Raw genomic sequence first — 53,996 nt, forward strand, 5'->3', positions numbered from 1 at the left:
GAACTGGCAGCCCTGATCGGAATGAACCATGACCGGCGCATGCGGCTGTCGGCGCCACAGTGCCATCAGCAGTGCATCGAGGACCAGGCTCGTGTCAATGCGGCTGCCCATGGACCAGCCCACTACTTGGCGCGAGAACAGATCGACCACAACCGCCAGGTACAGCCAGCCTTCGTGAGTTCGGATGGACCTGCATCACATTGCACATGCGCCGCACGCTGTATTCCTGCGCATGGCGCTGGATGAACGCGTACCTCACCCGGACTGTCTGGCAAAGTACGCGGCGGCTTCCTAAGAAACACCCGCCTCGGTCGGTTGCAATGAGAAACCAAAGTGAGCGGCACGTCGCTGTAACTGCTTGACGACGCGTTCGCGATATCGCTGCTCGTATTGATCGACGCCAGGATCTTCGTATCGCATACCGAAGCGCATCGTTCGGTAAAAGAGAATGGCGAGCTTGCGAGCTGTAGCCGTCACGGCCTTGGCTTTGCCGATACGCGCCGCCAGCCGTCGATAGAACGCTCCGAGTGCAGTTTCGGTGCGCCCGACATTGGACGCGGCGAGGCGCAACTGTGATGCCAAGCGGTTGGAGCTTTTACGGGTCCGCGCAGAAAGCACTTTTCCGCCGCTGATCTTGCATCCCGGCGACAGGCACAACCATGATGCGAAGTGCTTTTCAGTGGGCCACTTGCTCATGTCAGTGCCGCACTCTGCCACCAGCGACAACGCGATACTTGGCCCGATGCCGTGGATCAAGGTCAGGTCAGTGCCGGTTAATTGGTACAGCATCGACCGCACATCGAACTTGGGTGTATTGGCCTGTTTTGTCTTCGTCCACGCAGCAGGGAGCGGGGTCTCCAATTGCGGTCTGTCCGCGTTCAGCACTTGCAACGAGTTCTCGATCTGCTTATCGCAGTCCGCGATACGAGCCTGGTACGCATCGAACAGCGCCAGTGCCTGTGACCTTGCCCCTGAACAGTGGAGTTCTTGGCCTTGTTGAAAATACCGACAAGGAGTCAAGAGATGACGGCAAAGCAGGTGCGTGCGCAGTACACGCAAGAATTCAAGTTGGAGGCTGTGCGGCAGGTACGCGCGGGTCAGGCTATTGCGTTGGTGGCCAAGGTGCTGGGCATCCCCAAGGCCAGTCTAGGCAACTGGGTGAGGCTGGCGGCCAAGAGGCCATTGAGCGGCGTCGGTGACGCTGACAAGGCGATGAAGGTCTCGCCCGAGCAGATGGAGATAGCGCGCTTGCGCGCTGAGGTGGCTCGGCTTCGCATGGAGCGTGACATCGCAAAAAAAGCCGCGGCGTACTTCGCGCAGGACACGCTGCGAGGTACGCCTGGATTCACCAAATGAGGAGCCAGTACCCGGTGAGCATCTCGTGTGGCGTGCTGGAGGTCAGCGCCAGCGGCTACTTTAACTGGCTGCGCCGCCCCAAGGGCATGGCTGGCAGGCCTGGCGCTCGCCACAGCGACGAGGCCGTGCTGGCCCACATCCGTGCCATCCACGCACAGGTCAAGGGCGAATACGGCTGGCCGCGCATGCACAAGGAACTGCTGGCCCGTGGCATCCGGGTGGGCAAAGACAGGGTGCGCAAGCTCATGCAGCAGCACGGCATCCGGGCCAGGACTAAGTGCAAGTTCGTGGTCACCACCGACAGCAAGCACAGCTTGCCGGTGGCACCAGACCTGGTGCAGCGGCGCTTCAATCCCGAGGTACTTAGTATTTATCCGTAAATAACATTGACTGGTAGCTCAATCTTGCGCAGAGCGATGATGGCCGCAGCAAGGTGGTTGAGCGCCAGGAAGGTGTGTTCGAGCTTTTCGTAGCGCACCAATAGTTTCCTGAATCGGTTGAACCAGCCATGACAGGCCTCGACCACCCAGCGGCGGGCCTTCTTCTTTGGCTCTCGCTTTTTCTGCGCCGCTTCGCTCTTGCGACTGACCACATGCGGGATATAGCCATGGGCAAGGATCACGGCCATGGCGCCTTTGCCCCGATAGCCCGCATCGGCGCACAGATGTTTGGATCGACGCTGCTTGGGAGTCGGACGTTGGACCACGATGGCATCGAGCACGGCCTCAATTTGCGTCACGTCGTGCGCGTTGGCTCCCGTCACGACGAGGGACAACGGGACGCCACGCCCGTCCACCAGCAGATGGCGCTTGCTGCCGTTTTTTCTCCCGATCCGTCGGATTGGGGCCCACTGCCTCTTGCGCCAGCGGTGCCTTGAACATCGCTCCGTCGATGCTCTGCCAGCGCCAGGCAATGCCTTCGAGGTCGTCGTATTCAGCAAGGCCTGCCTTCCACAGTGCCTCGAAGAACCCGGCCCTGGACCATTGCATGAATCGCTGGTGCACCGCGCTGGCACTGCCAAAGCGTTCGGCTGGCAATGCCTTCCATTGGCAGCCCGTCCTCAGGACGTACACGATGGCCTCGAAGACCAATCGCGGCGCCTTGGGTGGGCGCCCCGCTCCCGCACTGCGCAGGTATTGCTTGTTCGGGTCGCGCACTGGCTGCGGCACCAGGGGCTCTACCCGGGCCCAGAATTCATCCGTCACTTCCCACGAATGGGCATGGGCCTTGGCCATCTGTCTGTCCTGCGCCGAGTGAAGGTCGGCTCAGGTTTGGAGTTTACTTAATTTACGGATAAATCCTTAACCAGCTGTGGAGTGGCGACATCACCTACATCGCCACCGACGAGGGCTGGCTGTACCTGGCTGTGGTCATCGACCTGTTCAGTCGCCAGGTGGTGGGCTGGAGCCTGCAGCCGCACATGCAGGCCAGCCTGGTCAAGGATGCACTGGCCATGGCGTGGTGGCGCCGTCGCCCAGAGCCAGGCCTGATATTCCACAGCGACCGTGGCAGCCAGTATTGCAGCCATGAGATGCAGGATGCCTTGAAGGGCTGGGGCATGCGCTCATCGATGAGCCGCAAGGGCAACTGCTGGGACAACGCGCCGACCGAGAGCTTCTGGGGTCGACTGAAAAACGCCAGTGTGCATGGCCACAAATTCGCCACCAGAGAGCAGGCCAAACAGGCTGTGATGGACTGGATGGCTTTCTACAATCACGGCAGGCTGCATTCGTCTCTGGGCGATCTCCGTCCGAAGCAGTTCGAGCAACGCTGGTACGAGGTACAGCGTAAAAAAGCCGCGTAAACGTGGGCTAAGAGCTACACGGAACGAGGGCAAGGTCAGTTCACCAAGGTTTCTGGGGTTTGACGCCGCTCACTTCGCGTAGCGAAGTTATGCGGCGGCACAAGCCGCGCAGCCTGGCCAAGAGCGTCACGGTGGAGTAGTCAGTTCCAGAAAGTGGTCCAGCATGTGGAAGTGGTCCTCAAAGAACTCTTCTTCCAGCGCGGCCAGCTTTTCGATATCGACCCACTCCACCTGCATGGCATCGTCGTCGGCCCGCACGGCCGGAAACGGCGCATCGCCCAGGTCGAAATAGTGCGCATGGGTGATGGTGCGGCCGCGCTGGCTGCGGTCGGGGTGGTCGAACACCGCCACCGACTGCAGCGCCGCGCGCATGCGGGCTTCGGGGAGTTCGCAATGGGTTTCCTCGGCCAGCTCGCGCAGACAGGATTGCCACACGGTCTCGCGCTGCTCGATGAATCCACCCGGCACCGCCCGCAGGCCCTTGCCGGGGGCGTGGGCGCGGCGGATCAGCAGCACATGGTTCTGGCAGCGCAGCACGGCATCCACCGTGACGAACACCGGCGGGTAGGGGGCTGCAGCCCAGGCCTCGCGGTAGCCACGCAGCATGCGCCACTCTTGCTGCAGCGCGGGGTAGTCGGTGGTCTGTGCAAAGCGCTCCAGAAAATCCAGCGTGCTCGCGGGCATCTGGGCGGCCAGGTTGTTCAAGGCGGCCCGCACGGTGCCGGGCGTGGCGCCGAAGTAGGCATCGCGGATGGCCGTGGCATCGATGCGGCCCTGGCGCTCGACGTGGATCAACTCCCAGCCTGGAAAGGCGCTCAGGTAGCTGCTGGTCGCATCCTTGAAGTGGCCGACCACGCCGATGCGGGCATCCGCGGCGGCGATCGGGGCCACGCCCTTGCGCACCGCCTGCACCCACAGGGCCTCGTTGTAGTAGTCGCGCATCGGCAGCGCCTGCACGCGGGACCGGTTGGCTGCGGGCAGGGCAGCCAGCATCATGCCGGCGCGTTCGTCGCAGGTGAAAGGGTTCTTGGGCGAACGCGCCTGCCAGGCCGAACCCATCACCACGATCACGTTGCCGGCGCTGTCGAGCGCACGCTGCAGCAAGGCCATGTGGCCGTTGTGAACGGGTTCAAAGCGCCCGATGTAGATGGTGGTGTCGAACATGGGTCTCCGGTCTGTTCTGGCGCAAGGCGGACTGGGCTGCATCAAAAGCAATAGCGCCCTGCGCTAGATTTTCCACCATGGAGTGTCCGAGGTGCTTCATCTGCAAGCACCTGGCGCTCTTCATGTGATAGCAATTGCCGGGTGAGGCAAGGGTGAGCGGCAAACGCGGTTGGCGGTCTTGGGTCTGTGCTCACATCGCCGCGCGATGTGAGCCTGTGCCGAAAGCCGGCCAAGCGCGCTGTGCGCGAGGGCCTTACAGGCCCGCAGCTGCGCGCAGTGCAGCCGCCTTGTCCGTACGTTCCCAGCTGAACTCGGGTTCTTCGCGGCCGAAGTGGCCGTAGGCGGCGGTCTTTTCGTAGATGGGGCGCAGCAGGTCCAGCATCTGGATGATGCCCTTGGGGCGCAGGTCGAAGTGTTCCTTGACCAGCGCGGCAATGCGCTCGTCCGGGATCACGCCCGTGCCTTCGGTGTAGACCGTGATGTTCATGGGCTCGGCCACGCCGATGGCGTAGGCCACCTGGATCTGGCACTGCTTGGCCAGTCCGGCCGCCACGATGTTCTTGGCCACGTAGCGCGCGGCATAGGCGGCCGAGCGGTCCACCTTTGTCGGGTCCTTGCCGCTGAAGGCGCCGCCGCCATGCGGGCAGGCGCCGCCGTAGGTGTCCACGATGATCTTGCGGCCCGTGAGACCGCAGTCGCCTTGCGGGCCGCCGATGACAAAGCGGCCCGTGGGGTTGATCAGGTAGCGCGTGTTCTGCAGCCAGTCCGCAGGCAGCACGGGCTTGATGATTTCCTCGATCACGGCGTCGATGAAGCTCTGCTTCATCTTGGTGGCGGTTTCCGACTGGTCGGGGTGGTGCTGGGTGGAGAGCACCACGGTGTCGATGCTGTGGGGCTTGCCGTCCACGTAGCGCATCGTGACCTGGCTCTTGGCGTCAGGGCGCAAAAAAGGCAGGCGGCCGTCCTTGCGCAGCTGGGCCTGGCGCTCCACCAGGCGGTGCGCGTAGTAGATCGGCGCGGGCATCAGCTCGGGCGTCTCGTCGCAGGCGTAGCCGAACATCAGGCCCTGGTCGCCGGCACCGGTGTTCAGGTGGTCGTCGCTGGCATGGTCCACGCCCTGGGCGATGTCGTTGGATTGCTTGTCGTAGGCCACGAGCACGGCGCAGCCCTTGTAATCGATGCCGTAGTCGGTGTTGTCGTAGCCGATGCGCTTGATGGTGTCGCGCGCCACCTGGATGTAGTCCACATGGGCGTTGGTGGTGATCTCGCCCGCCAGCACGACGAGGCCGGTGTTGGTCAGCGTTTCAGCGGCGACGCGGCTGCGGGGGTCTTGTTGGAAGATCGCATCGAGGATCGCGTCCGAGATCTGGTCGGCCACCTTGTCGGGGTGGCCTTCGGAGACGGATTCCGAGGTAAAAAGAAAGTCGTTCGCCATTTGAATAAACTCCAGTGCTTCGGCATTTAGGGCGCCGCCCTGACCCCGAAGGAGCTTTGGCGAACGCTTTAGCAGATTTTTTTAACGTCGCCCTGCAAGTTGCTCATTTAACTCAGCGACCTGTCTATTTTAATGCCTGTCGTCTTCCGATTCTTTTCCGTATTTCCACTGTGGTTGCTGCATGTCATGGGTGCAGCCATGGGCTGGGTGGCTTTTTGCGCGTCTCCCTCCTACCGGCGCCGCTTTCTTGCGAACTCGGCGCTGGCCGGGTATTCATTCGGCGCGGTGCGCGCCGCCGTGGCCCATGCGGGCCGCATGGTGGCAGAGTTGCCGCGGCTGTGGCTGGGTGCTCCCCTTCCTTGTCGGCTGGTGGGCGAGGCCTGTGTGGAGCAGGCCTATGCAGCCGGACGCGGCATTGTGTTCCTGACGCCCCACCAGGGCTGTTTTGAGCTGTCCGCCCAGGCCGCGGCACGCCACTGGAGCGCTGTGCGCGGCCCCATCACGGTGCTCTACCGGCCGGCGCGCCAGCCCTGGCTGGCCACGGTGATGGAGACTGCGCGCAATCGCCCCGGCATGCTGGCGGTGCCCACCACGCTGGCGGGCGTGCGCCAGATGATCAAGGCGCTGCGCCGTGGCGAGGCCGTGGGCCTGCTGCCGGACCAGGTGCCACCCGATGGCCAGGGCGTCTGGTCGCCCGTTTTTGGCCGCGACGCCTACACCATGACGCTGGCCGTGCGCCTGGCCCAGCAGACCGGTGCGGCCGTGGTGCTGGCGCGTTGCGAGCGCCTGCCCTGGGGCCGTGGTTTCGTCACCCGCTTCGAGCCTTTGTCAGCGCCGCTGGACGAGCGGCTGGAGGATGCCGTCTTGCAAATCAACCAGGCCATGGAACATCTCATCCGCCAGTGTCCCGAGCAATACCTGTGGGGCTATGCCCGCTACAAGCAGCCGCGCGCTGAAGCTGCCGGGGGCGTCGCATGAGCGGGCGCCTGGGTGTGTGGTTCATGCGGGTGCTGGCGCATGTGCCCTTGCCTGCGCTGCGCGCTATGGGCTGGTGCCTTGGCCAGTTGCTGTACCTGCTGGCCGTGCCGCGCCGCAAGGTGGCGCTGCGCAATCTGGCGCTGTGTTTTCCGGATGCGCCGGCGGCGCAGCGGCGCCGCTGGGCGCGCGAGGTCTTTGTCGTGTTCAGCCAGACCTGGCTGGACCGCAGCTGGCTGTGGGCCGCGCCGCGCGAGGTGGTGCTGGAGCGCGTGAAGCTGCAGGGCGCGCTGCACGAGCTCGACGGCGACACGCCCACCATCATCTTTGCGCCGCATTTCTTGGGCATGGACGCCGGTGGACTGGCATTGCCCTTGCGCACCCAGCGCGCGTTCACGTCGATCTTTTCGACCCACCCCGACCCGGCCGTGGACGCCTGGTTCATGGCGGGGCGCCAGCGTTTTGGTGATGTGCGCATGCTCAACCGGGCCGACGGGGTCAAACCGATCATTTCCAACCTGCGCAAGGGCGGGCTGCTGTACCTGCTGCCCGACATGGACTTCGGCCCCAACGAGTCGATCTTTGTGCCGTTCTATGGCGTGCGGGCCGCCACCGTGCCTTCGCTGCCGAGGTTTGCACGCCTGGGGCGGGCCAAGGTGGTGGGCATGTACACGCGGCTCACGCCCACCGGCTACGTGGCCGAGATCACCCCCGCCTGGGAGGGCTATCCGTCCGACGATGTGGAAGCCGACACGGCGCAGATGAATCTGCGCCTGCAAAGCTACATCGACACCATGCCTGGCCAGTATTACTGGGTGCACAAGCGCTTCAAGACGCGGCCGCCGGGCGAGCCATCGGTGTACTGACGCGTATGGCCCGCGGCTCCAGCCGCCGGTTGGGGGCGCCCCGTCAACGTCATTGGGCGGGTCTGCGCCCTGATCGAGAATATGAACAAAAAGGCTTGCAGCGCTTATGTGAAAAGCGCTGGCGGCTATTGTTTGGATTGCAAGAAGCGCTGCAGCTCCATGGCGACGCGCTCGGGGTGCTCATGCACGATCCAGTGCGTTGCCCCTTCCACCCGCCGCAGCTGCAGCTGCGGCACCCAGCCGGGCAGGCCGTCGAGCAGGCCTGGCAGCAGGGCGGGGTCGTCCATGCCCCACAGGACCAGCGTGGGCACGGTCACCGCCAGCATGGCATCGGGCAGGGTGATGGCCTGGGCGCCCGGGTCGCACCCATCTTCCGTCTGTCGCGGCGGGCGCAGCGGGCTGGCGCGGTAGTAGTTGCAGGCGCCGGTCAGGCCCTGTTGCCACAGGGCGCGGTACTGGGCGCGCACGGTGTCGGTCAGCCAGGCGGGGGCGCGGCCATCGGACGTGTTGAAAAAGGCGAACAGGCGGCGGAAGCCGTTTTCGGCCAGCAGCGCCTCGGCATCGGGCCTGCACAGGAAGTGCATGTACTGGCTGGCCGCCTGCTGCGCCGGGTTGTGCTGCAGCTCGCGCAGAAAGGCACCCGGGTGCGGGGAGTTGAGGATGGCCAGCCGCTTCATGTGCTGCGGCTGCTGGTTGGCGAGGTTCCAGGCCACCGCGCCGCCCCAGTCGTGGGCCACCAGGCATTCCAGCACGGCGCCAGGGCATTCGGCGGCGATCAGCGCCACCAGGTCCTGCACCAGGTGCTTGGCGCAGTAGGCGGCCACTTCCGTTGGACGGCTCGATGCGCCGAAGCCGCGCAGACAGGGGGCCACGCAGCGGTAGCCGCCATTTTCGGGGCGGGAAAAGTGCAGCAGCAGTTCGTCCCAGATGAAGGCTCCCTCGGGGAAGCCGTGCAGAAACAGCAGCACCGGGCGGCCCGCCACGCCGCTCACGCGGCATTGCAGGGTGGTGCCATGCGGCAGGGAGATGTCCCGGGTAGAAATCATGATGCTATGCATTCAGTAGCTTCTGCCGCTTGATGCATAAGCGCCAGTGCCTAGTTTGGGTGAGAATCCTCGGGGGTTTCGGGGGCGGGCTCGGGGGCATCATCTGCGGCCACGGGCGCTGGCAACACCGGGTGTGCCCATTGCCACAGCAGTTGTGCCACCTCGTCCACACCTTGCTTCTTGAGGGCCGAGAACATCTTGACCTCTCCGCCGCCCGCATTCAGTCGCGTAATCGACAGCACCTTGGCCTGCTCGGCGCGGGTAAGCTTGTCGGCCTTGGTCAGCACGATGAGGAACTTCAGGCCTTCTTCCACACGCGGGCGCACCACTTCGAGCAATGCTTCGTCCAGCTCGGTCAGGCCCAGGCGCGGATCGCACAGCAGCACGATGCCGGTGAGCCCGGGGCGGCTGACCAGGTAATTGACCATCACCTGCTGCCAGCGCACCTTGTCCGAGCGCGACACGGCGGCATAGCCGTAGCCGGGCAGGTCGGCCAGCACGGCATCGGTCACGCCCTGCTTGCCCAGCGAGAACAGGTTGATGTGCTGGGTGCGCCCGGGTTTCTTGGAGGCAAAGGCCAGCTGCTTTTGCTGGGTGAGCGTGTTGATGCAGGTGGATTTGCCCGCGTTGGAGCGGCCCACGAAGGCGATCTCGGGCACGTCGATGGGGGGCAGATGGTGCAGCTGCGCAGCCGTGGTCAGGAACCTGGCGGTGTGCATCCAGCCCATGGCGATTTTGGCGTCGGGTGCGGGCGGAAGTGAGCCAGCTATTGGCGCGGTGGAGGGTGTCGTCATGGAAAGTTGGGATGCGTTGGAGCCTCATTGTAGAATCGCGAGGTTTTGCGGACTTAAATACAGACCCTCGATATGAAGTTTCTCGCCTCTATGCTGATGGCTGCCGCACTGGCAGCACCCGCTCTCCCGGCTTTTTCTGCGGGCGCGGCCCCTGCGGCGCCGACCAAGGCGGCCAAGCCCGACCTGGTCAAAGGCGAGGCCAGCTTCACCGCGGTGTGCGTGGCATGCCACGCTGCGGATGGTAATTCCACCATTGCGGCCAATCCGAAGCTGGCACAGCAGCACCCGGAATATCTGGTCAAGCAGTTGCAGGAATTCAAGTCTGGCAAGCGCAACAACGCCATCATGGCGGGCTTTGCGTCGATGCTGACCGACGAAGACATGAAGAACATTGCCTACTGGGCGGCCTCCAAGCCAGCCAAGGCGGGTTTTTCTTCTGACAAGGATCTCGTGGCCCTGGGTGAGCGTATTTACCGCGGTGGCATTGCAGACCGCCAGATCGCCGCCTGCGCCGGCTGCCACAGCCCCAACGGCGCCGGCATTCCGGCCCAGTACCCCCGCCTGTCGGGTCAGCATGCCGACTACACGGCATCGCAGCTGAAGATGTTCCGCGACGGCTCGCGTGCCAACAGCCACCAGATGACCCAGGTGGCTGCCAAGCTCAACGACCGGGAAATCAAGGCAGTGTCCGACTACATTGCCGGCCTGCGCTGAGGTTTTGTGATTTTTCCAGCCCCGCCAGGCGGGAAGCCTGGAACCAACCGCCAATAACAAACCCCAAGACGGGCGGGCCCATCGTTCAGATGGCCCCGCCCTTTTTGTTTTAGTGCCTCGCGTTCAACCACCCATGTCTGACATCACCCACGGCGTTCAAGTCCGGTCTGGCTCCCAGGCCCTGCGCGCAGGCATCGAGCTGCTGTCTTCCATGCGCTTTGCCATTTCACTGCTGACGGTGATCTGCATTGCGTCGGTCATCGGCACGGTGCTCAAGCAGCATGAGCCCGCGGTGAACTACGTGAACCAGTTCGGCCCGTTCTGGGCCGAGCTTTTCGCGGCCCTCCAGCTCAATGCGGTGTACAGCGCATGGTGGTTCCTGCTGATTCTGGCTTTCCTGGTGGTCAGCACCTCTTTGTGCATTGCCCGCAACACCCCCAAGATCCTGGTGGATCTGAAGGTCTACAAGGAAAACATCCGCGAGCAAAGCCTCAAGGCCTTTCACCACAAGGCCGAAGCGCCACTGCTGGAGTCGGCCGAGGTGGCGGCGCGGCGCATTGGCAGCACCCTGGCCAGTGGCGGCTGGAAGGTGAAACTGCAGCAGCGGGATGGTGCCAAGGGCGCTGGTGCAGGCTGGATGGTGGCGGCCAAGGCGGGGGCGGCCAACAAGCTCGGATACATCGCTGCGCACAGTTCCATCGTGCTCATCTGCCTGGGCGGGCTGTTTGACGGCGACCTGATCGTGCGGGCCCAGATGCTGCTGGGTGGAAAGACACCTTATGCCGGCAGTGGCCTCATTTCCGAGGTGAAGCCCGAGCACCGCCTGTCCGAGCGCAATCCCACCTTCCGTGGCAACCTGGTGGTGGCCGAGGGCACGCAGTCGGGCACCGCCATCCTGAGCCAGTCCGACGGCGTGCTGCTGCAGGAGCTGCCCTTTGCCGTGGAGCTCAAGAAGTTCATCGTGGAGCACTACTCCACCGGCATGCCCAAGCTGTTTGCCAGCGAGATCATCATCCACGACAAGGCCACGGGCGAGAAAACGCCCGCCCGCATCGAGGTGAACCACCCCGCCAGCTACAAGGGCATCGAGATTTACCAGTCGAGCTTTGACGATGGCGGCTCGCACCTCAAGCTGCGCGCCGTTCCCATGACCGCAGGCGCCAAGGCGTTTGACATCGAGGGCACCGTAGGCGGGTCCACCGAACTGGTGGGCAAGGGCGGGGCCACGGGCGGCGAGAAACTCACGCTTGAATTCACCGCCCTGCGCACCATCAATGTCGAGAATTTTGCCGATGGTGCCGGTGCACCCGGGTCGGGTGCCGATGTGCGCAAGGTGGACCTGCGCGAGTCGGTGGAGTCGCGTCTCGGTGCCGCCAACAAGACGGTGACCAAGAAGGAGCTGCGCAACGTGGGCCCCAGCGTGAGCTACAAGCTGCGCGATGCAGCCGGCCAGGCGCGTGAATTCCACAACTACATGCTGCCGGTGGACACGGGTGATGGTGTGCCGGTGTTCCTGCTGGGGGTGCGTGAGAACCCTTCCGACCCTTTCCGCTACCTGCGTGTTCCGGCCGATGACCAGAGTTCCATGGACGGGTTCATGCGCCTTCATGCTGCGCTGGGCGACCCTGCTGCGCGCGAGCAGGCCGTGCAGCGTTATGTGTCGCAGGCGGTGGAGGCTTCGCGCCCCCAGCTGGCCGAGCAGCTGACGCAGTCTGCGTTGCGTGCGCTGGCGCTGTTCGCCGGGAGCAGCGGACCCGATGGCAAGAAGACCGGTGGCTTGCCGGCCATTTCCGACTTCATGGAGGCCAACGTGCCCGAGGCGGAGCGTTCCAGGGCGGGCGAGGTGCTGGTGCGCATTCTGAACGGAGCCCTGTTCGAACTGAACCAGCTTGCGCGCGAGCGTGCCGGTCTGAAACCACTGGTCCAGAGTGACCAGACGCAATCGTTCATGACGCAGGCGGTGCTGTCGCTGAGTGACGCCCAGATTTACCCGGCACCGCTGGCGCTGGAGCTCAAGGACTTCACCCAGGTGCAGGCCAGCGTTTTTCAGGTGGCTCGAGCCCCTGGCAAGAACATTGTCTATCTGGGATGCGCCTTGCTGATTCTGGGCGTTTTTGCCATGCTCTACGTGCGCGAGCGCCGCGTGTGGGTGTGGGTCGCTCCACAGGGGGACCAGTCGCACGCACTGATGGCACTGTCCACCAATCGCAAGACCATGGACGGCGACCGGGAGTTCGTCCAGCTCGCTGAAAAACTGATCGGGGCCCATCCCCACCGAGGCAACGCATGAATACCGCCACTACCACTATCCTGCTCAACGAGGGGTTCTTCGCCCGTCGCAACTGGTTCGACTGGCTGTTCGCTGCCATCGTGGCAGCGGGAGGGCTGTATGCCTTGCAGCGCTATGGCAGCTACATGGATGTGTACGAAAAAGGCATCCTGCTGGGCGCCATTCCCTGCACCGTGTGGCTGGGCTGGTTCTGGCGCCCGCTGCGGGCGTTGATGCTCGTGGTGGTGGCGGTGGCGCTCATGGCGATCGGCCTCTACCAGCAAGACGGCGCTGGCAGTCTGGCGCGGGCGGACACGGTCTTTGGCCTCAAGTATTTCCTGTCGAGCCAGTCTGCAATTTTGTGGATGAGCATGCTCTTTTTCATGAGCACCGCGTTTTACTGGATGGGCATGTTCGCGCGCGGTGAAGGCCGCACCATGAGCATGCTGGGCTCGCGCATTGCCTGGGTGGCCGTGGCCATGGCGCTCATCGGCACGCTGGTGCGCTGGTACGAGAGCTACCTCATCGGCCCGGACATCGGCCATATCCCGGTCAGCAATCTCTACGAAGTGTTCGTGATGTTCTGCTGGATGACGGCTGCGTTCTATCTGTACTACGAGCAGCAGTACGACACGCGCGCGCTGGGTGGCTTCGTGATGCTGGTGGTGAGTGCCGCCGTGGGTTTTCTGCTCTGGTACACCGTGATCCGCGAGGCGCACGAGATCCAGCCGCTGGTACCCGCTCTCAAGAGCTGGTGGATGAAGCTGCATGTGCCCGCCAACTTCATCGGCTATGGCACGTTCGCACTGTCGGCCATGGTGGCCTTTGCCTACCTGATCAAGCAGCAGGCCGGTGAGACGCGTTGGTACAAGCTGGCGCCGCTGTGGCTGCTGGGCGTGGTGCTGTGTTTCGAGCCCATCGTGTTCCGCCAAGGTGCTGCCGAGACCGGCGGCAGCTACTGGATGGTGTATTTCGGCATCTCCGCCCTCGTCGTGGCGGGCATTCTGCTGGGGCGCAAGCGCATTGCGGCGCGCCTGCCGTCGTTCGAAATCCTGGACGATGTGATGTACAAGTCCATTGCGGTGGGGTTCGCCTTTTTCACCATTGCCACCGTGCTGGGTGCCCTGTGGGCCGCCGAGGCCTGGGGTGGCTACTGGAGCTGGGACCCCAAGGAAACCTGGGCGCTGATCGTCTGGCTCAACTACGCCGCCTGGCTGCACATGCGCCTGATGAAAGGGCTGCGCGGCACCGTGTCGGCCTGGTGGGCGCTGGTCGGGCTGGTAGTGACCACCTTTGCGTTTCTGGGGGTGAACATGTTCCTGAGCGGCCTGCACAGCTACGGCACGCTCTGATGGTGTGATGGGGGCATCGGGCTTGCGGGGTAGGCCTGCAACCATTGCGTCTTGGGTGTAACCTGGGCGATCCAGGGAACGAACTGGCGGTTGTTGTGCTCTATCGCTCAACTGTCCCACCCAAGAACGACCGGAGCTTTCCATGCTGATCCCATCGCGCGATTCGGGTTTCAACCACCCGCATTCCTCCGAAATCACCCCACGGTCGGTGTACGAAGACCGGCGCCACATGCTCAAGCGCATGGCGGGCGGTGCTGCCGGGGCAGTCTTGGCCTCCTGGGCTGGCCGCGAGGCCTTGGCACAGCCGCAGGCGGCGCGCCCTGGCAAGCTGGCCGCGCTGGCGGGCGCCAGGTCGGCCGTGGCGGGGGCTGTCACGATGGAAAAGCTCACCGACTACAAGGACGCGAGCAGCTACAACAACTTCTACGAATTCGGCACCGACAAGGCCGACCCTGCCCGCAATGCGCACACGCTGAAGACGTCTCCGTGGACGGTCGAGGTGGAAGGCCTGGTCAAGAAGCCCGGCAAGTACGGTATCGAAGACCTGCTCAAGCTCAGTGCGCAGGAAGAACGCATCTATCGCCTGCGTTGCGTGGAGGGCTGGTCCATGGTCATCCCCTGGGTGGGGTACTCGCTGGCCGAGCTGATCCGACGCGTGGAGCCGCAGGGCAGCGCCAAGTATGTGGAGTTCGTGACGCTGGCCGACAAGGCCACCATGCCTTATGTGGGCTCGCGCGTGCTGGACTGGCCCTATGTGGAGGGTCTGCGCATGGACGAGGCCATGCACCCGCTCACCCTGCTGGCCTTTGGCATGTATGGGGAAGTCTTGCCCAACCAGAACGGTGCGCCGGTGCGCCTGGTGGTGCCGTGGAAATACGGGTTCAAGAGTGCCAAGAGCATCGTGAAGATCCGCTTTGTCGAGAAAGAGCCGGGAACGGCCTGGAACAAGGCGGCCCGGCAGGAATATGGCTTTTATTCCAACGTGAACCCCAGCGTGGACCACCCGCGCTGGAGCCAGGCCACCGAGCGCCGCATTGGCGAAGACGGCCTGTTCGCCAAGAAACGCAAGACACTGATGTTCAACGGCTACGAGGCCCAGGTGGGGCAGCTCTACGCCGGCATGGATCTCCAGAAGTTTTACTGATCCAGCGCCGTTGCGGCCCCTCTGGCGAAGCATTCGGCCCGTCGTGCCATGAAAAAATTCCTGCTCCATCCAGCGGCCAAGCCGGTGCTGTTTGTGCTGTGCCTGCTGCCCCTGTCGTGGCTGGTTTACGCCGCCGCCACGGACCAGTTGGGTGCCAACCCCGCCGAGGCCCTGGTCCGCGCCACCGGCGACTGGACCTTGCGGGCTCTGTGCCTTGTGCTGGCCGTCACGCCGATGCGCGTGGTGACCGCCAGCCCGCAACTGGCCCGCTTTCGGCGCATGCTGGGGCTGTTCGTGTATTTCTATGCACTGCTGCACCTGCTGAGCTACAGCTGGTTCGACATGGGTTTTGACCTGGCTGAAATCACCCGCGACATTGCCAAACGCCCCTTCATCCTGGTGGGTTTCCTGGCGTTTTGCCTGCTGACCTTGCTGGCGGCCACCTCGTTCAACCGGGCCATTCGGGCACTGGGAGGGCGCAGCTGGCAGGCCCTGCACCGGGCGGTGTATGGGATCGCCGGATTGGCGATCCTGCATTTTTTCTGGATGCGCGCCGGCAAGAACGATTTTGCGGAAGTCGCCCTCTACGGCGCCCTCATCGCGGCGCTGCTGGGCTGGCGCCTATGGCGGCACCTGGCCGCCGGAAAAGCGCGGCCCGGTGGGCAGGGCAAGGTTGCTTCGGTGCCGTGAATGCGATGTTCTGGGTGGCGGCAAGCGATTATTCTGTAAGCACTGGAGCCTGTTTTGCCAGGATTTCGCCGTTACGCGTTGACCGCCCGCAGCGCTGGCCGCAGTTGTCTGGTCATGGGGTCGATGTGGGCGGTCGGGAGCTGGTAGGCGCGATCATCAAAGAGGTCGATGCCGCACATGAGGTTTTCGATCCAGTCCAGAAAATCGTTGATCGCCTTCTTGCCCATGATGGGTGCGCCATGCTGGGGAACCAGCATGGCGATGTCCAGCTGGCGCGCCATGCGCACCCACAGCCGCAGGATCTTGTTGGACACCATGTAGCGGCGGTGAAAACCTTCCATGCGCGGGATGTGCGCTCCCAGATCTGTCACAGGAATGCGCGCCTCGGCTCCGGACATCATCGACACCCCGAGGTCGCCGGTGAACAGGATGCGGCTGACCGGATCGTAGAAATGGAAGTTGCCCTCGGAGTGCATGAAGTGCGCTGGCAGCAGCACCAGTTCATGGCGGCCCAAAGGCAGGTGGCCACCACCGTCCGGCACGCCAATCACGCGGTTTTCGGTCTTGCCCACCTTGGTGAAGTGCGGGGCAAACCGTTCCCATACGCGTGAAATCACCAGGGATGCCTGGGTGCTGCTCATCCAGCGGTCCAGCGAGGCAATGATGTCCGGATCGGCATGTGAAGCAATGATGTACGACAGCTTGCTGGGAGGGAAATGCTTGGACATCCCCATGAACAGCTCATTGAAAGCCAGGTTGCCACCCGGGTCGATGATGGCGCCCGTGTCATCGTCAACGATCAGGAACTGGTTGGCTTGGACCGCTTGCCCATCTTCTTCGATGAGGTCGGTGAACATGAGGCAGGCGTGGTTCTTGTCGCGATAGAGTTCCTGGGCCATGTCGATACAGCGGTGCGATAAAACGCCGACTGTACGATTACCCATGTTTTTAGTGCTTGATAAAGATCAAGTCTTGATTTCTTGATCTTTGTCACCTGATCGCCGGCCACGTCCGGCGGTGCAGTTACCGGGGCGCGGACGCGGGTGCTGCGGGTGCTGTCTCTAAAGGGGAGAGCGTTTCCGGCAACGTGGCCCTTTGTGTGGCCTCGGGTGCGGCGGGGAGATACAAGGGGCCGCGCTGCCCGCAGCCCACCAATGCCGCCGCACTGGCAGCAAGGGCAAAGGTCCTGACTAGAATTTGGAAAACTTTCACCATGCGTAATTGTAATGACCGACCTTGAATTCCTGGACCAGGCCGAGAAACTGCTGCTTGCCGTGGAGCGCAGCTGCGATCGCATCAATGACGAGGGCGATGCGGATGTGGACAGCCAGCGCACTGGCGGCATGGTGACCCTGACATTTCCCAACCGCAGCCAGATCATCATCAACCTGCAAAAGCCATTGCATGAAGTGTGGATGGCGGCAAAGTCGGGCGGATACCACTACCGGTTTGATGGGGTCGCCTGGCAAGACACCAAAGGTGCCGGTGAATTCTTTCAACAGCTGAGCCAGGACGCCGAGCGCCAGTCTGGTACATCTTTGCGATTCCAGGCCTGACCCGCGTCGCATTGGGGGGGTGGGCGCAGGCAGCCATGCGTTGGCAAAAACCAGTGCCTGCATTGCGCCTGCGGCGCCCGCTTTGCAGGCACTGCAGGGCCGCCCCTGCAGCGGATCAGTTGCGAAACAGATCGAGGATACGACCGCGTTCTTCGGGCGGGGGCGGTGCCTGGGGTGCCACCGTCGATGAGGCGGAAGGCTGACTTGCCAGTCCCACGTTCGCAACGCCTGCGTTGCGCGCGAATTCTTCATAGAACCACTCGCCGCCCACATTCACCACGCCGGGTGGCACAGTGGCTTCCATCACTGGCACCCCCTTGAGGGCCTGTTCCATGAAGTTGATCCACACCGGCAAGCTCAGCCCGCCCCCGGTTTCGCGGCTGCCCAGGTTACGGGGTTTGTCGTAGCCAATCCAGGTCACTGCGGTCAGAGTGGGCTGGTAGCCCGCGAACCAGGCGTCCACAGAGTCATTGGTGGTGCCGGTCTTGCCATGCAAGTCGGGCCGTTTCAGGGTGGCCTGCGCTCTGGCGGCCGTTCCTGAGCGCGCGACTTCCTGCAGCAGGTTGTCCATGATGAAGGCATTTCTTGCCTCAATGGCGCGTGGCAGTTCGCTGGCAGCGGGAGCCGGGTTTTCGGAAATCACGCGGCCTTTTTGGTCGGTCACGCGCGTGATCAGCCAAGGGTTGACGCGGTAGCCACCATTGGCAAATACCGAATAGGCAGACGCCATCTGCAATGGAGTGACCGAGCCCGCACCCAATGCCATGGTCAGGTAGGCAGGGTGCTTCTCTGCCTCGAATCCGAACCGGGTCACCCAATCCTGTGCCGTCTTAGGGCCCACCGCCTGCAAGATGCGGATGGAAACCATGTTCTTGGATTTTGCGAGGCCCGTGCGCATGGTCATGGGTCCATCGTATTTGCCGTCGTAGTTCTTGGGCTCCCAGGGCTGACCACCAGTGACGCCTGCATCAAAAAAGAGCGGGGCGTCATTGATGACGGTGGCCGGAGTAAAGCCCTTCTCCAGTGCCGCGGAGTAGATGAATGGCTTGAAGCTGGACCCTGGCTGGCGCCAGGCCTGGGCTGCGTGGTTGAACTTGTTCTTGTCAAAGTCAAACCCGCCCACCAGCGCCTTGATGGCGCCACTGCGCGGATCCAGCGCAACCAGGGCGCCTTCCACCTCGGGCAATTGGGTGATTTCCCAGGCGTTCTTGGGCGTCTTGACAACGCGGATGACAGCGCCACGCCGAATCTTGATGTTGGGTGGCGCTTTGTCGCTCAGACCGGACTGTGCAGGCTTGAGCCCGTCGCCCGTGATCTCCAGCGTGTCTCCATTGGCGCGCGCTGCCACAATCTTGCGTGCAGTGGACTCCAGCACCACGGCGGACATGACATCGCCATTGTCCGGATGACTGGCCAGTGCCTCGTCAATCGCGTCCTCCACATCCTCCGGGGCTCTGGGGAGATCGACGAACTGTTCTGGGCCGCGGTACTGCTGGCGTCGCTCATAATCCATGATGCCACGCCGCAGGGCCGCGTAGGCGGCATCCTGGTTGGCTGCGTTCAGCGTGGTGTACACGTTCAACCCGCGGGTGTACGCCTCATTGCCGTACTGGCTGAAGATCAGTTGCCGCACCATCTCGGCGACATATTCGGCATGGACACGGGTGTTGTCCTGCCCTGATCGGATCTTGACTTCTTCCTTCTTTGCGGCCATCGCTTCCTGGGCCGTGATGAAGCCGTTCTCTTCCATCCGTTCAATGATGTAGAGCTGGCGCACCCGGGCGCGCTTGGGGTTGCTGATGGGGTTGTACGCAGAAGGCGCCTTGGGCAGGCCTGCCAGCATCGCCGCTTCCGCAATGGACACCGACTTGAGCGGTTTGCCGAAATAGGCCTCGGATGCAGCCGCAAATCCATAGGCACGATTGCCCAGGTAAATCTGATTCATATAAATCTCGAGAATCTGGTCTTTTGTGAGCAAATGTTCGAGTTTGAATGTCAGTAATATTTCGTAAATTTTCCGCGTAAATGTTTTTTCAGGTGAGAGATAAACATTGCGCGCCACTTGCATTGTGATGGTCGATGCGCCCTGGCTTTTGACGCGTCCCAGATTGGCAAGGACTGCACGCAGCATGCCTTTGTAATCAACGCCACCGTGCTGAAAGAACCGGGTGTCTTCGATGGCCAGCACAGCATCTTTCATAACGGTGGGAATTTCCCCGATGGGCGTCAGGTTGCGGCGCTCGTCACCGAACTCCCCCAGCAATGCGCCCTCCGACGAGTAGACCCGCAGCGGCAGCTTGGGTCTGTAGTCGGCAAGGTCGGACACGTCGGGAAGATTCGGGTAGGCCATGGCGAGTGCCACACCAATGGCCAGAAGCAAGGCCAGCGCGCCCGCCAAGCCGAGTCCGCCGGCCCAGAGAACGGCGCGAAAAATCCAGCGCAGCCAGCCAGAGCTTTGGGTGTCCGTCGAGGCGGCGCGTTTGCGGGGTTGTTTTTGGGTGGGCGGCGGCGTCATATCGCTCCGGAAGAAAGCGACATTATAAAAACGGCGGCTTCCGATGGGGTCATTCAGGAAGCCACATGATCTTACGGCTACCCACGGTTGCGCGCGAACGCACCCAAGACACTACTGGGTGGTCAACAAGCGTCTGCTTTTGACAACGTTCAAAACAATGCACGCGGCCAAAACGCTTTGCTGGTGAAGTACCTTACTGATAGCATTCATGTGAAATGTTAAGTTTTGTTGCTTTATGTTGGCAAGTTACAGGAGACCAATCTTGATCTCTACGGGGTCTTTTTTTAGTCGCCAGTCCGCTCCGTTGCTAGGTATCGACATCAGCTCTTCCAGCGTCAAGCTGGTGGAGCTAGGGCATGACAAGGCCGGTAACCTGGTGCTTGAGCGTTGCGCGATTGAGCCGCTGGAACGTGGGTGGATTACAGACGGTAACATCGAAAAATTCGATGAGGTTGCGGATGCGTTGCGCCGGCTCATCAAAAAGAGCGGCACACGCACCAAGAACGTTGCCTTGGCATTGCCTCCATCTGCCGTGATCACCAAGAAGATCACGCTGCCTGGCGGGATGACCGAGCAGGAGCTCGAGGTCCAGGTCGAGTCCGAGGCGAACCAGTACATACCCTTCTCGCTGGATGAGGTCAGTCTGGACTTTTGCGTGATCGGCCCCAGCAAAAATGCACCCGGCGACGTGGATGTATTGATTGCTGCCTCGCGGCGTGAGAAGGTGCAGGACCGGCAAGGACTTGCCGAAGCGGTGGGGTTGAAGCCCGTGGTCGTAGACATCGAATCGCATGCCTCCAGGCTTGCTGCTGGCCGTTTGATCGAAGCACTGCCCAATAAGGGTGTCGATGCGCTGGTGGCATTGTTTGAAGTGGGTGCGCTCACGACGAGCATGCAGGTCATCCGTAACGAAGAAGTCTTGTACGACCGCGATCAGGCTTTCGGTGGGGCGCAACTGACCCAACTCATCGTGCGCCAATACGGTTTTTCCGTCGAAGAGGCCGAGAGCAAAAAACGCAATGGCGACCTTCCCGAAGACTATCAAGTGGCCGTACTTCGGCCCTTCGTGGAGAGCATGGCCCAGGAAATTGGCCGAGCGTTGCAATTCTTTTTTACCAGCACACCGCACAACCGGGTTGATCACATCATGTTGGCGGGTGGCTCGGCGCCGCTGCCTGGCTTGACGGAAGCGGTCACCCAGCAAACCGGTTTTGCTTGCAGTGCCGTCAATCCGTTTGATGGCATGGAGATTGGAAGTTCCGTCCGGCTGAAAAAAATGGTGCGTGAAGCTCCGTCGTATCTCACTTCATGTGGTTTGGCTATGCGGAGGTTTCTGCAGTGATATTGATCAATTTGCTCCCGCATCGGGAGGCTGCACGTAAACGCAGGCGCGAGGCTTTTCAGGCAACGATGTTTGCATCGTTTCTTCTGGGCCTTGCTATCGCTGGGGCTATCTATTGGTGGTTCCAGGTGATGATTACGGAGCAGCAAGAGAAAAATAGTTTTCTTCAAGGTGAAATCAAGGTCCTTGAAGGACAAATCAAGGAAATTGCATCCATTGAAGAGGAAATTGCTGCTCTGCGTGCAAGGCAAAAGGCCGTGGAAGATCTGCAGTCTGACCGCAATCTGCCCGTGCATTTGCTGAACGAGCTTGTCAGGCAATTGCCGGATGGTGTCTACATCACCAGCATGAAACAAGATGGCCAGACCATTTCCATGCAGGGCATGGCGCAATCCAACGAGCGTGTTTCGGAAATGCTGCGAAATCTCACCAACAACACCCCCTGGTTTTCGAAGCCGGAGCTGGTGGAGATCGTGGCCAGCAATGTGGCATTGACTCCGCGGGACCAGCGCCGTGTGGGTGCTTTTAATTTGAGGTTCCAGCTTGTGAGATCCAGCGAGGCTCAAAAGGCCATGGATGCTGCTAGTTCAGCTGTTGCTACGTCGGCTGGAAAGTAACGTATGGCAAAAAAACAACCCTCAAAGATCAATTTCGCTGCGCTGCAGGGAGATCTTCAGCGGCAGTTCAAAAATCTGGATACCAAAGACCCCTCTCTTTGGCCCATTTTGCCCAAAATTCTGCTCTGCGCATTTATTGCCATCGGTGTTGCCGTTGTCCTCTGGTTCGTGCAATTGACGGATTATCAGGCGGAGCTGGAGATGGAGCGTGGCAAGGAAATCGCACTTCGTGAGGACTACACGAAAAAGCTGGTGAAGGCCGTTAGCCTTGAAGCACTCAAGAAGCAGCGGGAGCAGATTCAGCAATATGTGATTCAACTTGAAAAGCAATTGCCCAGCAAGGCCGAAATGGCAGCCTTGTTGTCCGATATCAACCAGGCAGGGTTGGGGCGGAGCTTGCAATTCGACTTGTTTCGACCTGGTCAAATCGTCGTCAGGGACTATTATGCAGAGCTTCCCATTGCCGTCAGGGTAACGGGAAAATACCATGATATGGGGTCATTCGCTTCGGATGTGGCGCATTTATCACGTATCGTAACTTTGAATAATATTTCCATTGTTCCTGCGGGTAAGGAAGCCGGTATATTGTCCATGGATGCCACGGCGCGAACTTTCCGTTACCTCGATCCTGAAGAAATTCAGGCGCAAAAGAATGCTGGAGGTAAGAAATGATGTGGGCCGGCCGTTTGGTTTTATTATGTTGTGCCGTCATCCTGTACGGTTGCGGTTCGGCGGAAGAGGATGAGTTGCGCCAATGGATGGCTGATCAGCGGGCCAACACCAAGCCGCAGATTACCCCCCTTTCCGAGCCCAAGCAGTTTCAGCCGCAAGCATATACGGTGGAGAATGGTGTCGAGCCGTTTAATCAGTTGAAACTCATGCAAGCACTGCGGCGGGATTCGGTGCAAGTGGCCTCCAACGCCACATTGATTGCTCCTGAAATGGCGCGCAGAAAAGAGCCGTTAGAGGTTTTTCCCCTGGATGCCATGGCAATGGTCGGTAGCCTGAACAAGACCGGAACGCCCACGGCGCTACTCAAAGTAGATAATTTGTTGTACCAGGTCCGGGTAGGAAATTACCTTGGCCAAAATTATGGAAAAATCATCAAGATTTCCGAAACGGCAATTAGCTTGCGCGAGATAGTTCAAGACGCCACGGGAGATTGGATAGAGCGCACCGCTTCGCTTGAACTGCAGGAGGGAAAGAAATGACAACGAAAAATATCTGGGTAATGAACCGCTGCCGAAATGCCATATTTGCAGTAGTGGGCACGCTGGCAGCAGCGGCTGCCATGGCGCAAAGTGCGATCGAAGCTGTCACAGGCACGACGCAAGGCGGTGCAGAGGTTGTTCGTGTTGAACTATCGCAGCCCCTCTCTGCGGTACCGACTGGCTTTGCAATTCAATCACCAGCGCGTATCGCGCTGGATTTTCCTGGAACCACCAATGCAATGGGACGGTCCGTTGTCGATGTGAATCAGGGAAATTTAAAGTCCATCAACGTCGTACAAGCTGGTGATCGGTCTAGGTTGGTTCTGAATCTCAAACAGCCAACCTCCTACCAGGCGGAACTGCAGGGCAAGACGCTGCTTATTTCTCTGTTGCCTGTAAACACTTCGGTAGCAGCCTCGCAGCAGTCCAATGCCACGATGTTTGCCGCAAGCGGCGGCAGCGACACGCTTCCTTTGAAGGATGTTGATTTTCGCCGGGGCGCAGATGGTTCTGGCCGCATCATCGTTAGCCTTGCCAATAGTCAGGTGGGCGTAGATCTGCAACGGCAAGGCAAAGGGCTGAATGTCGATTTTCTCCGCTCGTCCTTGCCAGAAGGGCTGCGCCGGCGCCTTGACGTGACAGATTTTGGGACACCCGTTCAGTTGGTGACGACCTCCCAGCAGGGTGATCGCGTTCGCATGGTCGTAGAGCCCGTTGGAGAATGGGAGCACAGCGCCTACCAAAGCAATAATCAATTTGTCGTGGAGATCCGCCAGAAGAAAGTTGATTTGACCAAGTTGACCCAGGGGCCTGGCTATAGCGGTGAAAAACTCTCGCTGAATTTCCAGAACATTGAAGTCCGCTCCCTGCTGCAGGTCATTGCCGATTTCACCAATTTCAACATCGTGACGTCCGACACCGTGACGGGTTCGCTCACGCTTCGGTTGAAGGATGTTCCATGGGATCAAGCGCTCCAGATCATCATGGATGCCAAAGGTTTGGGCATGCGAAAGTCCGGGACCGTGCTGTGGATTGCACCGAAAGATGAGATCGACGCGCGGACCAAGAAGGATTTCGAAGCCGCTTTGGCGATTCAGAAATTAGAACCATTGAAGACGCAGGCTTTCCAGCTGAACTACGCCAAAGCGGCAGACATGATTACTCAGCTGACAAACAGTTCGAGTAGTAGTGGTAGTAGTGGTACTTCCACGCGATTCTTGACAGAGCGGGGGAGTGCCATTTCTGAGCCGCGCACGAATCAGCTTTTTGTAACTGACACGCCCAGCAAACTGGAAGAAGTCCGCCAGTTGCTGCTGACTCTCGACGTGGCAGTGCGCCAGGTTCTTATTGAGGCGCGAATTGTGGAGGCCCGTGATACTTTTGGTCGATCTCTGGGGGTGCGACTGGGCGCCGCGGATCTGCGTGTAAATCAAGCCGGTACTGGAGGAGTTGGTTATGGAGTTGCTGGTAACCGCGCTACATTTGGTACCAGCTACAGCAATGCAGTTGCTTCGACTCTTGGCACTACGGTGAATACAAACGGAAACTTTGTCAATCTGCCAGCAAGTTTGTCAAATGTCAGCAGTGTGGGGAGTTTCGCTCTCTCCATTTTCAATTCTGCCGCCAACAGGTTTCTGACGCTCGAGCTTTCTGCCATGGAAGCGGACGGTAAGGGCAAGATTGTATCGAGTCCACGGATCATTACTGCGGACCAAACCAAGGCCCTGATCGAGCAGGGTACGGAATATCCATATTCGATTACAGCGCCCAATGGTGCTACCACATTGGCTTTCAAGAAGGCTGTCCTGAAGCTGGAGGTTATCCCTCAAATAACACCTGAAGGCAATATCATTCTCGATTTGGATATCAATAAAGACAGTCGTGGTGAGACAACGACTCAAGGTGTCGCCATTGATACCAAACATATCAAGACACAGATATTGATTGAGAATGGCGGAACCGTCGTGATTGGTGGTATTTTCGAGATGGAGGAAACCAATCAAGAGAATAAGATTCCAGTGCTGGGCGATGTTCCTGTTTTAGGTAATTTGTTCAAGAGCAGGACGAAGGAATCCTCTAAGCGTGAAATGCTCGTCTTTATCACGCCGAAGGTCATTTCTGATCGCGGGCCAGTCCGGTAAATAGTACTTGCAAAAGGAGCCGTGGAGCCACCCGGTTCTTCAGGCTGATCTGTGCGGTTCTGTTGGTGATTTATCGCAATGGAACTGCAGGCTGGCAGTTGGTTATTTTCAGAGACCGATTGCAAGGGTTGGATCTTGCTTGCATTGCAGTATCAGACGGTTACTGAAGGGCTTAGAGCCTGTTGACGATCTCGCAGGGGATCGCGTTGGAGAGCAATCGCCCGATTTCGCTCCAACCCTTGGGGCAGCGGTCTTTGCGGACGGTCTGCGGCGTTGCGGCGCTTGTGGATAGCCGGGCTATCCACTGCGCACCGCGCCTGGCATTCCATCCCGCATCATCTTGCGTTAGCCTTTGATGGATTGAATGCCGGCAGCGCGCCGGCATTTTTTTCGTGCCACGGCGCGATATACCGCATCAGGTGAAAAATGTTCTGCAGGGAATCCACCGCCCGATACTGTGTCTGGTTGGCCTGCATATCGTGCTGCGTGCGGCGCTATTTCAGGATCGTCACGCTCAATTTTTCGTGAAAATCTTGCGCTGGTTGTTGATGGGCGGTCGTGGTGGGTTGGTAGATGGGCGTCACGAAGAAGAGGAGGGCTCGATTGCATGGATCGATGGCCTGTGTTTTTCTGTGGCCTTCCGTGGTCGGTCACATTGGCTGTGCCGTGGGTCGATGGCATGTGCCGCCGGACCGGTGCTTGGCCTGCCCTAAACTAGCCAGACCATGTCCACAGTCAATACACTCCCAAATTCAGCACTGCATCCCACTTCCATGACATCGCCGGTTGCTTCGCCAGGTGTATTTCGGTCGGAGGCAGCGCGAAAACCGAGCCAGGAAGCGGTTGTCATTGACTTGGGTGAACGCAGCTACTCCATCGCGATTGGCCCAGGCCTGCTCGGTACGCCTGCGACCTATACCGCGCTGCCTGCCGCTGCCGCTGCCCTCATCGTCAGCAACACCACCGTAGCTCCGTTGTACGGCGATGCCTTGCGCGCCGCACTGGCGCCGAAGTACGCGCAAGTGCACCTGGTGGTGCTGCCCGATGGTGAGGAGCACAAAAACTGGCAGACCCTGAACCTGATTTTTGATGCCCTGCTGCAGCATGGTTGCGACCGCAAGACCGTGCTGTTCGCCCTGGGCGGCGGTGTTGTCGGCGACATGACGGGCTTTGCCGCCGCCAGCTACATGCGCGGTGTGCCCTTCGTGCAGGTGCCCACCACCTTGCTGGCACAGGTCGATTCTTCGGTGGGGGGGAAGACGGCCATCAACCATCCGTTGGGCAAGAACATGATCGGCGCGTTCTACCAGCCGCAGTTGGTGGTGTGCGACCTGGCCACACTCGATACCCTGCCGCCGCGCGAGCTCGGCGCTGGTTTGGCCGAGGTCATCAAGTACGGGCCGATTGCCGACATGGACTTCATGGCCTGGCTGGAAGACAACATGGATGCGCTGCTGGCCCGCGACCGCCAGGCGCTGGCGCATGCCGTGCGGCGCAGTTGCGAGATCAAGGCCTGGGTGGTGGGGCAGGACGAGCGCGAGGCCGGGCTGCGCGCCATTTTGAACTTTGGCCACACCTTTGGCCACGCCATCGAGGCGGGCATGGGCTACGGCGCATGGCTGCATGGCGAGGGTGTGGGTGCTGGCATGGTGATGGCGGCCGAGCTGTCGCGCCGGCTGGGTCTGGTGGACGATGCGTTTGCGGCACGCTTGAAAGCGCTGGTGCAGCGTGCTGGGTTACCCCTGCGCGGGCCGGTGCTGGACGCTGGGGACAATGCCGGCCGCTACCTGGAACTGATGCGCGTGGACAAGAAATCCGAGGCGGGCGAAATCCGTTTCGTGCTGATCGACGGGCCGGGCCAGGCCTGCGTGCGCGCCGCGCCCGACGCGCTGGTGCGCGAGGTGATTGACGCGTGCTGTGCTTGATTGCGATGGCAATGGCGCCTGCATGCCAGTGAATATCCTCCACTTGCGGCCTGTTTGATGCTCGGTCAAGGCTTGGCACACTATGCCTGCGATCCCGCGCACACCCGTGGACGCAGGCACGCAGAAGCGCCGGCGCCCACGCGCACCGACTACCAGCGCGACCGCGACCGCATCGTGCACTCCTCGGCATTCCGCCGGCTGGTGTACAAGACCCAGGTGTTCCTGAACCACGAGGGTGACCTGTTTCGCACGCGGCTCACGCATTCGCTGGAGGTGGCGCAACTGGGGCGTTCGATTGCGCGGTCCTTGTGCATAAACGAAGACCTGGTCGAGGCCATTTCGCTGGCCCACGATCTGGGCCACACCCCCTTCGGGCACGCCGGGCAGGATGCGCTCAACGGCTGCATGCAGGCCCATGGCGGGTTCGAGCACAACCTGCAGAGCCTCAGGGTGGTGGACCGGCTGGAAGAGCGCTATCCCGACTACGACGGCATCAACCTCACCTTCGAGACACGGGAGGGGGTGCTCAAGCATTGCTCGCAGGCCAATGCGCTGCGGCTGGAGGCCGCTGAACCGGGCGGGGTGGGCGGACGCTTTCTGCGCAAGGAACAGCCCAGCCTGGAGGCGCAGCTGTGCAACCTGGCCGATGAAATTGCCTACAACGCGCACGACATCGACGACGGCGTGCGTTCGGGCCTGATCACGCTGGACCAATTGGCCGAGGTGGCGCTGTTTGAGCGTTACCGCCGGGTGGCCGAGGCCGAGCACCCGCACCTGGTGGGCGCAGCGATGGAGCGGCGCCTGCTGTATGAGACCATCCGGCGCATGCTCAGCGCGCAGGTGTATGACGTGATCGACGCCACCCGTGCCGCGCTGACCGATGCCGCGCCACGCAGTGTGGCCGATGTGCGCCGGGCCCCGGCGCTGGTGGGGTTCAGCGCCCCCATGCGGGCCCAGTCCTCAGAGCTGAAACGCTTTCTGTTCAAGAACCTCTACCGCCATCCGCAGGTGGTGGAGACCACCGGGCGGGCGCAACGTGTGGTGACCGGGCTGTTTGCCGCGTACATGGCCGAGCCCGGGGAGATGAAACCACGCTTTAGCCAGCAGGCGATGGCGGGCGAGCCTGCGGTCCGTGCCCGGGCGGTGGCCGATTTCATTGCCGGCATGACCGACCGCTTTGCGGCACGCGAGCACGAACGCCTGACCGGTCTGCGTCTGCTGGGCTGACGTGCCAAGAGCGCGCCCGCTGCGGGGGCAGTGGCAGCGGGCCGGTAAAATTGGCCTCCCTTTTGTCGCCGTCCGAATCGATCTGCCATGAACCTTGCCGCCCCTGCGTCGCCCCCCGCACCTTCAGAACGGGCCGACTTGGTGACGGCGGACATGGTGCGCTGGCTGGAGCGGGCGGTGATCGGGCTCAACCTGTGTCCCTTTGCCAAGGGCGTGCATGCCAAAAGGCAGATTCACTATGCTGTGAGCGCCGCCACCGATTCCGCAGCACTGGCGCAGGATTTGCGGCGCGAGCTGGCCGACCTGGCCGCAACCCCCGCGGAGGTGCGCGACACCACTTTGCTGATGGCGCCGGACTGCCTGCAGGATTTTCTGGAATTCAACGATTTCCTCGACGTGGCCGAAGGTGTTCTCCAGGCGTTGGACCTCGATGGAGTCCTGCAGATTGCCAGCTTTCACCCCCAGTTCCAGTTTGCCGGAACGGACGTGGACGATGTCACCAACTGCACCAACCGCGCGCCGTATCCCACCTTGCACCTGCTGCGCGAAGACAGCATCGACCGGGCGGTGCAGGCTTACCCCGAAGCGGAGGCCATCTACGAACGCAACATGCAAGCGCTGGAGCAGCTGGGCATGCCGGGCTGGCAGGCACTGGAGGTGGGGGCCAGCGTGGGCACGACGGCTGCCGCATCGCCAACGTCCAAGGACCTGGCATGAAGGCCGCGCACCACAAGACAGCCGGCAAGAGGGTTCCTGCGGCCGGCGCAGAGCTGTCCGAGCTGCGCCCGGGGCAGTCCATCGAGCTGCTGAAGGAGCTGCACATCCTCACGCGCGAAGGGCGCTTGAACCAGGATTCGCGGCGCAAGCTCAAGCAGGTCTACCACCTGTTCAATTTCATCGAACCCCTGCTGCAGGAGCTGTCGGAGGGCGGGCGCAGCCCCACGCTGGCCGACCATGGCGCGGGCAAGTCGTATCTGGGCTTCATCCTCTACGACCTGTATTTCAAGGCGCTGGGGCGCGGCCACATCTATGGCATCGAATGGCGTGCCGAGCTGGTCGAGAAATCGCGCGCGCTGGCCGAGCGGCTGGGGTTCGGGCGCATGTCCTTCCTGAATCTTTCGGTGGCCGCATCCACCGGTGCGGCGGAGCTGCCCGAACGCATCGACGTGGTGACCGCGCTGCACGCCTGCGATACCGCCACCGACGACGCCATTGCCTTCGGCCTGCAAAAGCAGGCGCGTGCCATGGTCCTCGTGCCCTGCTGTCAGGCCGAGATGGCGGCCTGCCTGCGCCAGGGCAAGGCGCTGCAACTGGCGCGCACGCCGCTGGCCGAGCTGTGGCGCCACCCGCTGCACACGCGTGAACTGGGCAGCCAGGTGACGAATGTGCTGCGCTGCCTGCACCTGGAAGCCAGTGGCTACCAAGTCACGGTGACCGAACTGGTGGGCTGGGAGCACAGCATGAAAAACGAGCTGATCATTGCGCGCTATACCGGCCAGAAAAAGCGCAGCGCCCAGGAGCGGCTGCGCGCCATCCTGCGGGAGTTCGGTCTGGAGCAGGCGATGGGAGCGCGGTTCGGGCTGTCAGCGGATGACATCGCCGTGCCACAAGACTGATCCGTGCCCCCTCTTTAATGGGGGTCAGACTCCCATTAAGATTCCGGTTCCCTCATTTTCAGGAGCCCGCCATGGCCCGCTTGCCCCGTCTCACGCTTGCGGGCTATCCGCACCACATCATCCAGCGTGGCAACAACCGCCAGGCGATCTTTGTGGACCGGCAGGATTTCGAGACCATGCTGGCGCTGCTGGCCGAGAACGCGCAGAAGTTTGCGGTGGCCATTCACGCCTACGTGCTGATGGACAACCACTTCCACTTGCTGGCCACACCCGCCACCGCCGAGGCGCTGCCGCTGATGATGCAGGCCGTGGGGCGCAGTTATGTGCGCTATTTCAATCAGCGCCATGGGCGCAGCGGCACGCTGTGGGAGGGGCGCTACCGCTCCACGCTGATCGAGAGCGAGCGCTACCTGCTGGCCTGCATGGTGTATATCGACCTGAACCCGGTGCGCGCCGGCATGGTGGCGCAGCCGGGCGCCTGGCCCTGGTCCAGCCATGCCCATTGCCTGGGGCAACGCATCGACAAACTGGTCACGCCGCATGCCTTGTACTGGGCGCTGGGCAACACCCCGTTTGCACGCGAGGCAGCTTACGCCGCGCTGGTGCAGGCGGGGATTGGCAGCGGCGAGCAGGCGGCGCTGACCGATGCGGCGCTGCGTGGATGGGCGCTGGGCGATGCGGATTTCGTGGCGGAGCTGCAAAAAAAATCTCTCCGCAGAGTTGCGAAAACCAGACCGGGGCGCCCCAAACTGACAAAAAAGTTACCAGTCAATTAGGCATTCAGTGCTTTACATATAAGTATTAAATGCTATTAAATTTGATTTGTCCCTTATTTAATTTATTTCAATTTTCGTAAGGATTAATTGGAATCCGACCCCAAATGTTGTGCTTGCCTGAATATGTTGCAATGCACTAATCTTGAGGTCCCTGCGAAAAACATGAGGAGTGCGCCATGACCACGGCTGCCGAGATCCAGCATCTGCAACAACACGGTTTGTATTCATCGGGCAACGAACACGACGCCTGCGGCCTCGGGTTTGTGGCCCACATCAAGGGTGTGAAGCGCCACGACATCGTGACGCAGGCCCTGAAGATCCTGGAAAACATCGACCACCGTGGCGCTGTGGGGGCCGACCCGCTGATGGGCGACGGCGCCGGCATCCTGATCCAGATCCCCGACGCGCTGTACCGCGAAGAAATGGCCAAGCAGGGCATCACGCTGCCCGCCGCTGGTGAATACGGCGTGGGCATGATCTTCTTGCCCAAGGAGCATGCCTCCCGCCTGGCCTGCGAGCAGGAGATGGAGCGCGCGATCAAGGCCGAAGGCCAGGTGCTGCTGGGCTGGCGCGATGTGCCGGTGAATATGGACATGCCCATGTCGCCCACCGTGCGCAAGAAGGAGCCCATCCTGCGCCAGGTCTTCATCGGCCGTGGCAACGACGTGATCGTGCAGGACGCGCTGGAGCGCAAGCTGTACGTGATCCGCAAGACGGCCAGCGCCAATATCCAGGCCCTCAAGCTCAAGCACAGCAAGGAATACTACGTTCCGTCCATGTCCAGCCGCACCGTGGTCTACAAGGGCCTGCTGCTGGCCGACCAGGTGGGCGTGTACTACAAGGACTTGTCGGACGAGCGCTGCGTTTCGGCCATCGGCCTGGTGCACCAGCGTTTCTCCACCAACACCTTCCCCGAGTGGCCCCTGGCCCACCCCTATCGCTACGTGGCGCACAACGGTGAAATCAACACCGTCAAGGGCAACTACAACTGGATGAAGGCGCGCGAAGGCGTGATGGCCTCGCCCGTGCTGGCGGCCGACCTGCAAAAGCTCTACCCCATCAGCTTTGCCGACCAGTCCGACACCGCCACGTTCGACAACTGCCTGGAGCTGCTGACCATGGCCGGCTACCCCATCAGCCAGGCCGTGATGATGATGATCCCCGAGCCCTGGGAGCAGCACACCACCATGGACGAGCGCCGCCGCGCCTTCTATGAATACCACGCCGCCATGCTCGAGCCCTGGGACGGCCCGGCCTCCATCGTGTTCACCGATGGCCGCCAGATCGGTGCCACGCTGGACCGCAACGGCCTGCGTCCCTCGCGCTACTGCATCACCGACGACGACCTGGTCATCATGGGTTCCGAATCGGGCGTGCTGCCCGTGCCCGAGAACAAGATCGTGCGCAAGTGGCGCCTGCAGCCCGGCAAGATGTTCCTGATCGACCTGGAGCAGGGCCGCATGATCGACGACGACGAGCTGAAGGCCAACGTCGTCAACACCAAGCCCTACAAGCAGTGGATCGAGAACCTGCGCATCAAGCTCGACAGCATCGAAACCGGTGCCGAGGCGGCTGCGCCCCAGGCCGCAGACCTGCCCCTGCTCGACCGCCAGCAGGCCTTCGGCTACACGCAGGAAGACATCAAGTTCCTGATGGCGCCCATGGCCAAGAACGGCGAAGAAGGCATCGGCTCCATGGGCAACGACAGCCCGCTGGCCGTGCTCTCGGGCAAGAACAAGCCGCTGTACAACTACTTCAAGCAGCTGTTCGCGCAGGTGACCAACCCGCCGATCGACCCGATCCGCGAAGCGATCGTGATGTCGCTCAACAGCTTCATCGGCCCCAAGCCCAACCTGCTGGACATCAACCAGGTCAACCCACCGATGCGGCTCGAAGTGAGCCAGCCCGTGCTCGACTTTGCCGACATGGCCAAGCTGCGCGACATCGCGCAGTACACGCAAGGCAAGTTCAAGAGCGCCACCATCGACATCACCTACCCGCTGAGCTGGGGCCGTGAGGGCGTGGAAGCCAAGCTGGCCTCGCTGTGCGCGCAGGCCGTGGACGCCATCAAGGGCGGCGCCAACATCCTCATCATCAGCGACCGCGCCGTGAGCGCCACGCAAGTCGCCATCCCCGCGCTGCTGGCGCTGTCGGCCATCCACCAGCATCTGGTGGGCGCAGGCCTGCGCACCACGGCCGGCCTGGTGGTCGAAACGGGTACCGCGCGCGAAGTGCACCACTTCGCCGTGCTGGCGGGCTACGGCGCCGAGGCCGTGCACCCCTACCTGGCCATGGAAACCCTGGCCGAGATGCACAAGGACCTGGGCGGCGACCTGTCGGCCGACAAGGCCATCTACAACTACGTCAAGGCGATCGGCAAGGGCCTGTCCAAGATCATGTCCAAGATGGGCGTGAGCACCTACATGAGCTACTGCGGCGCCCAGCTGTTCGAGGCCATCGGCCTGAACACGGAAACCGTGGGCAAGTACTTCACCGGCACTGCCAGCCGCGTGGAAGGCATTGGCGTGTTCGAGATCGCCGAAGAAGCCATCCGCATGCACAAGGCCGCATTTGGTGACGACCCGGTGCTCGAAACCATGCTGGACGCCGGTGGTGAATACGCCTGGCGTGCCCGGGGCGAAGACCACATGTGGACGCCCGACGCGATTGCCAAGCTGCAGCACAGCACCCGTGCCAACAACTGGAACACGTACAAGGAATACGCCCAGATCATCAACGACCAGAGCAAGCGCCACATGACGCTGCGCGGCCTGTTCGAGTTCAAGATCGATCCGTCCAAGGCGATTTCGATCGACGAGGTCGAGCCCGCCAAGGAAATCGTCAAGCGTTTTGCCACCGGCGCCATGTCGCTGGGCTCCATCTCCACCGAGGCGCACGCCACGCTGGCCGTGGCCATGAACCGCATCGGCGGCAAGAGCAACACCGGCGAGGGGGGTGAAGACGCAGCGCGTTACCGCAACGAGCTCAAGGGCATCCCGATCAAGAAGGGTGACAGCCTCAAGAGCGTGATCGGCGCCGAGAACGTCGAGGTCGATCTGCCCCTGCAGGACGGCGATTCGCTGCGCAGCCGCATCAAGCAGGTGGCCTCGGGCCGCTTCGGTGTGACGGCCGAGTACCTCTCGTCGGCAGACCAGATCCAGATCAAGATGGCCCAGGGCGCCAAGCCCGGCGAGGGCGGCCAGCTGCCCGGCGGCAAGGTCTCCAACTACATCGGCAAGCTGCGCCACAGCGTGCCGGGCGTGGGCCTGATCTCGCCCCCGCCGCACCACGACATCTACTCCATCGAGGACCTGGCCCAGCTGATCCACGATCTGAAGAACGTGGCACCGCACGCAGGCATCAGCGTCAAGCTGGTGTCCGAAGTGGGCGTGGGCACCATCGCGGCCGGCGTGGCCAAGTGCAAGAGCGACCACGTGGTGATCGCCGGCCATGACGGCGGCACGGGCGCGTCGCCCTGGTCGTCCATCAAGCATGCGGGCGGCCCGTGGGAAATCGGCCTGGCCGAGACCCAGCAGACGCTGGTGCTGAACCGCCTGCGCGGTCGCATTCGCGTGCAGGCCGACGGCCAGATGAAGACCGGCCGCGACGTCGCCATTGGCGCACTGCTGGGCGCCGACGAGTTCGGCTTCGCCACGGCACCGCTGGTCGTCGAAGGCTGCATCATGATGCGCAAGTGCCACCTCAACACCTGCCCCGTGGGCGTGGCCACGCAAGACCCCGAGCTGCGCAAGAAGTTCTCGGGCAAGCCCGAGCATGTGGTCAACTACTTCTTCTTCATTGCCGAAGAAGTGCGCCAGATCATGGCCCAACTGGGCATCCGCAAGTTCGACGACCTGATCGGCCGCACCGATCTCCTCGACATGCGCCAGGGCCTGGAACACTGGAAGGCACGCGGCCTGGACTTCAGCCGCCTGTTCGCCCAGCCCAACGTGCCCGCCGATGTGCCGCGCTTCCATGTGGATGTGCAGGACCACAACATCGAGCACACGCTGGACCGCAAGCTCATCGAGCGCAGCCAGCCCGCCATCGAAAAGGGCGAGCGCGTGCAGTTCATCGAGGTGGCGCGCAACGTCAACCGTTCCGTGGGCGCGATGCTGTCCGGCGCGGTCACCCGCGTGCACCCCGACGGCCTGCCCGACGACACCATCCGCATCCAGCTCGAAGGCACGGGCGGCCAGTCGTTTGGGGCCTTCCTCACACGCGGCATCACGCTGTACCTGATTGGCGATGCCAACGACTACACCGGCAAGGGCCTGTCGGGCGGCCGTGTCATCGTGCGCCCCAGCATCGACTTCCGGGGCGAGGCGGTGCGCAACACCATCGTGGGCAACACCGTGATGTACGGTGCTACGACCGGTGAGGCTTTCTTCAGCGGCGTGGCCGGTGAGCGTTTTGCGGTGCGTCTGTCGGGCGCCACGGCGGTCGTCGAAGGCACGGGTGACCATGGCTGCGAGTACATGACCGGCGGCACGGTGGCGGTACTGGGCAAGACCGGCCGCAACTTTGCGGCAGGCATGAGCGGCGGCGTGGCCTACGTCTATGACGAAGATGGCCAGTTCGACACGCGCTGCAACCTGTCGATGGTGACGCTGGAGCGCATCCTGCCCGCCACCGAGCAGGAAGCCACGGTTCCCCGCGCCATCTGGCACAACGGCCAGACGGACGAGGCCCAGCTCAAGAAGCTGCTGGAAGACCACAACCGCTGGACGGGCAGCAAGCGCGCGCGCGAGCTGCTGGACAACTGGGCCGCATCGCGCAGCAAGTTCGTCAAGGTCTTCCCGACCGAGTACAAGCGTGCCTTGTCTGAAATTTATGAACGGAAAGTGCTGGAAGAGTCCGCTACACCATCGGTAGCTGCTACCAAAAAAGAAGTGGCTCCCGCCAAGTAAGGCGACGCCATCCCCCTTCGCACAGCATTCATAGACAAGGACATCGTCATGGGAAAAACTACCGGCTTCATGGAATACGAGCGCATCGAAGAGGGCTACAAGCCCGTGCCCGAGCGCCTGAAGCACTACAAGGAATTCGTCATCGGCCTCGACGAGAGCCAGGCCAAGGTGCAGGGCGCGCGCTGCATGGACTGCGGCACGCCGTTCTGCAACAACGGCTGCCCGGTGAACAACATCATTCCGGACTTCAACGACCTCGTGTACCACGCGGACTGGAAGAGCGCGATCGAGGTGCTGCACAGCACCAACAACTTCCCCGAGTTCACCGGCCGCATCTGCCCCGCGCCCTGCGAGGCCGCCTGCGTGCTCAACGTGAACGACGACGCCGTGGGCATCAAGTCCATCGAGCACGCGATCATCGACCGTGCCTGGGCCGAAGGCTGGGTGCAGCCGCGCCCCGCCAAGCACCAGACGGGCAAGAAGGTGGCCGTGGTAGGCTCCGGCCCTGCAGGCCTGGCCGCCGCCCAGCAGCTGGCCCGCGCAGGCCACAGCGTCACGCTGTTCGAGAAGAACGACCGCGTGGGCGGCCTGCTGCGCTACGGCATCCCCGACTTCAAGATGGAGAAGTCGCACATCGACCGCCGCGTCAAGCAGCTCGAAGCCGAAGGCGTGGTCATCCGCACCAGCGTGTTCGTGGGCGCCGCCAAGGACGGCCTGGGCAAGGACTCCAAGGTCACCAACTGGGCCAAGGAAACCGTCACGCCCGAACAGTTGAACCAGGAGTTCGACGCCGTGCTGCTGACCGGTGGCGCCGAGCAATCGCGCGACCTGCCCGTGCCGGGCCGCGAGCTCGATGGCATCCACTTCGCCATGGAGTTCCTGCCCCAGCAGAACAAGGTCAACGCGGGCGACAAGCTCAAGGGCCAGATCGTGGCCACGGGCAAGCATGTCATCGTGATCGGTGGCGGCGACACCGGCAGCGACTGCGTGGGCACCAGCAACCGCCACGGCGCGGCCAGCGTCACCCAGTTCGAGGTGATGCCCCAGCCCCCCGAGGTGGAAAACCGCCCCCTGACCTGGCCCTACTGGCCGCTCAAGCTGCGCACCAGCTCCAGCCACGAAGAAGGCTGCGTGCGCGAGTTCGCGATCTCCACCAAGGAGTTCACGGGCGAAAAGGGCAAGGTCAAGAGCCTGACCACCGTGCAGGTCGAGTTCAAGGACGGCAAGCTGGTCGAGATCCCGGGTACCGAGAAGCACTACCAGGCCGACCTGGTGCTGCTGGCCATGGGCTTCGTGAGCCCCGTGGCCGCTGTGCTCGATGCCTTTGGCGTGGACAAGGACGCGCGCGGCAATGCCCGCGCCAGCACCGAGTTTGATGGCGGCTACGCCACCAACGTGCCCAAGGTGTTCGCCGCCGGTGACATCCGCCGCGGGCAGAGCCTGGTGGTCTGGGCCATCCGCGAAGGCCGCCAGGCGGCGCGCGCGGTGGACGAGTTTCTGATGGGTTACTCGGACCTGCCGCGCTGAGCGGGCAACCGCACCGACCTTTCCAACGGCGCCCGCGGGCGCCGTTGGTGTTTGTATTGTTTTTTGATAGCTGCAAGCGCTTCCCCAGTGGGCACTGGTGGCGCTTTTGCTGCTTATTTCAGGGGTGGCGCATGGCGACCCAGGTGCCGGCAATCCGCATCAATGGGAGAATGCAGGGTTTTCCCGGGGCATCCGACACTCCACCAGTGGGTGGTGCATGCCCCCGTCCGGCGTTGCCGTCCTGTCTGTTCTTTTTGAAAATCGTTACACCATGAAGAAAATTGCTGCTGTTGCTTTGCTGACCTTGGGCGCCGTACTGGCGGGATGCTCCAAGCAGGAGAGCGCCACGCCCGCTGCCGCACCGGCGCCGGCCACTGTCACCAAGATCGTCGTCGGCCTGGACGACAACTTCCCGCCCATGGGTTTTCGCAACGAGAAAAACGAACTGGTCGGCTTTGACATCGACATGGCCAGGGAGGCCGCCAAGCGCCTGGGCCTGGAAGTCGAGTTCAAGCCCATCGACTGGAGCGCCAAGGAGGCCGAGCTGTCGGGCAAGCGCGTGGACGCGCTGTGGAACGGCCTGACCATCACCGAAGAGCGCAAGCAGAACATTGCGTTCACCGCGCCCTACATGGAAAACCACCAGATCATCGTGGTGCCCGCCAACTCCGCCATCAAGTCCAAGGCCGATCTGGCCGGCAAGGTGGTGGGCGCGCAGGAAGGCTCCAGCGCCGTGGACGCCATCAAGAAGGAAGACGCTGTGTTCCAGTCCTTCAAGGAATTCAAGACCTTCGGCGACAACGTGACCGCCCTGATGGACCTCTCCACCGGCCGCCTGCAAGCCGTGGTGGTCGATGAGGTGGTGGGCCGCTACTACGTGGCCAAGAAGCCGGGCGACTACGCCGTGCTGGATGACAACTTCGGCACCGAGGAATATGGCGTGGGCCTGCGCAAGGACGACACCGAACTGCACGGCAAGCTGGACAAGGCCCTGGCCGACATGAAGCAGGATGGTGCTGCAGCGAAAATAGCCGAACAGTGGTTCGGCAAGAACATCATCAAATAACGGTGTAACAACCCCCTGAGGCGCTTCGCACCTTCCCCCTTCTCTGGCATCGCTGCGCGATGCGGAAGGGGGACACCGCCAGCGCGGCGGGCGGCCCTTGCGCGGCGGTCGCTGGCCTGGGTCGTGCCAGTGGCGACGGCCAAGGATAAAAACACACACGGAACTGTCGCGACAGCATGGACTACGTTCTCTCCCTCCTGGGGCCGCTGGCGCAGGGCGCCACCGTCACCCTGAAGCTGTTCGCCATCACGCTGGCGCTGGCCGTGCCGCTGGGGCTGTTGCTGGCGCTGGCGCGGGTGTCGCACGTCAAGCCGCTGTCGGCGGCGGTGAATGGCTACATCTGGCTCATGCGTGGCACGCCGCTCATGCTGCAGATGCTGTTCATCTACTTTGCGCTGCCCTTCGTGCCGGTGATCGGCGTGCGCCTGCCCGACTTTCCGGCCGCAGTGGTGGCCTTTGCGCTGAACTACGCAGCCTATTTCGCCGAGATTTTCCGCGCCGGCATTCTGTCGGTGGACCGGGGCCAGTACGAGGCTGGCAAGGTGCTGGGCATGAACTACGGCCAGACCATGCGCCGCATCGTGCTGCCGCAGATGGTGCGCAGCATCCTGCCGCCCATGAGCAACGAGACCATCACCCTGGTCAAGGACACGTCCCTCATCTACGTGCTGGCCCTGAACGACCTGCTGCGTGCCGCACGCGGTATCGTGCAGCGCGACTTCACCACCACGCCCTTCATCGTGGCCGCGGCCTTTTACCTGCTCATGACCCTGTTGCTCACCTGGGGTTTCCAGCGCCTGGAGAAACGCTATGCCAAGTACGACCAGTGACGCCGCACCCATGATCGAGGCGCGCGACGTGCGCAAGCGCTTTGGCCACAACGAAGTGCTGCGCGGCGTGTCGCTGCGGGTAGCGCCCGGCGAGGTGGTCGCCATCATCGGCCCCTCGGGCTCGGGCAAGAGCACCTTTTTGCGCTGCCTGAACCACCTGGAAACCATCGACAGCGGCCACATCGCCATCGAAGGCGAGGCGCTCGCCACCACCGATGCCCAGGGCCGCTGCGCCTATGTGCCGGATGCCGAACTGCGCCGCATCTGCGCCAAGACCGGCATGGTGTTCCAGCACTTCAACCTGTTCCCGCACCTCACGGTGCTGGAGAATCTCATCGAGGCGCCCATGGTGGTGCAGGGCCTGGCACGCGATGCGGCCATCGCCCGTGCCGAGGCACTGCTGGCCAAGGTGGGCTTGTCCCCGAAGCGCGACAACTACCCTGCGCGCCTGTCGGGCGGGCAAAAGCAGCGCGTGGCCATTGCGCGCGCCCTGTGCATGCAGCCCGACATCATGCTGTTCGACGAGCCCACCTCCGCGCTCGACCCCGAACTCACCGGTGAGGTGCTGCGCACCATGCGCGAACTGGCCGAGGAGCAGATGACCATGCTGGTGGTCACCCACGAGATGGGTTTTGCCCGCGAGGTGGCCCACACGGTGGCCTTCATGGACCAGGGCGAGCTGGTGGCAGCGCGGCCGGCGGGGGAGTTTTTTGCCGATCCGGGACATGGGCGGGCGCGGGCGTTTTTGCAGCACATGCTCTGATTTTGGTGTGGAATGGAAATTTCCCCTTGCCTGGTAAGCGACAGTAGCTATCGTTTTTGTGGTTTTTGCTGGCCCGGTCTGTCCCGCGCCAGCACGCGCCAGGTCCCGCAAGATGGGCCGCGATGGGCGCGCGTGCAACGAATTTTTTATAACCGTCAAGCATAGGCAAGCGTTACTTGCATGCCACAGGTTTTAACGATCGGCTGGGCAGTACCGAGGGGTTTCCCCTATGATGCGGGTCCTGCTGTCAGGGTCTCGGCTCTCGACGGCGTTTTTTGTTCTGCACCATGCCATCCAACGATTCATCGGCTGCCAGCGCGCTGGCGGAACTGCGCAACGTCACCTTCGGGTACGGCGAGCGCGTGATCCTGCGCGACCTGTCGTTGAAGATTCCGCGTGGCAAGGTCACGGCGCTCATGGGCGCTTCGGGGGGCGGCAAGACCACGGTGCTGCGCCTGATTGGCGGGCAATACCGGGCGCAGCAGGGCGAAGTGCTGTTCGATCAGCAGGATGTGGGGCGCATGGATGCGGCGGGCCTGTATGCGGCGCGGCGGCGCATGGGCATGCTGTTCCAGTTTGGCGCCCTGTTCACCGATCTGAATGTGTTTGACAACGTGGCGTTTCCGCTGCGTGAGCACACCGATCTGTCGGATGCGCTGGTGCGCGACATCGTGCTCATGAAGCTCCATGCCGTGGGCCTGCGCGGCGCGCGCGACCTGATGCCCAGCCAGATCTCCGGCGGCATGGCGCGGCGCGTGGCCCTGGCCCGGGCGATTGCGCTGGACCCCGAGCTGGTCATGTACGACGAGCCCTTTGCCGGGCTCGACCCCATATCGCTGGGCACGGCCGCGCAACTCATCCGGCAGCTCAATGACGCCATGGGGCTCACCACCATCCTCGTGTCGCACGACCTGGAAGCCACCTTTGCGCTGGCCGACCATGTGGTCATCCTGGGCGCCGGCGTGGTGGCGGCCCAGGGCACTCCCGATGAAGTGCGCGCCAGCACCGATCCGCTGGTGCACCAGTTTGTCAACGCGCTGCCCACGGGCCCGGTGCCCTTCCATTACCCGGGGCCCGCGGTGGCCAGCGACTTTGGTCCGGTGCAAGGGAGGTCGGCATGAGCTGGTGGCGTCCTTCCGATGTGGGCCTGGCCGTGCGCAGCCAGCTGGCGGATGCGGGGCAGGCGGCGCGCCTGTTCTGGCAGCTGGTCCGCATGGCCCCGGCGGCCGTGCAGCGCCCTGGACTGGTGCGCGACCAGGTGCATTTCCTGGGCAATTATTCGCTGGCCATCATTGCGGTGTCCGGCCTGTTCGTGGGCTTTGTGATGGCGCTGCAGGGCTATTACACGCTGCAGGATTTTGGTTCCACCGAGGCGCTGGGCCAGCTGGTGGCGCTGAGCCTGCTGCGCGAGCTGGGGCCGGTCATCACCGCCTTGCTGTTTGCCGGGCGCGCTGGCACCTCGCTCACGGCCGAGATCGGCCTGATGCGCGCGGGCGAGCAATTGAGCGCCATGGAAATGATGGCCGTGGACCCCGTGCGACGCATCCTGGTGCCCCGTTTCTGGGCGGGTGTCATTGCCATGCCCCTGCTGTCGCTGGTGTTCAATGCCGTGGGCGTGATGGGTGGCTGGGTCGTGGCCGTGCCCATGATCGGCCTGGACGGCGGGGCGTTCTGGAGCCAGATGCAGGGCGGCGTGGATGTTTTCAGTGACCTGGGCAACAGCGTCATCAAGAGCCTGGTGTTTGGTTTTACCGTGACCTTCGTGGCGCTGCTGCAGGGCTACACGGCCAAGCCGACCCCGGAAGGGGTTTCGCGCGCCACCACGCGCACCGTGGTGATGGCCTCGCTGGCGGTGCTGGCGCTGGACTTCCTCCTCACGGCCATGATGTTCAGTATCTGACGCGGGCGCAGCCGGCGTGACAAGGAAAGCACGATGCAACAATCCAAAAACGATCTCTGGGTAGGCCTGTTTGTGATGCTGGGGGCGGCCGCGCTGGTGTTTCTGGCGCTGCAGTCGGCCAATCTGCTGCACCTGAACTTTCAGACCGGCTACCGCGTGACCGCGCGTTTCGACAACATTGGCGGCCTCAAGCCCAAGGCGGCGGTGCGCAGTGCCGGCGTGGTGGTCGGGCGTGTGGAGTCGATCACGTTTGACGACAAGACCTTCCAGGCACGTGTGACGCTGGAACTCGACAAGCAGTATGCTTTCCCCAAGGACAGTTCCCTGAAGATCCTGACCAGCGGCCTGCTGGGTGAGCAATACATCGGTATCGAGGCAGGTGCCGACGAACACAACCTGGTGGCGGGTGACAACCTCACCGCCACCCAGTCGGCCGTGGTTCTGGAAAACCTGATTGGACAGTTTCTTTACAGCAAGGCGGAAGAGGGCGGCAAGCCGTCGGACGCAGGTAGCAAAAAATGATGATGTGGACGACTGCGGGCTTCGCTCGCCAAGATGAACCGCCGCGGCTTGCCCGCGCGGCACGGCGCGGGTGTGCCCTGGTGCTGGGGGCTGTGCTGCTGGCCGGCTGTGCCAGCGGGCCGGGCGCCCATCCCCAGGATCCACTGGAGCCCTACAACCGCAGCATGACCCGGTTCAACGACAGCGTGGACGAGGCGGTCCTGAAACCCGTGGCCACGGCCTACAAGGATGTCGTTCCCTCCCCCGTGCGCACGGGGGTGAACAACTTTTTCGGCAACCTGGGGGATGTCTGGTCGTTTGTGAACAGCGTCCTGCAGTTGCGCCCCGAAGATGCGATGTCCAGCCTGGTGCGCTTCAACGTCAACACGGTGTTTGGTCTGGGCGGGCTGCTCGATATCGCCACGGAGATGGGCGTGGACCGCAACCGGCAGGACTTCGGCCTCACGCTGGGGCGCTGGGGCGTACCCACGGGGCCTTATCTGGTGCTGCCGCTGCTGGGACCCTCCACGGTGCGCGACACCGCGGCATTGCCCGTGGACATGCAGGGCAATCTGCTCGGCCAGTGGGATTCGGTGGCTGCGCGCAATGCACTGTATGCCTTGCGGGCGGTGGATACCCGGGCCAGCCTGCTGGGGGCCGGGGCCGTGCTGGAAGGTGCTGCGCTCGACAAATACAGTTTCACGCGGGACGTGTTTCTGCAGAGGCGTGCTCTGCGCTCGGGTGCTCAGGAAGCCGATGGGAACGACGACAGCGGTGGTGTACTGCCGCCAGAACCCGACCAGTGAGCGCGGGCGTTGTTGCGAGCGGTTGCAACTGCTTGCGTCCGCGCAACACAACGATGCATGGCGTACACCGCGTGCCATCACAATGAATTGACCGGCGACACCGTCGCCCGATGGAGAGAAGACCTACATGATGAATCGACGCAACCTGGGCCGCATGGCTGCAACACTGGCGGTGGCCAGCTCCATGGGGATGCCCTGGGCGGCTTTCGCTGCCGAAGAGGCGCCTGATGCGTTGATCAAGCGCCTGTCCCTCGAAGTGATGGGCAGCGTTCGCGGCGACAAGGCCATCCAGGCTGGCGACATCAACAAGGTGATCGCCCTGGTGGACAAGGTGATCATGCCCAACGTGAATTTCCGGCGCATGACGGCGGCTGCCGTGGGCCCGGGCTGGCGCCAGGCCAGCCCCGAGCAGCAAAAGCGCCTGCAGGAAGAGTTCAAGGTGCTGCTGGTGCGCACCTATGCGGGCGCTCTGGCCCAGGTGAGCGACCAGACCATTGCCATCAAGCCCCTGCGTGCTGCGGCCGATGACAAGGATGTGCTGGTGCGCACCGAGATCACGGGCCGTGGTGATCCGATCCAGCTCGATTACCGGCTGGAAAAAACCCCGGGTGTCGGCGCCGGCTGGAAAATCTACAACCTCAACGTGCTGGGCGTGTGGCTGGTGGAAACCTACCGCGGCCAGTTCGCCACCGAGATCAATGCGCGCGGGGTGGATGGCCTCATTGAGGCGCTGGTGGCACGCAACAAGAACAATGCCGCCAAGGGCTGACAGCGAGACCCCGCGCATGCTGGTGCTTCCCTCCGAGCTCACCCACCGCCAGGCCAGCGGCTGCCTGCGCATGCTGGTACAGGGGCTCCAGGCCCTCAAGGGATCCGAGGTGGTGGTGGATGCCAGCGCGCTGGCTGTGTTTGACAGCTCCGCGCTGGCGGTGCTGCTGGAGTGCCGGCGCGAAGCGCTGGCAGACCGCAAGGCTTTTGTGGTCAGGGGCCTGCCTGCAGCCCTGGTCGGCATGGCTGGGCTGTACGGCGTGGATGAATTGCTGCAGGTGGCCGGCTGAGCTGGGCGCCGGCCCGCCAGGTCGGCAATGCCCTCGGGCGGCGGGTGCTGTTGGCCTGAAGGCGGCAGCTTGTGGGCCAAGGCCTTAAAATCAAAGGTTCCATGCCCGCAGTCTCCTTCCAAGCCATCTCCAAGACCTTTGTCACCCCCAAGGGGCCCTTCCAGGCACTGAACCAGGTCAGCCTGGACATCGAGGAAGGCGAGTTCTTCGGACTCCTCGGCCCCAACGGTGCCGGAAAAACCACCCTCATCAGCATCTTGGCGGGCCTGGCGCGCGCGACCCAGGGCCGGGTGCTGGTGCAGGGCAGCGACGTGCAGTCCGACTTTGCCGAGGCCCGGCGCAAGCTGGGCGTGGTGCCCCAGGAACTGGTGTTTGATCCGTTCTTCAATGTGCGCGAGGCGCTGCGATTCCAGTCGGGTTACTTCGGCGTGAAGAACAACGACGCCTGGATCGACGAACTGCTGGCCAACCTGGGCCTGGCCGACAAGGCCAATGCCAACATGCGCCAGCTCTCGGGTGGCATGAAGCGGCGCGTGCTGGTGGCGCAGGCGCTGGTGCACAAGCCGCCCATCATCGTGCTCGACGAGCCCACGGCCGGCGTGGACGTGGAGCTGCGCCAGACCCTGTGGCATTTCGTCGCCCGCCTGAACAAGGAGGGCCACACCGTGCTGCTGACCACCCACTACCTCGAAGAGGCCGAGGCCCTGTGCGGCCGCATCGCCATGCTCAAGGCGGGGCGGGTGGTGGCGCTCAACCGCACCAGCGAGTTGCTCAAAACGGCCTCGGGCAGTGTGCTGCAGTTCAAGACCGACGCCTTGTTGCCGCCGTCCCTGGCCCTCCTGGCGCGGGTCACGGGCCGCATCGTGCAACTGCCCGCACACGATGCGGCGGACATCGAAAACCACCTGGCCGCCCTGCGCGTGGCCGGTGTGGAGGTGCAGGACATGGAAATCCGCAGGCCGGACCTGGAAGACGTGTTCCTGCAGGTCATGTCGGGAACGTCGGCCTCGAACATTCCGCTGTCGGAGGTGGCACTGTGACCGGCTGGCAAACCCTGTTCTACAAAGAAGTGCTGCGCTTCTGGAAGGTCAGCTTCCAGACCGTGGCTGCGCCCGTGCTCACGGCCGTGCTGTACCTGCTGATCTTTGGCCATGTGCTCGAAGGCCATGTGAAGGTGTATGACCGCATCAGCTACACCGCCTTCCTGGTGCCCGGCCTGGTGATGATGAGCGTGCTGCAGAACGCCTTTGCCAACAGTTCGTCGAGTCTGATCCAGAGCAAGATCATGGGCAGCCTGGTGTTTGTGCTGCTCACGCCGCTGTCGCACTGGGCCTGGTTTCTGGCCTATGTGGGCTCGTCGGTGGTGCGCGGGCTGGTGGTGGGGTTGGGGGTGTTCATCGTCACCCTGGCGTTTGCGCGGCCGGAGTTTGCGGCGCCGCTGTGGATCTTCGTCTTTGCCTTCCTGGGCGCTGCGCTGCTGGCCACGCTGGGGCTGATTGCAGGCCTGTGGGCCGACAAGTTCGACCAGCTGGCCGCGTTCCAGAACTTCGTGGTCGTGCCCATGACCTTCCTGTCGGGCGTGTTCTATTCCATCCAGTCGCTGCCACCGTTCTGGCAGACCGCGAGCCATCTCAATCCGTTCTTCTACATGATCGACGGCTTCCGCTATGGCTTCTTCGGCCAGAGCGATACCTCGCCCTGGCTCAGCCTTGGCATCGTGGGCATGGCCTGGCTGGCCGTGAGTGCCTTGGCCGTGCACCTGCTGCGTACCGGCTACAAGATTAGAAATTGACAGAGAACCGACCATGACTGCAGACCAGCTCAAAGACATCATCGCCGCGGGCCTGGCCTGCGATCACATCACGCTCGAAGGCGATGGCCGCCACTGGTATGCCACCATCGTCTCGGCCGAATTCGAGGGCAAGCGCGCCATCCAGCGCCACCAGCGCGTGTACGCCACGCTGGGCGCCAAATTGGCCACCGACGAGGTGCATGCGCTGTCGATGAAAACCTTCACCCCCGCAGAATGGGCGGCGCAGGGACAGTGACGCCGTTGCCCTGTTTCCTTATTTATTGATAGCTTTTGGCGCCTGATGGATAGGCGCTAGAGGCCATTGACTTATTACATATCTGGTTTTTCGAGATGGACAAACTCCTGATTCGCGGTGGTCGCCCTCTGAATGGCGAGGTGCTGGTGTCTGGCGCCAAGAACGCCGCCTTGCCGGAGTTGTGCGCCGCGCTGCTCACGGCAGAGCCCGTGACCCTGCTCAACGTGCCCCAGCTGCAGGATGTGAGCACCATGCTCAAGCTCATCCGCAACATGGGCGTGGCGGCCGAGCGCTCACAGGATGGCACCGTGCGCATTGATGCCGGTGGCCTCAACACGCCCGAAGCCCCTTACGAGTTGGTCAAGACCATGCGCGCCTCGGTGCTGGCCCTGGGCCCGCTGCTGGCCCGCTTTGGCGAAGCCACGGTGTCGCTGCCTGGCGGCTGCGCCATCGGTTCGCGCCCGGTGGACCAGCACATCAAGGGCCTGGCCGCCATGGGCGCCGAGATCGTGGTCGAGCACGGCTACATGATCGCCAAGCTGCCCGCGGGCTGGACGCGCCTGAAGGGCGCGCGCATCACCACCGACATGGTCACGGTGACGGGCACCGAAAACTTCCTCATGGCCGCCGCGCTGGCCGAGGGCGAGACGGTGCTGGAGAATGCTGCGCAGGAGCCCGAGATCTCCGATCTGGCCGAGATGCTGATCGCCATGGGTGCCAAGATCGAAGGCCACGGCACCAGCCGCATCCGCATCCAGGGGGTGGACCAGCTGCACGGCTGCACCCACCGCGTGGTGGCCGATCGCATCGAGGCTGGCACCTTTTTGTGCGCCGTGGCGGCGACCGGCGGTGATGTGGTGCTGCGCCATGGCCGCGCAGACCACCTGGATGCCGTCATCGAAAAGCTGCGCGAAGCCGGTGCCACCGTGCAAGCGGTGGAGGACGGCATCCGCGTGCAAAGTGCGGGTAGCGCCACGCTCAAGGCCCAGGGTTTTCGCACCACCGAATACCCGGGTTTCCCCACCGACATGCAGGCCCAGTTCATGGCGCTCAACTGCATTGCGCAGGGCACGGCCACGGTGACCGAAACGATTTTTGAAAACCGCTTCATGCATGTCAACGAGCTAGTGCGCCTGGGGGCCAGGATCCAGGTCGATGGCAAGGTGGCGGTGATCGAAGGGGTGCAACGCCTGTCGGGTGCCACCGTGATGGCCACCGACCTGCGGGCATCGGCCAGCCTGGTCATCGCGGGCCTGGTGGCCGACGGCGAAACCGTGGTGGACCGCATCTACCACCTCGACCGGGGCTACGACTGCATGGAAGCCAAGCTGCGCGGCATTGGCGCTGACATTGAAAGAATGAAGGCATGAGCATGATTACCCTGGCGCTTTCCAAGGGCCGCATCTTCGACGAAACCCTGCCCCTGTTGGCCGCCGCCGGCATCGAGGTGCTGGAAGACCCCGAAAAATCGCGCAAGCTCATCCTGCCCACGAACCAGCCCGATGTGCGCGTGGTGCTGGTGCGCGCCACCGATGTACCCACCTATGTCGAATATGGCGGCGCCGACCTGGGTGTGACGGGCAAGGACACCCTCATCGAGCACGGCGGCCAGGGCCTGTACCAGCCGCTCGACCTGCGCATTGCCAAGTGCCGCGTGAGCGTGGCCGTGCGCGATGATTTCGACTACGCCCAGGCCGTCCAAAAGGGCTCGCGCCTGAAGGTGGCCACCAAGTACACCAGCATTGCCCGCGATTTCTTTGCGAGCAAGGGCGTGCATGTGGACATGGTCAAGCTCTACGGCAGCATGGAACTGGCGCCCCTCATCGGCCTGTCCGACGCCATCGTCGATCTGGTCTCGACTGGCAACACGCTCAAGGCCAACCACCTTGTCGAGGTCGAGCGCATCATGGACATCAGCTCGCACCTGGTGGTCAACCAGGCGGCGCTCAAGCTCAAGCAGGCGCCGCTGCGCCGCATCATCGATGCGTTTGCCTCGGCCATTCCTGCGCCAAAGAACTGAAACCTCCACCGCATCAAACTATGACTTTGGTAGCTGCTCCCATCCGTCTGTCCACCGCTGCAGCCACTTTTGAGGCTGATTTTTCAGCCCGTCTGCACTGGTCTGCCGACACCGATGCGGCCATCGAGCAGCGCGTGGCCGACATCCTGGCCGATGTGCGGCAGCGCGGCGATGCGGCGGTGCTGGAGTACACCGCCCGCTTCGATGGCCTCTCGGCGCCGGGCATGGCGGCACTGGAGCTGGCGCAGGCCGAACTGAAAGCCGCGTTCGACACCCTTCCCGCAGTGCAGCGCGACGCCCTGCAGGCCGCCGCCGCCCGCGTGCGCAAGTACCACGAGGCGCAAAAGAAGGCCTCGGGCGAGAGCTGGAGCTACCGCGATGAAGACGGCACGCTGCTGGGCCAGAAGGTCACCCCGCTCGACCGTGTGGGCATCTACGTGCCCGGTGGCAAGGCCGCCTACCCGAGCAGCGTGCTCATGAACGCCATCCCCGCCCATGTGGCGGGTGTGGGGGAGATCATCATGGTGGTGCCCACCCCCAGGGGCGAGAAAAACGCCCTGGTGCTGGCCGCCGCCTATGTGGCCGGCGTCACGCGCGCCTTCACCATCGGCGGTGCGCAGGCCGTGGCAGCGCTGGCCTACGGCACGGCCACCGTGCCCAAGGTGGACAAGATCACCGGCCCCGGCAATGCCTATGTGGCCAGCGCCAAGAAGCGCGTGTTCGGCACCGTGGGCATCGACATGATTGCCGGCCCCAGCGAAATCCTGGTGCTGGCCGACGGCAGCACGCCGGCCGACTGGGTGGCCATGGATCTCTTTTCCCAGGCCGAGCACGACGAGCTGGCGCAATCCATCCTGCTGTGTCCGGATGCGGCCTATATCGATGCCGTGCAGGCCGCCATCGACCGCCTCCTGCCCACCATGCCGCGCGCCGAGATCATTGCCAAAAGCCTCACGGGCCGGGGCGCGCTGATCCACACGCACAGCATGGAAGAAGCCTGCGCCATCAGCAACCGCATTGCGCCCGAGCACCTGGAGTTGAGCAGCCGCGACCCGCACCGCTGGGAGCCGCTGCTGCGCCACGCGGGCGCCATCTTCCTGGGCGCGTACACCTCCGAGAGCCTGGGCGACTACTGCGCCGGCCCCAACCATGTGCTGCCCACCAGCGGCACGGCGCGCTTCAGCTCGCCCCTGGGCGTGTACGATTTTCAAAAACGCAGCAGCCTCATCGAGGTGAGCGAAACCGGTGCGCAGACGCTGGGCCAGATCGCCAGCGTGCTGGCCCATGGCGAGGGCCTGCAGGCCCACGCGCGGGCGGCGGAAATGCGCCTCAGACCATCGTCCAAATAGCCGCCTTGCCGACCGACGCCTGTGTGCACGCTGCGCCGCTGAACGCCTGGCGCGTGCTCCACCCCTTTCTTGTGGCCCCCAACGTACTGGAAACCGCCGAATGACCCACGCCGCTGCATCTTCCCCGCTCCAGACCCTGGACCGCATCCGCCCCGATGTGCGCGCCATGCACGCCTACGCCGTGCAGCCTTCCTCCGGCATGCTCAAGATGGACGCGATGGAGAACCCGTTTCGCCTGCCCGCGCACCTGCAGGCCGCGCTGGGCCAGCGCCTGGGCGCATTGGCGCTCAACCGCTACCCCGGCGACCGCATTACCGACCTGAAGGCGGCCCTCGCCCAGTACGCGGGTATGCCCGAGGGCTACGGCATCGTGCTGGGCAATGGCTCGGACGAGCTCATCACCCTGCTGGCGCTGGCCTGCGCGCAACCCGGCACGGGCCAGCGCGCCACCATGCTCGCGCCCATGCCGGGTTTCGTGATGTACCCGCTGTCGGCGCAACTGCAGGGCCTGGATTTTGTCGGCGTGCCGCTCACGCCCGATTTCGAGCTGGATGAACCCGCCATGCTGGCCGCCATTGCCCAGCATCAGCCCGCCATCACCTACATCGCCTACCCCAACAACCCCACGGCCACGCTGTGGGACGAGGGTGCGGTGCAGCGCATCATCGACGCCGCGGGTGCCCAGGGCGGCATCGTGGTCATGGACGAGGCCTACCAGCCCTTTGCCAGCCGCACCTGGATCGACCGCATGCGGGCCGAGCCCGCGCGCAATGCGCACGTGCTGCTCATGCGCACGCTCAGCAAGTTTGGCCTGGCGGGCGTGCGCCTGGGTTACCTCATCGGCCTGGCGGCGCTGGTGGCTGAGATCGACAAGGTGCGCCCGCCCTACAACGTGAGCGTGCTCAACTGCGAGGCGGCGCTGTTCGCGCTGGAGCATGCCGAGGTGTTTGCGGCGCAGGCGGCGGAACTGCGCGCCCAGCGCACCGAGCTGCTGGCCGCGCTGCGCGCCATGCCGGGCGTCGAGAAGGTGTGGGACAGCCAGGCCAACATGGTGCTGGTGCGGGTGGCGGATTCGGCCAAAGCCTGCGAGGGCATGAAAACCCGCAAGGTCCTCGTCAAGAACGTTTCTACAATGCACCCATTGCTGGCCAATTGCCTGCGTCTCACGGTGGGCACCGCCGAAGACAACACCCAGATGCTGGCCGCCCTGCAGGCTTCCTTATGACTTCCTCCGCTCTCGTCACCTCCATGTCTCCCGATCCCCTGGCCGACCGCATTGCCGAGGTCAGCCGCAACACCGCCGAAACCCGCATCTCGGTGCGCGTGAACCTCGACGGCACCGGCCAGGCCAAGCTGCACACGGGCATCGGCTTTTTCGACCACATGCTCGACCAGATCGCCCGCCACGGCCTGATCGACCTCGACATCGACTGCGAGGGCGACCTGCACATCGACGGCCACCATACGGTGGAAGATGTGGGCATCACCCTGGGCCAGGCGTTTGCGCGCGCCGTGGGCGATAAAAAGGGCATCCGCCGCTACGGCCACGCCTATGTGCCGCTGGACGAGGCGCTCTCGCGCGTGGTGATCGATTGCTCGGGCCGGCCGGGCCTGCACATCGATGTGCATTTCACCGCCGGCAGCATCGGCCAGCTCGACACGCAGCTGGTGTACGAGTTCTTCCAGGGCTTCGTGAACCACGCAGGCGTCACGCTGCACATCGACAACCTCAAGGGCGTCAACGCGCACCACCAGTGCGAGACCATTTTCAAGGCGTTCGGGCGCACGCTGCGCGCGGCGCTGGAGCGCGATCCGCGCTCGGCGGGCGTTATCCCGTCCACCAAGGGTTCGTTGTGAGATATTTGATCAAATCAGGCGCTGGCGCTTGATGGATAAGTGCTAGCAGCTATGAATATGGACGTAAAAACCGTTGCGGTGGTCGATTACGGCATGGGCAACCTGCGCTCGGTGTCGCAGGCCGTGCAGGCTGCGGCCCACGATACGGGCTGGACGGTCGTGGTCACCTCCCGCCCCGAGGACGTGCGCGCCGCCCAGCGCATCGTGCTGCCAGGGCAGGGCGCCATGCCCGACTGCATGCGCGAACTGCGCGAATCCGGCCTGCAGGAGTCGGTGCTGGAAGCCGCTGCCGCCAAGCCGATGTTTGGCGTCTGCGTGGGCATGCAGATGCTGCTGGACCACAGCGCCGAAGGCGACACGCCGGGCCTGGGCCTGATCCGTGGTGACGTGCTCAAGTTCGACCTGGCAGGCCGCACCCAGCCCGACGGCAGCCGCTACAAGGTGCCCCAGATGGGCTGGAACCAGGTGCGGCAGATGCCCCACGCCCACCACGGGGGCGGCGTGCACCCGGTGTGGGCGGGCGTGCCGGACAACAGCTACTTTTACTTCGTGCACAGTTTCTACGCGGTGCCGCAGAATCCTGCCCATTGCGCAGGGCAAACGGACTATGGCGGCTGGTTTGCGGCCGCCATTGCGCGCGACAATATTTTCGCCACGCAGTTCCATCCGGAAAAGAGTGCGGAGCACGGCTTGGCGCTGTACCGCAATTTTCTGCACTGGAATCCCTGATTTCTTAACTTCCACCCGTTCGGGCCGAGCCGTGCTCGCCCTTTCCCTCCCGAACTTCACCACCATGCTGCTCATTCCCGCCATCGACCTGAAAGACGGCCACTGCGTTCGCCTTAAGCAAGGCGATATGGACCAATCCACCACCTTTGGTGAAGACCCTGCCGCCATGGCCCGCAAATGGGTGGATGCCGGCGCGCGCCGCCTGCATCTGGTGGACCTGAACGGTGCCTTCGCCGGTGTGCCCAAGAACCACGGCGCGATCAAGTCCATCCTCAAGGAGGTGGGCGAAGAAATTCCGGTGCAGCTGGGTGGCGGTATCCGCGACCTGGACACCATCGAGAAATACATCGACGGCGGCCTGCGCTACGTGATCATCGGCACGGCGGCCGTGAAGAACCCCGGCTTTCTCAAGGACGCTTGCAGCGCCTTTGGCGGCCACATCATCGTGGGGCTGGATGCCAAGGACGGCAAGGTGGCCACCGACGGCTGGAGCAAGCTCACCGGCCACGAGGTGGTGGACCTGGCCCGGAAGTTCGAGGACTGGGGCGTCGAATCCATCATCTACACCGACATCGGCCGTGACGGCATGCTCTCGGGCATCAACATCGACGCCACCGTGAAGCTTGCGCAGGCGCTGTCCATCCCCGTGATCGCCTCGGGCGGCCTGTCGAACATGGCCGACATCGAGCAGCTGTGCGCCGTGGAGCGCGAAGGCGTCGAAGGCGTGATCTGCGGCCGCGCCATCTACAGTGGCGACCTCGACTTTGCCGCGGCCCAGGCGCGCGCCGACGCGCTGGGCCATGCCGCTTGACAGCGCGGCGGTGGCTGCGTGGGGTGGCACGGAGATTTTTCAGGGGCAGCCTTGCATCCGCCTGCAGGCGCCCCAGGGCGATAGCGCGCTGGTGGCCTTGCATGGCGCCCAGGTGCTTTCATGGGTGGCCGGCGGGCGCGAGCGCCTGTACCTGAGTCCCCAGGCGATTTTCGATGGCCAGTCGGCCATCCGTGGCGGCATCCCGTTGTGCTTTCCCCAGTTCAACCAGCGCGGCCCCTTGCCCAAGCATGGCTTTGCGCGCAATCTGGCCTGGCGCCGCATGTTGCCGGGCGGTGATGGCGATGCGCAGTCGGTCGTGTGCCTGGAACTTGCCGACAGCAAGGCCACGCGCGACTGGTGGCCCGAGCGCTTTGCAGCGCAGCTGACGGTGGCGCTGGGCGCAGGCAGCCTGCGGGTGCAACTGGCGGTGCGCAACACGGGCGACATGGACGCTGATGCCTGGAATTTCACCACCGCGCTGCACACCTATCTGCGCGTGGAGGATGTCGGGCGCGTCCACCTGAGCGGGCTCGACGGCTGTGCGCGCTGGGACGCCGTGGCGGATGCACGCGGTGTGCAGCAGGGTGCGGTGCGCCTGGCGGGTGAATACGACTGCGTCTTTCAGGCGCCCGCCGGGCCCATGCAACTGCTCGACGGTGCCCAATGGCTTCAGATCACCCAGAGCGCCAGCCTGTCCGACACCGTGGTCTGGAACCCGGGGGCTGAACTCTGCACCCGGCTGGCAGACATGCCGCCCGATGGCTACCGCTCCATGCTGTGCGTGGAAGCGGCCCGGATCGACCAGCCCGTGGCCCTGGCGCCGCAGGGGCAGTGGCAGGGTTGGCAAGAGCTCAGGGTGCTGCAGGCGTCCTAGTTTTCCACTGAATGGGCGCAAATCCCGATGGTTCCGGCTGATGATGCAGTGGGCGCTCACGGATATCCTATAAGAGCCTTATATGGACGCCCCGAATAAGCCAAGCCCTCACTCACTGAAGTCAAGACAGTAAAGATTGCACCCGTATATCCGGACTTTCTGTGGCGCCAGCCACGGTCCCTGATGGGAGTCGCTGGTGAATGTCCTATCGGTTCAGCGCACTCGAAGTGCCATGCTCTTATCGGATTGCATCCACCACGGTCTGACCTGTCTTGCCATCACTGCATGATTGCTTGAGCAATCGGTGGTTTTCTCCTGCTCTTGTTTCTGGCCGCGGTTTTTGTGGCTCAGGCCTGCTCTCGCACGTAGCCTGGCTCATAGCTGCGATCGTGCGCCAGCAAGGCCCACACGA

General features: G+C 63.0%; 50 protein-coding genes and 3 pseudogenes. 43 read left to right on the forward strand and 10 right to left on the reverse strand.

Annotated features, from left to right (window positions below; translation table 11 throughout):
* Positions 1–186 (reverse strand): annotated as a pseudogene (locus K225_RS21805) (DDE-type integrase/transposase/recombinase); the annotation flags it as partial.
* Positions 187–291: 105 nt separating this feature from the next.
* Positions 292–885: a transposase gene (locus tag K225_RS20915; protein WP_238323243.1), complete on the reverse strand. Its 594-nt coding sequence runs from the start codon at positions 883–885 to the stop codon at positions 292–294.
* A 138-nt stretch (positions 886–1,023) separates the two neighbouring features.
* On the opposite strand from K225_RS20915, the pseudogene K225_RS21810 reads away from it, so the two are divergent.
* Positions 1,024–1,712: pseudogene (locus K225_RS21810) on the forward strand (IS3 family transposase); the annotation flags it as partial.
* A 14-nt stretch (positions 1,713–1,726) separates the two neighbouring features.
* Here K225_RS21810 and K225_RS21815 read toward each other — a convergent pair.
* Positions 1,727–2,591 (reverse strand): IS5 family transposase gene (locus K225_RS21815; protein WP_155885285.1). Its coding sequence is split into 2 segments (ribosomal slippage): positions 1,727–2,186 and positions 2,185–2,591, totalling 867 coding nucleotides; the frame shifts between segments, so codons are not numbered across the junction.
* 68 nt (positions 2,592–2,659) lie between these two features.
* Between K225_RS21815 and K225_RS20925 the strand changes: the two are divergent.
* Positions 2,660–3,160, forward strand: a pseudogene (locus K225_RS20925) (IS3 family transposase); the annotation flags it as partial.
* A 126-nt stretch (positions 3,161–3,286) separates the two neighbouring features.
* On the opposite strand, the gene K225_RS0114665 reads toward K225_RS20925, so the two are convergent.
* Positions 3,287–4,324, reverse strand: a complete 1,038-nt coding sequence (locus K225_RS0114665) for a bifunctional nicotinamide-nucleotide adenylyltransferase/Nudix hydroxylase (protein ID WP_026437103.1) — start codon at positions 4,322–4,324, stop codon at positions 3,287–3,289.
* 253 nt (positions 4,325–4,577) lie between these two features.
* Entirely contained in the window at positions 4,578–5,759 is a 1,182-nt protein-coding gene (gene metK / locus K225_RS0114670) for a methionine adenosyltransferase (RefSeq protein WP_026437104.1), read from the reverse strand.
* Positions 5,760–5,891: 132 nt separating this feature from the next.
* Here metK and K225_RS0114675 point away from each other — a divergent pair, with 132 nt between their 5' ends.
* Together K225_RS0114675 and K225_RS0114680 are read left to right on the forward strand one after the other, a co-directional pair.
* Complete coding sequence (locus tag K225_RS0114675; RefSeq protein ID WP_026437105.1) at positions 5,892–6,737, forward strand: lysophospholipid acyltransferase family protein; 846 nt, start codon at positions 5,892–5,894, stop codon at positions 6,735–6,737.
* Positions 6,734–7,600, forward strand: coding sequence for a lysophospholipid acyltransferase family protein (locus K225_RS0114680; protein WP_026437106.1), 867 nt, complete (start codon positions 6,734–6,736; stop codon positions 7,598–7,600). The genes K225_RS0114675 and K225_RS0114680 overlap by 4 nt, the downstream gene beginning before the upstream one ends.
* Positions 7,601–7,725: 125 nt before the next feature.
* Here the strand turns inward: K225_RS0114680 and K225_RS0114685 are convergent, their stop codons facing one another.
* Both K225_RS0114685 and yihA read right to left on the reverse strand, forming a co-directional pair.
* A complete protein-coding gene (locus K225_RS0114685; protein ID WP_026437107.1) occupies positions 7,726–8,646 on the reverse strand; it encodes an alpha/beta fold hydrolase in 921 nt (306 codons plus the stop codon).
* A gap of 50 nt (positions 8,647–8,696) precedes the next feature.
* Positions 8,697–9,440 (reverse strand): ribosome biogenesis GTP-binding protein YihA/YsxC, encoded by a 744-nt coding sequence (gene yihA, locus K225_RS0114690; protein ID WP_026437108.1) that lies wholly within the window; start codon positions 9,438–9,440, stop codon positions 8,697–8,699.
* Positions 9,441–9,512: 72 nt separating this feature from the next.
* Between yihA and K225_RS0114695 the strand changes: the two genes are divergently transcribed.
* From K225_RS0114695 to K225_RS0114715, 5 genes are all read left to right on the forward strand, one after another.
* Positions 9,513–10,154: a cytochrome c gene (locus K225_RS0114695; RefSeq protein WP_026437109.1), complete on the forward strand. Its 642-nt coding sequence runs from the start codon at positions 9,513–9,515 to the stop codon at positions 10,152–10,154.
* Between the two features lie 133 nt (positions 10,155–10,287).
* The gene (locus K225_RS0114700; protein WP_026437110.1) at positions 10,288–12,444 is read left to right on the forward strand and encodes a cytochrome c biogenesis protein ResB; all 2,157 of its coding nucleotides are present in this window, start codon (positions 10,288–10,290) and stop codon (positions 12,442–12,444) included.
* Positions 12,441–13,775 (forward strand): c-type cytochrome biogenesis protein CcsB, encoded by a 1,335-nt coding sequence (gene ccsB, locus K225_RS0114705; protein ID WP_026437111.1) that lies wholly within the window; start codon positions 12,441–12,443, stop codon positions 13,773–13,775. The genes K225_RS0114700 and ccsB overlap by 4 nt, the downstream gene beginning before the upstream one ends.
* A gap of 142 nt (positions 13,776–13,917) precedes the next feature.
* Positions 13,918–14,919, forward strand: a complete 1,002-nt coding sequence (gene msrP, locus K225_RS0114710) for a protein-methionine-sulfoxide reductase catalytic subunit MsrP (RefSeq protein ID WP_026437112.1) — start codon at positions 13,918–13,920, stop codon at positions 14,917–14,919.
* Between the two features lie 48 nt (positions 14,920–14,967).
* Positions 14,968–15,609, forward strand: coding sequence for a sulfite oxidase heme-binding subunit YedZ (locus K225_RS0114715; RefSeq protein WP_026437113.1), 642 nt, complete (start codon positions 14,968–14,970; stop codon positions 15,607–15,609).
* A 71-nt stretch (positions 15,610–15,680) separates the two neighbouring features.
* Here K225_RS0114715 and K225_RS0114720 read toward each other — a convergent pair whose 3' ends face one another.
* Together K225_RS0114720 and K225_RS21820 are read right to left on the reverse strand one after the other, a co-directional pair.
* A complete protein-coding gene (locus K225_RS0114720; protein WP_026437114.1) occupies positions 15,681–16,508 on the reverse strand; it encodes an MBL fold metallo-hydrolase in 828 nt (275 codons plus the stop codon).
* A gap of 124 nt (positions 16,509–16,632) precedes the next feature.
* Positions 16,633–16,824, reverse strand: coding sequence for a lipoprotein (locus K225_RS21820; RefSeq protein WP_081679700.1), 192 nt, complete (start codon positions 16,822–16,824; stop codon positions 16,633–16,635).
* A gap of 11 nt (positions 16,825–16,835) precedes the next feature.
* Here K225_RS21820 and cyaY point away from each other — a divergent pair, with 11 nt between their 5' ends.
* Entirely contained in the window at positions 16,836–17,165 is a 330-nt protein-coding gene (cyaY, locus tag K225_RS0114725; protein WP_026437115.1) for an iron donor protein CyaY, read from the forward strand.
* Between the two features lie 115 nt (positions 17,166–17,280).
* Here cyaY and K225_RS0114730 read toward each other — a convergent pair whose 3' ends face one another.
* The gene (locus tag K225_RS0114730; RefSeq protein WP_026437116.1) at positions 17,281–19,680 is read right to left on the reverse strand and encodes a penicillin-binding protein 1A; all 2,400 of its coding nucleotides are present in this window, start codon (positions 19,678–19,680) and stop codon (positions 17,281–17,283) included.
* A gap of 262 nt (positions 19,681–19,942) precedes the next feature.
* On the opposite strand from K225_RS0114730, the gene K225_RS0114735 reads away from it, so the two are divergent.
* The 33 genes from K225_RS0114735 to K225_RS0114895 all read left to right on the forward strand — a co-directional run bounded on the left by K225_RS0114735 (position 19,943) and on the right by K225_RS0114895 (position 53,584).
* On the forward strand, positions 19,943–21,022 hold the full coding sequence (locus tag K225_RS0114735; RefSeq protein ID WP_026437117.1) for a pilus assembly protein PilM: 1,080 nt from the start codon (positions 19,943–19,945) through the stop codon (positions 21,020–21,022).
* Entirely contained in the window at positions 21,019–21,639 is a 621-nt protein-coding gene (locus tag K225_RS0114740) for a PilN domain-containing protein (protein WP_026437118.1), read from the forward strand. The genes K225_RS0114735 and K225_RS0114740 overlap by 4 nt, the downstream gene beginning before the upstream one ends.
* A gap of 3 nt (positions 21,640–21,642) precedes the next feature.
* Positions 21,643–22,311: a type 4a pilus biogenesis protein PilO gene (locus tag K225_RS0114745; RefSeq protein ID WP_026437119.1), complete on the forward strand. Its 669-nt coding sequence runs from the start codon at positions 21,643–21,645 to the stop codon at positions 22,309–22,311.
* Positions 22,308–22,850, forward strand: a complete 543-nt coding sequence (locus K225_RS0114750) for a pilus assembly protein PilP (protein ID WP_034712881.1) — start codon at positions 22,308–22,310, stop codon at positions 22,848–22,850. Before K225_RS0114745 ends, K225_RS0114750 begins: the two co-directional genes overlap by 4 nt.
* Complete coding sequence (gene pilQ / locus K225_RS0114755) at positions 22,847–24,991, forward strand: type IV pilus secretin family protein (RefSeq protein WP_026437121.1); 2,145 nt, start codon at positions 22,847–22,849, stop codon at positions 24,989–24,991. The genes K225_RS0114750 and pilQ overlap by 4 nt, the downstream gene beginning before the upstream one ends.
* 419 nt (positions 24,992–25,410) lie before the next feature.
* On the forward strand, positions 25,411–25,704 hold the full coding sequence (locus K225_RS22260; RefSeq protein WP_155885286.1) for a hypothetical protein: 294 nt from the start codon (positions 25,411–25,413) through the stop codon (positions 25,702–25,704).
* Between the two features lie 60 nt (positions 25,705–25,764).
* Positions 25,765–26,916 (forward strand): 3-dehydroquinate synthase, encoded by a 1,152-nt coding sequence (gene aroB / locus K225_RS0114760; RefSeq protein ID WP_081679701.1) that lies wholly within the window; start codon positions 25,765–25,767, stop codon positions 26,914–26,916.
* A 57-nt stretch (positions 26,917–26,973) separates the two neighbouring features.
* Positions 26,974–28,143: a deoxyguanosinetriphosphate triphosphohydrolase gene (locus tag K225_RS0114765; RefSeq protein WP_026437123.1), complete on the forward strand. Its 1,170-nt coding sequence runs from the start codon at positions 26,974–26,976 to the stop codon at positions 28,141–28,143.
* A gap of 87 nt (positions 28,144–28,230) precedes the next feature.
* A complete protein-coding gene (locus tag K225_RS0114770) occupies positions 28,231–28,860 on the forward strand; it encodes a DUF1415 domain-containing protein (protein WP_026437124.1) in 630 nt (209 codons plus the stop codon).
* A complete protein-coding gene (locus K225_RS0114775; RefSeq protein WP_026437125.1) occupies positions 28,857–29,759 on the forward strand; it encodes an SAM-dependent methyltransferase in 903 nt (300 codons plus the stop codon). Before K225_RS0114770 ends, K225_RS0114775 begins: the two co-directional genes overlap by 4 nt.
* Positions 29,760–29,830: 71 nt before the next feature.
* Positions 29,831–30,535, forward strand: coding sequence for a transposase (locus K225_RS0114780; protein ID WP_026437126.1), 705 nt, complete (start codon positions 29,831–29,833; stop codon positions 30,533–30,535).
* A gap of 176 nt (positions 30,536–30,711) precedes the next feature.
* On the forward strand, positions 30,712–35,445 hold the full coding sequence (locus K225_RS0114785; RefSeq protein WP_026437127.1) for a glutamate synthase-related protein: 4,734 nt from the start codon (positions 30,712–30,714) through the stop codon (positions 35,443–35,445).
* A 48-nt stretch (positions 35,446–35,493) separates the two neighbouring features.
* Positions 35,494–36,972 (forward strand): glutamate synthase subunit beta, encoded by a 1,479-nt coding sequence (locus tag K225_RS0114790; RefSeq protein WP_026437128.1) that lies wholly within the window; start codon positions 35,494–35,496, stop codon positions 36,970–36,972.
* 271 nt (positions 36,973–37,243) lie between these two features.
* Positions 37,244–38,038, forward strand: a complete 795-nt coding sequence (locus tag K225_RS0114795; protein ID WP_026437129.1) for an amino acid ABC transporter substrate-binding protein — start codon at positions 37,244–37,246, stop codon at positions 38,036–38,038.
* 176 nt (positions 38,039–38,214) lie between these two features.
* Positions 38,215–38,868 (forward strand): amino acid ABC transporter permease, encoded by a 654-nt coding sequence (locus K225_RS0114800; protein WP_026437130.1) that lies wholly within the window; start codon positions 38,215–38,217, stop codon positions 38,866–38,868.
* On the forward strand, positions 38,849–39,631 hold the full coding sequence (locus tag K225_RS0114805) for an amino acid ABC transporter ATP-binding protein (RefSeq protein ID WP_026437131.1): 783 nt from the start codon (positions 38,849–38,851) through the stop codon (positions 39,629–39,631). The genes K225_RS0114800 and K225_RS0114805 overlap by 20 nt, the downstream gene beginning before the upstream one ends.
* 287 nt (positions 39,632–39,918) lie before the next feature.
* A complete protein-coding gene (locus K225_RS0114810; RefSeq protein ID WP_026437132.1) occupies positions 39,919–40,752 on the forward strand; it encodes an ABC transporter ATP-binding protein in 834 nt (277 codons plus the stop codon).
* Positions 40,749–41,531 (forward strand): lipid asymmetry maintenance ABC transporter permease subunit MlaE, encoded by a 783-nt coding sequence (gene mlaE, locus K225_RS0114815; RefSeq protein WP_026437133.1) that lies wholly within the window; start codon positions 40,749–40,751, stop codon positions 41,529–41,531. The genes K225_RS0114810 and mlaE overlap by 4 nt, the downstream gene beginning before the upstream one ends.
* A gap of 33 nt (positions 41,532–41,564) precedes the next feature.
* Positions 41,565–42,053, forward strand: a complete 489-nt coding sequence (gene mlaD, locus K225_RS0114820; RefSeq protein WP_026437134.1) for an outer membrane lipid asymmetry maintenance protein MlaD — start codon at positions 41,565–41,567, stop codon at positions 42,051–42,053.
* The gene (locus K225_RS0114825) at positions 42,053–42,838 is read left to right on the forward strand and encodes a VacJ family lipoprotein (protein ID WP_081679702.1); all 786 of its coding nucleotides are present in this window, start codon (positions 42,053–42,055) and stop codon (positions 42,836–42,838) included. The genes mlaD and K225_RS0114825 overlap by 1 nt, the downstream gene beginning before the upstream one ends.
* Before the next feature lie 127 nt (positions 42,839–42,965).
* Entirely contained in the window at positions 42,966–43,607 is a 642-nt protein-coding gene (locus K225_RS0114830) for a phospholipid-binding protein MlaC (protein WP_026437136.1), read from the forward strand.
* A gap of 16 nt (positions 43,608–43,623) precedes the next feature.
* A complete protein-coding gene (locus tag K225_RS0114835) occupies positions 43,624–43,896 on the forward strand; it encodes an STAS domain-containing protein (RefSeq protein ID WP_026437137.1) in 273 nt (90 codons plus the stop codon).
* A gap of 101 nt (positions 43,897–43,997) precedes the next feature.
* Positions 43,998–44,936: an ABC transporter ATP-binding protein gene (locus tag K225_RS0114840; protein WP_026437138.1), complete on the forward strand. Its 939-nt coding sequence runs from the start codon at positions 43,998–44,000 to the stop codon at positions 44,934–44,936.
* On the forward strand, positions 44,933–45,688 hold the full coding sequence (locus K225_RS0114845) for an ABC transporter permease (protein WP_026437139.1): 756 nt from the start codon (positions 44,933–44,935) through the stop codon (positions 45,686–45,688). The genes K225_RS0114840 and K225_RS0114845 overlap by 4 nt, the downstream gene beginning before the upstream one ends.
* 13 nt (positions 45,689–45,701) lie before the next feature.
* Entirely contained in the window at positions 45,702–45,944 is a 243-nt protein-coding gene (locus K225_RS0114850) for a BolA family protein (RefSeq protein WP_026437140.1), read from the forward strand.
* A 95-nt stretch (positions 45,945–46,039) separates the two neighbouring features.
* Positions 46,040–47,314: a UDP-N-acetylglucosamine 1-carboxyvinyltransferase gene (gene murA, locus K225_RS0114855; RefSeq protein WP_026437141.1), complete on the forward strand. Its 1,275-nt coding sequence runs from the start codon at positions 46,040–46,042 to the stop codon at positions 47,312–47,314.
* Between the two features lie 2 nt (positions 47,315–47,316).
* Entirely contained in the window at positions 47,317–47,964 is a 648-nt protein-coding gene (gene hisG, locus K225_RS0114860) for an ATP phosphoribosyltransferase (protein WP_026437142.1), read from the forward strand.
* Positions 47,965–47,984: 20 nt separating this feature from the next.
* Positions 47,985–49,313 (forward strand): histidinol dehydrogenase, encoded by a 1,329-nt coding sequence (gene hisD, locus K225_RS0114865; protein ID WP_026437143.1) that lies wholly within the window; start codon positions 47,985–47,987, stop codon positions 49,311–49,313.
* Between the two features lie 100 nt (positions 49,314–49,413).
* Positions 49,414–50,538 (forward strand): histidinol-phosphate transaminase, encoded by a 1,125-nt coding sequence (hisC, locus tag K225_RS0114875; protein ID WP_026437144.1) that lies wholly within the window; start codon positions 49,414–49,416, stop codon positions 50,536–50,538.
* Positions 50,535–51,170 carry an imidazoleglycerol-phosphate dehydratase HisB gene (gene hisB / locus K225_RS0114880; RefSeq protein WP_026437145.1) on the forward strand — a complete coding sequence of 212 codons (636 nt, stop codon included), beginning with the start codon at positions 50,535–50,537 and terminating at the stop codon, positions 51,168–51,170. The genes hisC and hisB overlap by 4 nt, the downstream gene beginning before the upstream one ends.
* 51 nt (positions 51,171–51,221) lie before the next feature.
* On the forward strand, positions 51,222–51,899 hold the full coding sequence (gene hisH, locus K225_RS0114885; protein ID WP_026437146.1) for an imidazole glycerol phosphate synthase subunit HisH: 678 nt from the start codon (positions 51,222–51,224) through the stop codon (positions 51,897–51,899).
* Between the two features lie 64 nt (positions 51,900–51,963).
* Positions 51,964–52,710 carry a 1-(5-phosphoribosyl)-5-[(5-phosphoribosylamino)methylideneamino]imidazole-4-carboxamide isomerase gene (gene hisA / locus K225_RS0114890; RefSeq protein WP_026437147.1) on the forward strand — a complete coding sequence of 249 codons (747 nt, stop codon included), beginning with the start codon at positions 51,964–51,966 and terminating at the stop codon, positions 52,708–52,710.
* Positions 52,700–53,584 (forward strand): D-hexose-6-phosphate mutarotase, encoded by an 885-nt coding sequence (locus K225_RS0114895; RefSeq protein WP_051248992.1) that lies wholly within the window; start codon positions 52,700–52,702, stop codon positions 53,582–53,584. Before hisA ends, K225_RS0114895 begins: the two co-directional genes overlap by 11 nt.
* The last annotated feature ends 412 nt before the right edge of the window (positions 53,585–53,996 follow it).

Origin of the sequence: Acidovorax sp. JHL-9 (assembly GCF_000426205.1) — a bacterium.
Taxonomy (GTDB): Bacteria; Pseudomonadota; Gammaproteobacteria; order Burkholderiales; family Burkholderiaceae_C; genus Acidovorax; species Acidovorax soli.

Excerpts from the sequence above, each read along its gene's own strand:
- K225_RS0114665 (WP_026437103.1), bottom strand. The coding sequence starts at position 4,324 with ATGTTCGACACCACCATCTACATCGGGCGCTTTGAACCCGTTCACAAC.
- metK (WP_026437104.1), bottom strand. The coding sequence starts at position 5,759 with ATGGCGAACGACTTTCTTTTTACCTCGGAATCCGTCTCCGAAGGCCAC.
- K225_RS0114675 (WP_026437105.1), top strand. The coding sequence starts at position 5,892 with ATGCCTGTCGTCTTCCGATTCTTTTCCGTATTTCCACTGTGGTTGCTG.
- K225_RS0114680 (WP_026437106.1), top strand. The coding sequence starts at position 6,734 with ATGAGCGGGCGCCTGGGTGTGTGGTTCATGCGGGTGCTGGCGCATGTG.
- K225_RS0114685 (WP_026437107.1), bottom strand. The coding sequence starts at position 8,646 with ATGATTTCTACCCGGGACATCTCCCTGCCGCATGGCACCACCCTGCAA.
- yihA (WP_026437108.1), bottom strand. The coding sequence starts at position 9,440 with ATGACGACACCCTCCACCGCGCCAATAGCTGGCTCACTTCCGCCCGCA.
- K225_RS0114695 (WP_026437109.1), top strand. The coding sequence starts at position 9,513 with ATGAAGTTTCTCGCCTCTATGCTGATGGCTGCCGCACTGGCAGCACCC.
- K225_RS0114700 (WP_026437110.1), top strand. The coding sequence starts at position 10,288 with ATGTCTGACATCACCCACGGCGTTCAAGTCCGGTCTGGCTCCCAGGCC.
- ccsB (WP_026437111.1), top strand. The coding sequence starts at position 12,441 with ATGAATACCGCCACTACCACTATCCTGCTCAACGAGGGGTTCTTCGCC.
- msrP (WP_026437112.1), top strand. The coding sequence starts at position 13,918 with ATGCTGATCCCATCGCGCGATTCGGGTTTCAACCACCCGCATTCCTCC.
- K225_RS0114715 (WP_026437113.1), top strand. The coding sequence starts at position 14,968 with ATGAAAAAATTCCTGCTCCATCCAGCGGCCAAGCCGGTGCTGTTTGTG.
- K225_RS0114720 (WP_026437114.1), bottom strand. The coding sequence starts at position 16,508 with ATGGCCCAGGAACTCTATCGCGACAAGAACCACGCCTGCCTCATGTTC.
- K225_RS21820 (WP_081679700.1), bottom strand. The coding sequence starts at position 16,824 with ATGGTGAAAGTTTTCCAAATTCTAGTCAGGACCTTTGCCCTTGCTGCC.
- cyaY (WP_026437115.1), top strand. The coding sequence starts at position 16,836 with ATGACCGACCTTGAATTCCTGGACCAGGCCGAGAAACTGCTGCTTGCC.
- K225_RS0114730 (WP_026437116.1), bottom strand. The coding sequence starts at position 19,680 with ATGACGCCGCCGCCCACCCAAAAACAACCCCGCAAACGCGCCGCCTCG.
- K225_RS0114745 (WP_026437119.1), top strand. The coding sequence starts at position 21,643 with ATGGCAAAAAAACAACCCTCAAAGATCAATTTCGCTGCGCTGCAGGGA.
- K225_RS0114750 (WP_034712881.1), top strand. The coding sequence starts at position 22,308 with ATGATGTGGGCCGGCCGTTTGGTTTTATTATGTTGTGCCGTCATCCTG.
- pilQ (WP_026437121.1), top strand. The coding sequence starts at position 22,847 with ATGACAACGAAAAATATCTGGGTAATGAACCGCTGCCGAAATGCCATA.
- aroB (WP_081679701.1), top strand. The coding sequence starts at position 25,765 with ATGACATCGCCGGTTGCTTCGCCAGGTGTATTTCGGTCGGAGGCAGCG.
- K225_RS0114765 (WP_026437123.1), top strand. The coding sequence starts at position 26,974 with ATGCTCGGTCAAGGCTTGGCACACTATGCCTGCGATCCCGCGCACACC.
- K225_RS0114770 (WP_026437124.1), top strand. The coding sequence starts at position 28,231 with ATGAACCTTGCCGCCCCTGCGTCGCCCCCCGCACCTTCAGAACGGGCC.
- K225_RS0114775 (WP_026437125.1), top strand. The coding sequence starts at position 28,857 with ATGAAGGCCGCGCACCACAAGACAGCCGGCAAGAGGGTTCCTGCGGCC.
- K225_RS0114780 (WP_026437126.1), top strand. The coding sequence starts at position 29,831 with ATGGCCCGCTTGCCCCGTCTCACGCTTGCGGGCTATCCGCACCACATC.
- K225_RS0114785 (WP_026437127.1), top strand. The coding sequence starts at position 30,712 with ATGACCACGGCTGCCGAGATCCAGCATCTGCAACAACACGGTTTGTAT.
- K225_RS0114790 (WP_026437128.1), top strand. The coding sequence starts at position 35,494 with ATGGGAAAAACTACCGGCTTCATGGAATACGAGCGCATCGAAGAGGGC.
- K225_RS0114795 (WP_026437129.1), top strand. The coding sequence starts at position 37,244 with ATGAAGAAAATTGCTGCTGTTGCTTTGCTGACCTTGGGCGCCGTACTG.
- K225_RS0114800 (WP_026437130.1), top strand. The coding sequence starts at position 38,215 with ATGGACTACGTTCTCTCCCTCCTGGGGCCGCTGGCGCAGGGCGCCACC.
- K225_RS0114805 (WP_026437131.1), top strand. The coding sequence starts at position 38,849 with ATGCCAAGTACGACCAGTGACGCCGCACCCATGATCGAGGCGCGCGAC.
- K225_RS0114810 (WP_026437132.1), top strand. The coding sequence starts at position 39,919 with ATGCCATCCAACGATTCATCGGCTGCCAGCGCGCTGGCGGAACTGCGC.
- mlaE (WP_026437133.1), top strand. The coding sequence starts at position 40,749 with ATGAGCTGGTGGCGTCCTTCCGATGTGGGCCTGGCCGTGCGCAGCCAG.
- mlaD (WP_026437134.1), top strand. The coding sequence starts at position 41,565 with ATGCAACAATCCAAAAACGATCTCTGGGTAGGCCTGTTTGTGATGCTG.
- K225_RS0114825 (WP_081679702.1), top strand. The coding sequence starts at position 42,053 with ATGATGTGGACGACTGCGGGCTTCGCTCGCCAAGATGAACCGCCGCGG.
- K225_RS0114830 (WP_026437136.1), top strand. The coding sequence starts at position 42,966 with ATGATGAATCGACGCAACCTGGGCCGCATGGCTGCAACACTGGCGGTG.
- K225_RS0114835 (WP_026437137.1), top strand. The coding sequence starts at position 43,624 with ATGCTGGTGCTTCCCTCCGAGCTCACCCACCGCCAGGCCAGCGGCTGC.
- K225_RS0114840 (WP_026437138.1), top strand. The coding sequence starts at position 43,998 with ATGCCCGCAGTCTCCTTCCAAGCCATCTCCAAGACCTTTGTCACCCCC.
- K225_RS0114850 (WP_026437140.1), top strand. The coding sequence starts at position 45,702 with ATGACTGCAGACCAGCTCAAAGACATCATCGCCGCGGGCCTGGCCTGC.
- murA (WP_026437141.1), top strand. The coding sequence starts at position 46,040 with ATGGACAAACTCCTGATTCGCGGTGGTCGCCCTCTGAATGGCGAGGTG.
- hisG (WP_026437142.1), top strand. The coding sequence starts at position 47,317 with ATGATTACCCTGGCGCTTTCCAAGGGCCGCATCTTCGACGAAACCCTG.
- hisD (WP_026437143.1), top strand. The coding sequence starts at position 47,985 with ATGACTTTGGTAGCTGCTCCCATCCGTCTGTCCACCGCTGCAGCCACT.
- hisC (WP_026437144.1), top strand. The coding sequence starts at position 49,414 with ATGACCCACGCCGCTGCATCTTCCCCGCTCCAGACCCTGGACCGCATC.
- hisB (WP_026437145.1), top strand. The coding sequence starts at position 50,535 with ATGACTTCCTCCGCTCTCGTCACCTCCATGTCTCCCGATCCCCTGGCC.
- hisH (WP_026437146.1), top strand. The coding sequence starts at position 51,222 with ATGAATATGGACGTAAAAACCGTTGCGGTGGTCGATTACGGCATGGGC.
- hisA (WP_026437147.1), top strand. The coding sequence starts at position 51,964 with ATGCTGCTCATTCCCGCCATCGACCTGAAAGACGGCCACTGCGTTCGC.
- K225_RS0114895 (WP_051248992.1), top strand. The coding sequence starts at position 52,700 with ATGCCGCTTGACAGCGCGGCGGTGGCTGCGTGGGGTGGCACGGAGATT.